Annotated in this window: 54 protein-coding genes (2 of these 54 only partly in view); 29 read left to right on the forward strand and 25 right to left on the reverse strand. The window is 72.3% G+C overall.

Annotated features, from left to right (window positions below):
* Both MFF56_RS15315 and MFF56_RS15320 read right to left on the reverse strand, forming a co-directional pair.
* Positions 1-5, reverse strand: partial view of a DNA-3-methyladenine glycosylase gene (locus tag MFF56_RS15315; protein ID WP_066927155.1) — the beginning only. 565 nt of this gene lie to the left of the window's left edge; 5 of the gene's 570 nt are visible here — the first part of the coding sequence; the start codon lies at positions 3-5; the stop codon falls past the left edge of the window.
* A gap of 16 nt (positions 6-21) precedes the next feature.
* The gene (locus tag MFF56_RS15320; protein ID WP_066927154.1) at positions 22-291 is read right to left on the reverse strand and encodes a hypothetical protein; all 270 of its coding nucleotides are present in this window, start codon (positions 289-291) and stop codon (positions 22-24) included.
* 211 nt (positions 292-502) lie between these two features.
* Here MFF56_RS15320 and MFF56_RS15325 point away from each other — a divergent pair, with 211 nt between their 5' ends.
* The gene (locus MFF56_RS15325; RefSeq protein ID WP_066927152.1) at positions 503-757 is read left to right on the forward strand and encodes a hypothetical protein; all 255 of its coding nucleotides are present in this window, start codon (positions 503-505) and stop codon (positions 755-757) included.
* Positions 758-786: 29 nt separating this feature from the next.
* On the opposite strand, the gene MFF56_RS15330 is transcribed toward MFF56_RS15325, so the two are convergent.
* Positions 787-1,047 carry a hypothetical protein gene (locus tag MFF56_RS15330; protein WP_066927150.1) on the reverse strand — a complete coding sequence of 87 codons (261 nt, stop codon included), beginning with the start codon at positions 1,045-1,047 and terminating at the stop codon, positions 787-789.
* 88 nt (positions 1,048-1,135) lie between these two features.
* Complete coding sequence (locus tag MFF56_RS15335; protein ID WP_066927148.1) at positions 1,136-1,351, reverse strand: hypothetical protein; 216 nt, start codon at positions 1,349-1,351, stop codon at positions 1,136-1,138.
* A 227-nt stretch (positions 1,352-1,578) separates the two neighbouring features.
* Between MFF56_RS15335 and MFF56_RS15340 the strand changes: the two genes are divergently transcribed.
* Both MFF56_RS15340 and MFF56_RS15345 read left to right on the forward strand, forming a co-directional pair.
* Positions 1,579-2,934: an 8-oxoguanine deaminase gene (locus MFF56_RS15340; RefSeq protein WP_066927146.1), complete on the forward strand. Its 1,356-nt coding sequence runs from the start codon at positions 1,579-1,581 to the stop codon at positions 2,932-2,934.
* 200 nt (positions 2,935-3,134) lie between these two features.
* Entirely contained in the window at positions 3,135-6,548 is a 3,414-nt protein-coding gene (locus tag MFF56_RS15345; protein WP_066927144.1) for an acyl-[ACP]--phospholipid O-acyltransferase, read from the forward strand.
* Positions 6,549-6,582: 34 nt separating this feature from the next.
* Here the strand turns inward: MFF56_RS15345 and MFF56_RS15350 are convergent, their stop codons facing one another.
* Positions 6,583-7,086 (reverse strand): TIGR00645 family protein, encoded by a 504-nt coding sequence (locus MFF56_RS15350; RefSeq protein WP_066927142.1) that lies wholly within the window; start codon positions 7,084-7,086, stop codon positions 6,583-6,585.
* A 96-nt stretch (positions 7,087-7,182) separates the two neighbouring features.
* On the reverse strand, positions 7,183-7,839 hold the full coding sequence (msrA, locus tag MFF56_RS15355) for a peptide-methionine (S)-S-oxide reductase MsrA (protein ID WP_066927140.1): 657 nt from the start codon (positions 7,837-7,839) through the stop codon (positions 7,183-7,185).
* A 133-nt stretch (positions 7,840-7,972) separates the two neighbouring features.
* Between msrA and MFF56_RS15360 the strand changes: the two genes are divergently transcribed.
* On the forward strand, positions 7,973-8,461 hold the full coding sequence (locus MFF56_RS15360) for a PAS domain-containing protein (RefSeq protein WP_066927139.1): 489 nt from the start codon (positions 7,973-7,975) through the stop codon (positions 8,459-8,461).
* Here MFF56_RS15360 and MFF56_RS15365 read toward each other — a convergent pair.
* The gene (locus MFF56_RS15365) at positions 8,448-8,768 is read right to left on the reverse strand and encodes a PetM family of cytochrome b6f complex subunit 7 (protein ID WP_066927138.1); all 321 of its coding nucleotides are present in this window, start codon (positions 8,766-8,768) and stop codon (positions 8,448-8,450) included. The genes MFF56_RS15360 and MFF56_RS15365 overlap by 14 nt on opposite strands.
* Before the next feature lie 175 nt (positions 8,769-8,943).
* Between MFF56_RS15365 and MFF56_RS15370 the strand changes: the two genes are divergently transcribed.
* The 3 genes from MFF56_RS15370 to MFF56_RS15380 all read left to right on the forward strand — a co-directional run bounded on the left by MFF56_RS15370 (position 8,944) and on the right by MFF56_RS15380 (position 10,442).
* Complete coding sequence (locus MFF56_RS15370) at positions 8,944-9,630, forward strand: HAD family hydrolase (RefSeq protein WP_066927137.1); 687 nt, start codon at positions 8,944-8,946, stop codon at positions 9,628-9,630.
* Between the two features lie 95 nt (positions 9,631-9,725).
* Positions 9,726-9,878 carry a hypothetical protein gene (locus MFF56_RS15375; RefSeq protein ID WP_156454005.1) on the forward strand — a complete coding sequence of 51 codons (153 nt, stop codon included), beginning with the start codon at positions 9,726-9,728 and terminating at the stop codon, positions 9,876-9,878.
* A gap of 306 nt (positions 9,879-10,184) precedes the next feature.
* Complete coding sequence (locus MFF56_RS15380; protein ID WP_066927136.1) at positions 10,185-10,442, forward strand: hypothetical protein; 258 nt, start codon at positions 10,185-10,187, stop codon at positions 10,440-10,442.
* Between the two features lie 11 nt (positions 10,443-10,453).
* Here the strand turns inward: MFF56_RS15380 and MFF56_RS15385 are convergent, their stop codons facing one another.
* Complete coding sequence (locus MFF56_RS15385; RefSeq protein ID WP_066927135.1) at positions 10,454-11,617, reverse strand: iron-containing alcohol dehydrogenase; 1,164 nt, start codon at positions 11,615-11,617, stop codon at positions 10,454-10,456.
* A 58-nt stretch (positions 11,618-11,675) separates the two neighbouring features.
* Positions 11,676-12,590, reverse strand: coding sequence for a LysR family transcriptional regulator (locus MFF56_RS15390; RefSeq protein ID WP_238230315.1), 915 nt, complete (start codon positions 12,588-12,590; stop codon positions 11,676-11,678).
* A 127-nt stretch (positions 12,591-12,717) separates the two neighbouring features.
* On the opposite strand from MFF56_RS15390, the gene MFF56_RS15395 reads away from it, so the two are divergent.
* The 6 genes from MFF56_RS15395 to MFF56_RS15420 all read left to right on the forward strand — a co-directional run bounded on the left by MFF56_RS15395 (position 12,718) and on the right by MFF56_RS15420 (position 20,338).
* Positions 12,718-14,214: a CoA-acylating methylmalonate-semialdehyde dehydrogenase gene (locus MFF56_RS15395; RefSeq protein WP_066918861.1), complete on the forward strand. Its 1,497-nt coding sequence runs from the start codon at positions 12,718-12,720 to the stop codon at positions 14,212-14,214.
* A 209-nt stretch (positions 14,215-14,423) separates the two neighbouring features.
* Entirely contained in the window at positions 14,424-15,566 is a 1,143-nt protein-coding gene (locus MFF56_RS15400; protein WP_066918222.1) for an acyl-CoA dehydrogenase family protein, read from the forward strand.
* Entirely contained in the window at positions 15,566-16,603 is a 1,038-nt protein-coding gene (locus MFF56_RS15405) for an enoyl-CoA hydratase/isomerase family protein (RefSeq protein WP_066918220.1), read from the forward strand. Before MFF56_RS15400 ends, MFF56_RS15405 begins: the two co-directional genes overlap by 1 nt.
* A 278-nt stretch (positions 16,604-16,881) precedes the next feature.
* Positions 16,882-17,784 carry a 3-hydroxyisobutyrate dehydrogenase gene (gene mmsB / locus MFF56_RS15410; protein WP_238230317.1) on the forward strand — a complete coding sequence of 301 codons (903 nt, stop codon included), beginning with the start codon at positions 16,882-16,884 and terminating at the stop codon, positions 17,782-17,784.
* A complete protein-coding gene (locus tag MFF56_RS15415; RefSeq protein ID WP_066920805.1) occupies positions 17,781-18,554 on the forward strand; it encodes an enoyl-CoA hydratase in 774 nt (257 codons plus the stop codon). Before mmsB ends, MFF56_RS15415 begins: the two co-directional genes overlap by 4 nt.
* A 65-nt stretch (positions 18,555-18,619) precedes the next feature.
* On the forward strand, positions 18,620-20,338 hold the full coding sequence (locus MFF56_RS15420) for an AMP-binding protein (protein ID WP_238230319.1): 1,719 nt from the start codon (positions 18,620-18,622) through the stop codon (positions 20,336-20,338).
* Between the two features lie 48 nt (positions 20,339-20,386).
* Here the strand turns inward: MFF56_RS15420 and MFF56_RS15425 are convergent, their stop codons facing one another.
* The gene (locus MFF56_RS15425) at positions 20,387-23,479 is read right to left on the reverse strand and encodes a glycosyltransferase (RefSeq protein ID WP_238230322.1); all 3,093 of its coding nucleotides are present in this window, start codon (positions 23,477-23,479) and stop codon (positions 20,387-20,389) included.
* 145 nt (positions 23,480-23,624) lie between these two features.
* On the opposite strand from MFF56_RS15425, the gene MFF56_RS15430 reads away from it, so the two are divergent.
* Positions 23,625-24,353: a DUF3750 domain-containing protein gene (locus MFF56_RS15430; RefSeq protein WP_066927305.1), complete on the forward strand. Its 729-nt coding sequence runs from the start codon at positions 23,625-23,627 to the stop codon at positions 24,351-24,353.
* Positions 24,354-24,842: 489 nt separating this feature from the next.
* Positions 24,843-25,049, forward strand: coding sequence for a hypothetical protein (locus MFF56_RS15435; protein WP_156453924.1), 207 nt, complete (start codon positions 24,843-24,845; stop codon positions 25,047-25,049).
* Positions 25,050-25,071: 22 nt separating this feature from the next.
* Here the strand turns inward: MFF56_RS15435 and MFF56_RS15440 are convergent, their stop codons facing one another.
* On the reverse strand, positions 25,072-25,542 hold the full coding sequence (locus MFF56_RS15440) for a hypothetical protein (protein WP_238230324.1): 471 nt from the start codon (positions 25,540-25,542) through the stop codon (positions 25,072-25,074).
* Positions 25,543-25,755: 213 nt separating this feature from the next.
* On the opposite strand from MFF56_RS15440, the gene dinB reads away from it, so the two are divergent.
* From dinB to MFF56_RS15465, 5 genes are all read left to right on the forward strand, one after another.
* Positions 25,756-26,850: a DNA polymerase IV gene (dinB, locus tag MFF56_RS15445; protein WP_066921818.1), complete on the forward strand. Its 1,095-nt coding sequence runs from the start codon at positions 25,756-25,758 to the stop codon at positions 26,848-26,850.
* A gap of 133 nt (positions 26,851-26,983) precedes the next feature.
* Positions 26,984-27,736 carry a Crp/Fnr family transcriptional regulator gene (locus MFF56_RS15450; protein ID WP_066921820.1) on the forward strand — a complete coding sequence of 251 codons (753 nt, stop codon included), beginning with the start codon at positions 26,984-26,986 and terminating at the stop codon, positions 27,734-27,736.
* A 62-nt stretch (positions 27,737-27,798) separates the two neighbouring features.
* On the forward strand, positions 27,799-28,851 hold the full coding sequence (locus MFF56_RS15455; protein WP_066921822.1) for an HWE histidine kinase domain-containing protein: 1,053 nt from the start codon (positions 27,799-27,801) through the stop codon (positions 28,849-28,851).
* A gap of 197 nt (positions 28,852-29,048) precedes the next feature.
* Positions 29,049-30,911, forward strand: a complete 1,863-nt coding sequence (locus MFF56_RS15460; RefSeq protein WP_066921826.1) for a tetratricopeptide repeat protein — start codon at positions 29,049-29,051, stop codon at positions 30,909-30,911.
* A gap of 106 nt (positions 30,912-31,017) precedes the next feature.
* Positions 31,018-31,893 carry a 4-(cytidine 5'-diphospho)-2-C-methyl-D-erythritol kinase gene (locus MFF56_RS15465; protein ID WP_238230326.1) on the forward strand — a complete coding sequence of 292 codons (876 nt, stop codon included), beginning with the start codon at positions 31,018-31,020 and terminating at the stop codon, positions 31,891-31,893.
* A gap of 181 nt (positions 31,894-32,074) precedes the next feature.
* On the opposite strand, the gene MFF56_RS15470 is transcribed toward MFF56_RS15465, so the two are convergent.
* On the reverse strand, positions 32,075-33,097 hold the full coding sequence (locus MFF56_RS15470) for a polyprenyl synthetase family protein (protein WP_066922423.1): 1,023 nt from the start codon (positions 33,095-33,097) through the stop codon (positions 32,075-32,077).
* Between the two features lie 185 nt (positions 33,098-33,282).
* Between MFF56_RS15470 and MFF56_RS15475 the strand changes: the two genes are divergently transcribed.
* From MFF56_RS15475 to MFF56_RS15485, 3 genes are all read left to right on the forward strand, one after another.
* On the forward strand, positions 33,283-34,062 hold the full coding sequence (locus MFF56_RS15475) for a tRNA1(Val) (adenine(37)-N6)-methyltransferase (protein ID WP_066922425.1): 780 nt from the start codon (positions 33,283-33,285) through the stop codon (positions 34,060-34,062).
* A gap of 120 nt (positions 34,063-34,182) precedes the next feature.
* The gene (locus MFF56_RS15480) at positions 34,183-34,413 is read left to right on the forward strand and encodes a DUF6894 family protein (RefSeq protein ID WP_066923351.1); all 231 of its coding nucleotides are present in this window, start codon (positions 34,183-34,185) and stop codon (positions 34,411-34,413) included.
* A gap of 107 nt (positions 34,414-34,520) precedes the next feature.
* Entirely contained in the window at positions 34,521-35,375 is an 855-nt protein-coding gene (locus tag MFF56_RS15485) for a S49 family peptidase (RefSeq protein WP_238230328.1), read from the forward strand.
* A gap of 64 nt (positions 35,376-35,439) precedes the next feature.
* On the opposite strand, the gene MFF56_RS15490 is transcribed toward MFF56_RS15485, so the two are convergent.
* A complete protein-coding gene (locus MFF56_RS15490) occupies positions 35,440-35,682 on the reverse strand; it encodes a hypothetical protein (protein WP_066924727.1) in 243 nt (80 codons plus the stop codon).
* 214 nt (positions 35,683-35,896) lie between these two features.
* Between MFF56_RS15490 and MFF56_RS15495 the strand changes: the two genes are divergently transcribed.
* Together MFF56_RS15495 and glyS are read left to right on the forward strand one after the other, a co-directional pair.
* Positions 35,897-36,829, forward strand: a complete 933-nt coding sequence (locus MFF56_RS15495) for a glycine--tRNA ligase subunit alpha (RefSeq protein WP_066924729.1) — start codon at positions 35,897-35,899, stop codon at positions 36,827-36,829.
* A 94-nt stretch (positions 36,830-36,923) separates the two neighbouring features.
* Entirely contained in the window at positions 36,924-39,065 is a 2,142-nt protein-coding gene (gene glyS / locus MFF56_RS15500) for a glycine--tRNA ligase subunit beta (RefSeq protein WP_373324087.1), read from the forward strand.
* Positions 39,066-39,302: 237 nt separating this feature from the next.
* On the opposite strand, the gene MFF56_RS15505 is transcribed toward glyS, so the two are convergent.
* The 3 genes from MFF56_RS15505 to argH all read right to left on the reverse strand — a co-directional run bounded on the left by MFF56_RS15505 (position 39,303) and on the right by argH (position 41,860).
* The gene (locus tag MFF56_RS15505; protein WP_066923660.1) at positions 39,303-39,959 is read right to left on the reverse strand and encodes an invasion associated locus b family protein; all 657 of its coding nucleotides are present in this window, start codon (positions 39,957-39,959) and stop codon (positions 39,303-39,305) included.
* Between the two features lie 129 nt (positions 39,960-40,088).
* Entirely contained in the window at positions 40,089-40,364 is a 276-nt protein-coding gene (locus tag MFF56_RS15510; protein WP_066923662.1) for a hypothetical protein, read from the reverse strand.
* Positions 40,365-40,459: 95 nt separating this feature from the next.
* Complete coding sequence (gene argH, locus MFF56_RS15515; protein WP_066923663.1) at positions 40,460-41,860, reverse strand: argininosuccinate lyase; 1,401 nt, start codon at positions 41,858-41,860, stop codon at positions 40,460-40,462.
* A 45-nt stretch (positions 41,861-41,905) separates the two neighbouring features.
* Between argH and tlpA the strand changes: the two genes are divergently transcribed.
* Positions 41,906-42,538 (forward strand): thiol:disulfide interchange protein TlpA, encoded by a 633-nt coding sequence (gene tlpA / locus MFF56_RS15520; protein WP_066923665.1) that lies wholly within the window; start codon positions 41,906-41,908, stop codon positions 42,536-42,538.
* A 196-nt stretch (positions 42,539-42,734) separates the two neighbouring features.
* Here the strand turns inward: tlpA and MFF56_RS15525 are convergent, their stop codons facing one another.
* From MFF56_RS15525 to MFF56_RS15535, 3 genes are all read right to left on the reverse strand, one after another.
* Positions 42,735-45,146 (reverse strand): response regulator, encoded by a 2,412-nt coding sequence (locus MFF56_RS15525; RefSeq protein ID WP_238230329.1) that lies wholly within the window; start codon positions 45,144-45,146, stop codon positions 42,735-42,737.
* A gap of 84 nt (positions 45,147-45,230) precedes the next feature.
* On the reverse strand, positions 45,231-46,088 hold the full coding sequence (gene rarD / locus MFF56_RS15530) for an EamA family transporter RarD (protein WP_066926765.1): 858 nt from the start codon (positions 46,086-46,088) through the stop codon (positions 45,231-45,233).
* Positions 46,089-46,195: 107 nt separating this feature from the next.
* Positions 46,196-46,477: a hypothetical protein gene (locus MFF56_RS15535; protein WP_066926763.1), complete on the reverse strand. Its 282-nt coding sequence runs from the start codon at positions 46,475-46,477 to the stop codon at positions 46,196-46,198.
* Positions 46,478-46,579: 102 nt separating this feature from the next.
* Between MFF56_RS15535 and MFF56_RS15540 the strand changes: the two genes are divergently transcribed.
* Together MFF56_RS15540 and metC are read left to right on the forward strand one after the other, a co-directional pair.
* Positions 46,580-46,744 (forward strand): ribosome modulation factor, encoded by a 165-nt coding sequence (locus tag MFF56_RS15540; RefSeq protein WP_197430730.1) that lies wholly within the window; start codon positions 46,580-46,582, stop codon positions 46,742-46,744.
* Between the two features lie 110 nt (positions 46,745-46,854).
* Entirely contained in the window at positions 46,855-48,027 is a 1,173-nt protein-coding gene (metC, locus tag MFF56_RS15545) for a cystathionine beta-lyase (RefSeq protein WP_066926762.1), read from the forward strand.
* Between the two features lie 13 nt (positions 48,028-48,040).
* Here the strand turns inward: metC and MFF56_RS15550 are convergent, their stop codons facing one another.
* The 5 genes from MFF56_RS15550 to MFF56_RS15570 form a co-directional block, all read right to left on the reverse strand.
* The gene (locus MFF56_RS15550; RefSeq protein ID WP_238230330.1) at positions 48,041-49,828 is read right to left on the reverse strand and encodes a methanol/ethanol family PQQ-dependent dehydrogenase; all 1,788 of its coding nucleotides are present in this window, start codon (positions 49,826-49,828) and stop codon (positions 48,041-48,043) included.
* A 67-nt stretch (positions 49,829-49,895) separates the two neighbouring features.
* Positions 49,896-50,501: a pyridoxamine 5'-phosphate oxidase family protein gene (locus tag MFF56_RS15555; RefSeq protein WP_066927454.1), complete on the reverse strand. Its 606-nt coding sequence runs from the start codon at positions 50,499-50,501 to the stop codon at positions 49,896-49,898.
* A complete protein-coding gene (locus tag MFF56_RS15560; protein WP_066927452.1) occupies positions 50,498-50,830 on the reverse strand; it encodes a lipid-A-disaccharide synthase N-terminal domain-containing protein in 333 nt (110 codons plus the stop codon). Before MFF56_RS15560 ends, MFF56_RS15555 begins: the two co-directional genes overlap by 4 nt.
* Positions 50,824-51,558 (reverse strand): glycosyltransferase family 2 protein, encoded by a 735-nt coding sequence (locus MFF56_RS15565; protein ID WP_066927450.1) that lies wholly within the window; start codon positions 51,556-51,558, stop codon positions 50,824-50,826. The genes MFF56_RS15560 and MFF56_RS15565 overlap by 7 nt, the downstream gene beginning before the upstream one ends.
* Positions 51,555-53,264, reverse strand: coding sequence for an ArnT family glycosyltransferase (locus MFF56_RS15570; RefSeq protein WP_066927448.1), 1,710 nt, complete (start codon positions 53,262-53,264; stop codon positions 51,555-51,557). Before MFF56_RS15570 ends, MFF56_RS15565 begins: the two co-directional genes overlap by 4 nt.
* A gap of 596 nt (positions 53,265-53,860) precedes the next feature.
* On the opposite strand from MFF56_RS15570, the gene MFF56_RS15575 reads away from it, so the two are divergent.
* Complete coding sequence (locus MFF56_RS15575) at positions 53,861-54,052, forward strand: hypothetical protein (RefSeq protein WP_156454036.1); 192 nt, start codon at positions 53,861-53,863, stop codon at positions 54,050-54,052.
* Between the two features lie 21 nt (positions 54,053-54,073).
* Here the strand turns inward: MFF56_RS15575 and MFF56_RS15580 are convergent, their stop codons facing one another.
* On the reverse strand, positions 54,074-55,489 hold the 3' portion of the coding sequence (locus MFF56_RS15580) for a TonB-dependent receptor family protein (RefSeq protein ID WP_066927456.1). It continues 927 nt past the right edge of the window; 1,416 of the gene's 2,343 nt are visible here — the last part of the coding sequence; the start codon falls outside the window, past its right edge — the gene reads right to left on this strand; the stop codon is at positions 54,074-54,076.

Raw genomic sequence — 55,489 nt, forward strand, 5'->3', positions numbered from 1 at the left:
GCCATGGGCCGGGCCCGCGCTTCAGGCACCGAGATCGGCCGCCGCGAGCGCGACGACCCCGCCCTCGACGCCGGCCCGCGCGGACGTAGCGATCGCGCTGGCCACGACCGCGTCCCCGTGGGCGCGGAAGATCGCCATGGCATTGCCCTCCCACGGTCCGCGGGCGTCCTGCAGGGCGCCCTGCCCCACCCGGCAGAGAACGAGGATAGGCTCGTGGGTTATCGTGACGGTCCGGCATCCCGGCGCCCTCTCGCCCAGGCGGGGCTCCTCCTCGGACAGGCGCGTCGGCATCTCGCCACCTCCAGTCTCCGGCCGCGGCGGGCCGCCTCGACCAGCGCCGGACGCCCCCGCGGGGTTCCGCCGCGGCGCCCCGGGCGGATCGCCGCCCCGCGGACCCGAAACCCGGCCGGGGCCGCCGAGGAAGGAGAGGCCGAAAAGGCTGGCGGGCCGATCGGGTGCGCCGGACCGGCGAACCGGACCGGCGCCCCGGCCGTTTCCGGACATGCCCGAGAGCCGCATCGCCTGGACCGCCTCCGACGTCGCCGGCATCCCGCTGCGCCGCCTCGTCGGCCGGGTCGGCCAGATCGAGGTCGGGATCTGCGAGTACGACGGCTCGAACCGGCTTTGGACGTGGTGGAGCCCGCTCGCCGAGGACGTATGGGGCCACGCGCCGAGCGCCGAGGCCGCGCAGCAGCATTGCGAGGCCTGGCTGCGGGCGTGGCTGGAGAACTTCCGGCCGTTCCTCGAGCAGATGTGACCCTCCGTCCGGCCGCGCGGTTTCGATCCCTACGACCCCGCGCCGCTGTCGAGGCGCTCCGTCCCGGCGCGTGCGGGGTCGTCCGCCGCCTCCCCCTCGGCGATGTCGGCGCGCAGGACGGGTGCGCCGAGCGCCGTCATCAACGTGCGCAGACCCTCGATCCAGCGCTCCGCCTCGGCGAGCGAGGCGACCCCCTCGCGGCGGAACGTCTTGTCGGGCTCGATCGTGGCGGTGACGTCGAACAGGCCATCGGGCCTGTCGACGATCCGGCAGAAAACGCGGCGTGCCATGGCGGCATCATATCACAACCTTCCCATGCCGGAACGTTGTGCGCTGATCGATCGCGCCCGAAGGCTTCTGCGGGGCGATCGCGCGGGCTCAGATGCGCGTTCCGTCGCTCTTCGGCGGCCGGCCGCAGCGGAACTGCGTGACGCGCCAGCGGCCGTGGGCGCTCTGCCACGCGGCCATCTGCGGCTGCGCGACCGAGAGACATTGCTGCGGCGTCTGTACCTCGTCGCTGAACAGGTGGACCCGCGTGACGCAATGCCCGGGGTTGTCGGCCAGGCAGGTGAGGAAGTAGAGCCCGTAGAGCAAGACGGTTCTCCCTGTGCGAGACAGGGCGAATCCTCCCGTGGCCGTTTCTCGTAAGCAGTATTGCGGCCCGATTTTCTGCTGGCAAGCACCGTGCCATCCCAATATCGCGGGCGCGCAGAGGTTTTCGTTCGCTGTTGCATGAAGGTCGATGTCCGCACCGCTTTCCGCTACGGCTGGGCGCGGCAGCATCGGGCCGGCGAAGCCGCGCCCCAGGGAGGACGCCGCGCATGACCGAGACCCCGCGCCGCCTCTGGATCCGCGACCCGCTCGCCATCCTGGCCGCGGGGGCGGGCGGCGGCATCGTGGTGGAGGGTACGCGCATCGCCGAGTGCGTGCCCGCCGGCCGCGCGCCGGCCGCGCCCGTCGATGCGGTCTTCGAGGCCGGGCGGCACGTCGTCGTCCCGGGCCTCGTCAACACCCACCACCACGCCTTCCAGACGCTCACGCGGGCGCATCCGGCGGCGCTCGACAAGCCGCTCTTCCCCTGGCTGCAGGCGCTCTATCCGGTCTGGCAACGGATCACCCCGGAGGCGTTCCGCCTCGCGACCCGGCTCGCCTACACGGAGCTGCTGCTCTCCGGCTGCACCACGGCGGGCGACCACCACTACCTCTTCCCGCGGGGACTGGAGGATTCGGTCGACGTGCAGGTCGACGAGGCCCGGGCGCTCGGCATACGCGCCTGCGTCAGCCGCGGCTCGATGAGCCTGTCGCAGGACGAGGGCGGACTGCCGCCGGGCACGCTCGTGCAGGACGACGACGCGATCCTCGCCGATAGCGAGCGGGTGCTGGACCTGTTCCACGATGCCCGGCCCGGCGCGATGGTCCAGGTGGCGCTGGCCCCCTGCTCGCCCTTCGCGGTGACGAAGCGGCTCATGCGCGAGAGCGCGCGCCTCGCCGACCTGCGCGATTGCCGCCTGCACACCCATCTGGGCGAGACGCTGGACGAGGACGCCTACTGCCTCGAACTGTTCGGCCAGCGCCCGGTCGACTACCTTGAGGAGGTCGGCTGGCTCTCCGGGCGCACCTGGCTCGCCCACGGCATCCATTTCGACGATGCCGAGGTGGCGCGCCTGGGGGCCGCCGGTGTCGGGATCTGCCACTGCCCGACCTCCAACATGGTGCTGGCCTCGGGCCGCTGCCGCACCTGCGAGCTGGAGGCGGCGGGATCGCCCGTCGGCCTCGGCGTCGACGGCTCGGCCTCGAACGACAGCTCGAACCTGATGGAGGGCGTGCGCCACGCCCTGATGCTGAACCGCCTGACCTACGGGGCCGAGGCGGTCACCCATCTCGACGCGCTGCGCTGGGCGACGGAGGGCTCGGCCCGCTGCCTCGGGCGCGACGACATCGGGCGCATCGCCCCGGGGCTCGAGGCCGACCTCGCCCTGTTCACGCTGGACGAGCTGCGCTTCTCCGGCGCGCACGACCCGCTCGCGGCGCTGGTCCTCTGCGGCGCGCACCGGGCGGACCGGGTGATGGTCGCGGGCTGCTGGCGGGTCATCGACGGCGAGCCGCTCGGCATCGACGTCCGGGCCCTGCGAGAGGCGCACGGGCGCGTGGCGCGCGAGCTGTTCGGCGCGGCCTGAGGGGGCGCCAGGGCACGCCCGGCTCCCCGTGCGAGGCCGCACCGGCCGGCGACTGGGGCCCTTGCGGCCCGACGCCGGCGAGGCATCATGAACATCGTTCACGTCGCGATCCCGACCGCCCCGGCAAGACCGCCGCCAAGGCCCGGATTTGACGCCGCCGCGCGCCCTGGTCCAACCATGGCGCAGACCGGGAGACCACCATGTTCCGTGCGTTGATGACCGCGCGGCGCTTCGCGCCGCTGTTCTGGTGCCAATTCTTCTCGGCCTTCAACGACAATTTCCTGAAGAACGCGCTCGCCTTCCTGATCCTGTTCAAGGTCGGCGAGGCCGCCGGGGGCAACGCGGGCGTCCTCGTCACGCTGGCGAGTGCCGTGTTCATCGGCCCGTTCTTCATCCTGTCGGGCCTCGGCGGCGAACTGGCCGACCGCTACGACAAGGCCATCATGGCGCGGCGATTGAAATTCGCCGAGATCTTCGCCGCGGGCGCCGCGGCTCTGGGCTTCGTGCTGCACTCGGTGCCGATCCTGTTCGTCGCCCTCGGCCTGTTCGGGGTGATCGCGGCGCTGTTCGGACCGATCAAGTACGGCATCCTGCCCGATCACCTGCGCCGCGCGGAGCTGCCCGCCGGGAACGCGCTGGTCGAGGGCGCGACCTTCCTGGCGATCCTGCTCGGCACCATGACGGCGGGGCTCGCCAGCGCCATGGGCGGCACCGGCCTCGCCTTCGCGGGCCTGATCATGATCTTCGCGGTGCTGTGCTGGCTCTCGGCCCGCCTCATCCCCAGGACCGGCGAGGGCGCGCCCGACCTCGCCATCGACCGCAACGTGCTGCGCTCCACGGTGGCGCTCCTGCGCGACATCTGGGGCGACACGCGCCTGTGGCGCGGCTCGGTCATCGTGAGCTGGTTCTGGCTCGTCGGCGTCGTGGTGCTCTCCCTGCTGCCGGTTCTGGTGAAGGAGCGCTTCCACGGCAGCGAGACCGTGGTGACGCTGCTGCTCGCCCTGTTCTCGGTCGGCATCGCGCTGGGCTCGGGACTCGCCTCCTGGCTCGCCAGCGGCCGGATCGTGCTCCTGCCGACGCCGGTCGGCGCGGTGCTGATGGGCGTGTTCGGGCTCGACCTTGCCTGGACGGTCTCGCACCTGCCGCCGCCCTCGGGCGAGGCGCTCGATGCGCTGGGCTTCCTCGGCACCGCGGGCGGCCTGCGCGCGGCGATCGACTTCCTGGGGCTGGCGGTGGCGGGCGGCCTCTACATCGTGCCGCCCTTCGCGGCCGTGCAGGCCTGGACCGACAAGGCGCGCCGGGCCCGGGTGATCGGCGCCGTCAACGTGCTCACCGCCGCCTTCATGGTGGCCGGCACGCTGGCGCTGGCCGCGCTCCAGGGCCTCGGCGTCTCGATTCCGAGCCTGCTGGCGCTCATCGCCGTGCTGAACCTCGCGGTCGGCGTGGTGGTCTTCGCCACCCTGCCGACGAGCCCGTTCCGCGACGCGCTCTCGATCCTGTTCCGGGCCTTCTACCGGCTGGAGGTGCGGGGCCTGGAGAACGTCGAGAAGGCCGGGCCGAACGCGATCGTGGCGCTGAACCACGTCTCGTTCCTCGACGCGCCGCTGGCCCTCTCGCTCCTCGAGACCGAGCCGGTCTTCGCCATCGACCACGGCATCGCGCAGCGCTGGTGGGTGAAGCCCTTCCTGAAGGTCACGAAGGCGATGCCGCTTGATCCGACCCGGCCGCTCGCCACCCGCACGCTGATCAACGCGGTCAAGGGCGGCGAGACCCTGATCATCTTCCCCGAGGGCCGGCTCACCGTCACGGGCAGCCTGATGAAGGTCTATGACGGGGCCGGGCTCATCGCCGACAAGTCCGGCGCGATGGTGGTGCCGGTGCGCATCGAGGGCCTGGAGCGCACGCTGTTCTCGCGGCTCGCCCGCGATCAGGTGCGCCGCCGCTGGTGGCCGAAGGTGACCGTAACGATCGAGGAGCCGGTGCGGCTGGAAGTCGATCCGGCGCTCAAGGGAAAGGCGCGCCGGCAGGCGGCGGGGGCCGCCCTCTACGGCATCATGTCGAATCTCGTCTTCCGCACCACGGACTTCGACCGGAGCGCGATGGCCGCGCTCTGCGAGGCCGGGGAGCGCCACGGCTGGCGCCGCACGGCGGTCGAGGACCCGGTCACCGGCAGGCTCACCTACGGCCGCCTCGTGATGGGCGCCAACATCCTGGCCCGCAAGCTGATGCCGCTCTGCCCGGAGGGCAAGGCGATCGGCGTGATGCTGCCGAATGCCAACGCGGCGGCCGTGACCTTCTTCGCGCTGAACTCCTCGGGCCGCGTGCCCGCGATGATCAACTTCTCGGCGGGCGCGGCCAACATCCTGGCGGCCTGCCGGGCGGCGGAGGTCTCGAAGATCCTCACCTCCCGCGCCTTCATCGAGAAGGGCCGGCTCGGGGCCGTCGTCGAGGCGGTCGGGGCGCAGGTCGAGATCGTCTACCTGGAGGACGTGCGGGCGACCATCGCCACGGGCGACAAGATCCGCGGTCTCCTGGCGCGGCGCGCGCCGCTCGTGGCGCGGCGCGGGGACGACCCGGCCGCGATCCTGTTCACCTCGGGCAGCGAGGGCGCCCCGAAGGGCGTGGTGCTGGCCAACCGCAACATGCTGGCCAACACCGTGCAGGTCGCGGCACGGATCGATTTCGGCCCCCGTGACCGGGTTTTCAACGTGCTGCCGGTCTTCCACGCCTTCGGACTGACCGCGGGGCTGGTGCTGCCGCTGGTGTCAGGGGTCCCGGTCTATCTCTACCCCTCGCCCCTGCACTACCGGATCGTGCCGGAGCTGATCTACGGCTCGAACGCCACGGTCCTGTTCGGCACCGACACCTTCCTGCGCGGCTACGCGAAGGCCGCCAACGCCTACGACCTGCGCTCCCTGCGCTACGTCGTGGCGGGCGCCGAGCCCGTGAAGGATTCGACCCGGCAGACCTGGGGCGAGAAGTTCGGCCTGCGCATCCTAGAGGGCTACGGCGTCACCGAGTGCGGCCCGGTGGTGGCGCTCAACACGCCGATGTTCAACCGCTTCGGCACGGTCGGTCGGCTCCTGCCGGGCATGGAGTGGCGCCTGGAGCCGGTCCCGGGCATCGAGGAGGGCGGCCGCCTCTCCGTGCGGGGTCCCAATGTGATGCTGGGCTACCTGCGCAGCGAGCGGCCCGGGGTGCTGGAGGCGCCGCCGCAGGGCTGGCACGACACCGGCGACATCGTCGCGATCGACCCGCTCGGCTTCGTGACGATCAAGGGCCGGGCCAAGCGCTTCGCGAAGATCGCGGGCGAGATGGTGTCACTCGCCTCGGTCGAGGCGCTGGCCGCCGACCTCTGGCCCGAGGCGCCGAGCGCCGTCGCGGCGCTTCCCGACGCCCGCAAGGGCGAGCGGCTGGTGCTGTTCACGGAAGCCAGGGACGCGACGCGGGCGGCCTACCAGAGCTTCGCCAAGAGCCGCGGCGCGCCCGAGATCGCGGTGCCCGCCGAGGTGGTGGTGCTCGACCGCGTCCCGATGCTGGGCACCGGCAAGGTCGATCAGGTCGCGGTCGCCAAGCTCGCCCGCGAGCGTGCGGAGACCTCCGCGGCGGCCTGAGCGCCGGCCCCGGCGGGAGCGGGGCCGGCGAGACCTACTTGTCGTGGTGGCCGGCAGCGATCCGGTCGGTCAGCGCCATCAGGATCCCCGAGACGACGAAGACCATGTGGATTCCCACGAGCCAGTACAGCTCGCGATCCGAGTAGGCCTTCACGTCCATGAAGGATTTCAGGAGCTGGATCGCCGAGATCGCCACGATCGACGACATCAGCTTGAGCTTGAGGCCCGTGAAGTCGATCGTCCCCATCCACTCCGGCCAGTCCTTGTGGTCCGTGTGGTCGAATTTGGAGACGAAGTTCTCGTAACCGGAGAACATCACGATGATCAGCAGGGATGCGGTGAAGGAGAGATCGACCAGCGTCAGAACGCCGAGGATGGTCTGGGACTCGTTCGACTCCCACGCGTGCAGGATGAAATGGCCGAGCTCCTGCAGCAGCTTGACCAAGAGGACGACGAGCCCGATCGCCAGCGCCGCGTAGAACGGCGCCAGGAGCCAGCGGCAGGCGAACAGGGCTCGCTCGAACGCGCGTTCCAACACCTCGATCCTCTCCCGCCCGTGTGAACGGGCGGGATGTCGCACGGGGCGGCGACAGCGGCAAGACGAAGCTTGGCGGGGCGCGCCCGCGCGGCCTCCTCAGGCGGCCACGCCGGTTCCGACCGGGCAGGTCACACCGGTGCCGCCGAGGCCGCAATAGCCGCCCGGGTTCTTGGCGAGGTACTGCTGGTGATAGCCTTCCGCGAAGTAGAACGTCTCGAGGGGCACGATCTCGGTGGTGACGTCCGGGAATCCCTGCGCCTTCAGGGCGCTCGCGTAGGCGGAGCGCACGGCGCGCGCCGTCTCCTCCTGGGCCGGACCGCTGGTGTAGATGCCGGAGCGGTACTGCGTGCCGACGTCGTTGCCCTGACGCATTCCCTGCGTCGGATCGTGGCTCTCGAAAAAGGTGCGCAGCACCGATTCGAGCGGCAGCACCGCCGGGTCGAAGGCCACCAGCACCACCTCGTTGTGCCCGGTCAGGCCGGAGCAGACCTCCTCGTAGGTCGGGTTCGGCGTGAGGCCGCCCGCGTAGCCGACGGCGGTGACGAAGACGCCTTCGGGCAGCTGCCAGAAGCGGCGCTCGGCACCCCAGAAGCAGCCGAGCCCGAGCACGATCGTCTCGATGCCCTCCGGATAGGGACCCTTCAGCGGGTGGCCGTTGACGAAGTGCCGCTCGGCCGTCGGCAGCGGGGTCGCTCGGCCCGGCAGGGCCTCGGCCGCGGTCGGCATCTCGGGCCGCTTGCGGAACAGAAACATGGGGATCTCCGATGGTCTCTCGGGTTCGTTCCCTGATATGGGGAGGCGGGCCGCGCGCGTGTAGCGCGGCCGGGGGCACGGGTGCCGCGGCGGCGCGCTTGCCGCGGAAGCGGGACGGGGGACGACCACGCGCATGGAAGCCGCCGGCCCGGGACGTTTGCTCGACCGCCTGCAGGGCGAATCGCATCGCGGGGATCCCTTCGCGGCGGCGGTGCGCGCTACGCGGATGCCGATGATCGTCACGGACCCGCACCAGTTCGACAACCCGATCGTGTTCGCCAACAGCGCCTTCCTGGCGCTGACCGGCTACGAGCGCTTCGAGGTGGTGGGGCGCAACTGCCGCTTCCTGCAGGGGCCGGAGACCGACCCTGAGGCGGTGGCGCGGATCCGCGCGGCGGTGCGGGCCGAGGCGGCGATCACGATCGACCTGCTGAACTACCGCCGGGACGGCTCGACCTTCCGCAACGCCCTCTATGTCGGCCCCGTCCACGACGATTCGGGCGCGTTGCGCTACTTCTTCGCCTCGCAGCTCGACGTGAGCGAGCGCTACTGGCTCCTCGACGAGATCGCGGCCCTCAGGGACCGTCTCGCCGCGGCGGAGGCCCGCCTCACGGACGGGTGAGGAACCCGATCGGCTCGCGCGAGGGCTGTCCGAGCCAGAGGAGGGCCGCGCCCAGCACGAGGCCGATCAGCGAGGCCGGCGCCAGGGTCAGCGGCAGCACCGCGAGGTCCCAGAGCCAGGGCGCGACGTCTTGCACGGCGGCCTGAAGGCCCGCGGCCTTGTCCTTGAACAGGGTGAGGAGCACGTCCGACAGCGAGGTTACCCGCAGCCCATTGTTGGCGATGGAGCGCGCACCGTCATAGACCAGGGCCACGAAACCTCCGGCCAGGCACAGGAAGCCGAGAAGGCGGCTGAGGAAGCGGAGCATCGCGCGAGGGGTCCTGACGATCCGGGGCCTGCCCGGACTTGCCCGGACGCGGTGGCGTAGGGCCAGGCCGGGACCAGCGCAAGACGGGCGGGCTTCCGCCCCGCGTTGCGGCGCCGGGGCGCCCGTGCGAGACGGGCGCGGACTTCCCTCACAGGACAATGCGGTGAACCCTACGGTGGACGAGGTCGGCCTGCGGCCAGCCCTGGTGATCTTCGACTGCGATGGCGTGCTCGTCGACAGCGAGCCGATCAGCCTCGCCTGCCTCACGGCCGGGCTCAACCGGATCGGCGTCGACATCGACGTCGAGACCGTGCGGGCGCGCTTCGCCGGCACTGCGATGCCCTCGATCATGCAGCACGTCGCCCGCGACTACGGCATCGCGGCGCCGGAGGGGTTCGTCGAGGCGGTGAAGGCCGAGACGCTGCGCGCCTTCGACGCCGAGTTGCGCGCGATGGCGGGCGCCTCCGAGGCGATCGCGGCCCTCGACCTGCCGCGCTGCGTCGCATCGAGCAGCGATCCCGTGCGGCTCGGGCACTCGCTCGGCCTGACGGGGCTGCTGCCGCTCTTCGAGGGCCGGGTCTTCTCCTCGGTCGAGGTGGCGCGCGGCAAGCCCTTCCCGGACCTGTTCCTGCACGCCGCCGCCCGCATGGGCTTCGCGCCGGAATCCTGCCTCGTCGTCGAGGACAGCGTGCCGGGCGTCACCGCCGCGCGCGCGGCCGGGATGCGGGTCGTCGGCTTCACGGGCGGCGGGCACTGGGGCCACGACCCGCTGGGCGCCGACCTCACCGCGGCGGGCGCCGAGCGGGTGGTGTGCGACTATCCAGCCCTCGTCCGGATCATCGCGGGTGCGCAGGCGCCCTGACGAAGGTGCGGCCAGCCGCGCCGCCTACGCCCTCGTTCGACGGTCCAGCGGTATGCGCCTGAACCACGCGGCGCTCCCTCCGGAAGACCCGTCAGATGGATCCGACGATCCTCCTGAGGTCGCACGATCCGACGCGGCTGGCAGAAACCGGCACCAAGCGCGGCCTGAGCCCGTTTTCGTGCCAGGCCGAGCCCGAATTTCAAAAGATCGTTCCGTTGACGCGAAACCGCATCACCCACATCTTATGAGTGCCGGAGGATGGACTGCTTGCCTCCGGCCGCGGTGATTTGAAGAGCGTAGCTTGCGCCGCGATAACAAACGCTAAAGCACCACGCGGTCGATGGTTCTATCCAAGGCTTCGTGGTCCTTCTGTAGGAGGACATCGCGTGACCTTATCGTATGTTGGCATTCTCCACGCCCGGTCCCGTATCCACGGCCGATCTGACGGTCGCTGTCGGCGCTGAGCTTCCCGCCCGAGCGGGATCGCCTCGTCTCACGCCCCTACCACCGCAGACATGCCGGCCCTCCGCCGGCCCGCAGGAGCCATTCGCCAGATGACCCATCCGTTCGTCGCCGACCCGTTCGCGGAGGCGCGCGCCGACGTGCGCGCGCAGAGCGAGACCATTCCGACCCGCATCATCGAGGTGGGCGAGACAGCCGCCGGGATCGCCGTGCCCGAGGGGCACGGGGTGCGCTTCTTCTCCTCCGCCCGCGCCTTCGACAGCCTCGACGGCACCCTCTTCCGCAACGCCGAGCAGGCCGCGCGGGCCGCGCGGGAGCGCTCGCGCGCCCTGGGTCGCCGCAGCGCCTGAGCGCCGGACCCTCAGCCGGCCCAGACCTCGCCGTAGAGCGCCTCGATCTCCGCCGCGCTCGGCTCGACCGGGTTGTTGGCGGGCGAGCCGGAGGCGAGAGCTTGGCGGGCCATCAGCGGCGTCAGCTCTCGCCAGCGGGCGGCGTTGAGGCCGTAGGCGGCGGGGCTCGGCACCTCCAGCTCGGCGTTGAGCGCCCGCAACTCCGCGATCAGGCGCTCGACGGCGAGGCCGTCGCCCTCCCCTTCGGCCGCCACCCCCATGGCGCGGGCGCAAGCCGCGTAGCGGGCGAGCGCGGCGGGCGCCGAGAAGGCGGTGACCGCGGGCAGCAGCATGGCGTTGGAAAGTCCGTGCGCGACGTGGAAATGCGCGCCGATCGGCCGGCTCATCCCGTGGACCAGCGCGACCGAGCTGTTCGAGAAGGCGATGCCCGCCTGGGTCGCGCCGACCATCATCGCCTCGCGCGCCGCCCGGTCGCCGGGATCGGTCCAGACCCGGCGCAGGTTCGGCGCGATCGCCCGCATCGCCGAGAGCGCCATGCCGTCCGAGAACGGGTTGGCACGCTTGGAGACGTAAGCCTCGATCGCGTGTGTCAGCGCGTCGATGCCGGTGTCGGCCGTGAGCCGGCGGGGCTTCGAGAGCGTCAGCTCGTAATCGACCAGCGCCGCGACCGGCAGGTAGGCGAGCCCGATGCAGAGCATCTTCTCGTCGGTCTCGGAATCCGTCACGATGGTGAAGCGCGTCGCCTCCGACCCTGTGCCGGCGGTGGTCGGGATCGCGATGATGGGCAGGCCCGGCGCGTCCTGGAGGTGCGGCGCCTTGTAGCCCTGCATCGCACCGCCGAAGCGCGCCAGCACCGCAACGGCCTTGGCCGTGTCCATCGGGCTGCCGCCGCCGAAGCCGACGACGCAGTCGTGCTCGCCCGATCGCAGGGCGGCGAGCGCTGCCTCGACCGAGGCGACGGTCGGGTCCGGCACCGTGTCGCTGAAGACGGCGGCCTCCAGCCCCGCGCCCCGCAGACCCGCGACCAGCGCCTCCACCCGCCCGCTGCCCGCGAGGTAGGGGTCGGTGACGATGAAGGGGCGCTTCAAGCCGAGTTGACCCAGGACCTCCGGCAGCAGCGCCGAGGCCCCGGCCCCGATCCGCATCAGGCGCGGCAGAGCGATCGCGTGGGCCATGGTTCCTCCGGCATGTGCGCCGCCCGTCCGGCGGCCTCTTCCTTGATCGGCGGCGACGCTAGACTGCGCCCGCGCCGGAGAACAGCCCCTGCGCCGCCGCGACCTCGCGGGCGATGAAGGCCGCGACCGCGCGGATGTGCGGCGCCTTCCGGTTGTCCTCGTGGACGTGCATGTGGAAAGCGCGGGTGAGCGCGAGCGCGTCGGGCAACACCGGCACCAGACCCGGATAGGTCGGGACGATGAAGGCCGGCAGGATGCACAGGCCCGCGCCCGAGAGCGTCGCGTGCACCTGGGCCAGCAGATTGGTGCTGCGGATGCGCGCCACCGTATCCGGGCCCACCACGTTCAGATAGTTAAGCTCGCGCGCAAACAGCATATCCTCGATGTAGCCCACGAAGGGATGGCGCCCGAGATCGGCCACCGTGCGGATCGGCGCGGCCCCCGCGAGATAGCGCGGCGCGGCGTAGACGCCGAGGCGGTAATCGGTGAGCCGGCGCGTCACCACCCGCGCCTGCTGCGGGCTCGACAGGCTGATCACGATGTCGGCCTCCCGCTTCGACAGGCTGAAGATCCGGGCGGTGGCCAGGATCTCGATCTCCAGGTCCGGGTGCTGGCGCGTCAGCCGGTGGGTCCGGGGCGCCAGGAACACGCTGCCGAACGCGTCCGGTGCGCCGACCCGAACCGTGCCGGAGACCGTGCGCCCGGCCTTCGGCGCGGCACTCGCCGAGAGGAAGGCGCTCTCCATCGCCTCCGCGGTGGCCAGCAGCCCCTCGCCGGCCTCGGTCAGCGCGTAGCCGAGGTTGCTCCGGTGGAACAGCGAGCGGTCGAGCCCCTCCTCCAGGGCCTGGATGCGGCGGGCCACGGTGGTGTGCTCGGTTCCCGTCAGCAGCGCGGCGGCCGTCAGCGTGCCGGTGCGCGCCACCGCCAGGAAGAAGCGGAGATCGTCCCAGTTCGCCCCCGCCCGCCTGCGCACGTCAGCCCCTCCCCGGTTACACTGTGCAAGGATGCACAACGGCTGCGAGCGCGTCCAACTTTATCGCCCAAGGCGGGCTGGTAGGGTGCCGGCCAACAACGACGAGGAAACGACGGGAGGAGCGCGCATGCGCACCATCGGCCATTACATCGACGGCAAGATCGTCCAGGGCGAGAGCGGGCGCTTCGCCGACGTGTTCCATCCCTCGACCGGCGAGGTCCAGGCCAAGGTCGCGCTGGCGAGCCGGGCCGAGATGCGCCGCGCCGTCGAGAGCGCGGCGGCCGCGCAGGCCGGCTGGGCCGCCCAGAACCCGCAGAAGCGCGCCCGCGTGATGATGCGCTTCCTGGAGCTGATCCGCGGCTACAACCAGGAGCTCGCGGAACTCCTCGCCTCCGAGCACGGCAAGACGGTGCCCGACGCCAAGGGCGACATCCAGCGCGGCGTCGAGGTGGTGGAGTTCGCCTGCGGCATCCCGCACCTGCTCAAGGGCGAGTACACCGAGGCCGCCGGCACGGGCATCGACGTCTACTCCCTGCGCCAGCCCCTCGGCGTGGTCGCCGGCATCACGCCCTTCAACTTCCCGGCGATGATCCCGCTCTGGAAGTGCGCGCCGGCCATCGCCTGCGGCAACAGCTTCATCCTGAAGCCGTCCGAGCGTGATCCCAGCGTGCCGCTGCGCATCGCCGAGATCTTCTCCGAGGCCGGGCTGCCGCCGGGCGTGCTCAACGTCGTCAACGGCGACAAGGAAGCGGTCGACGCGATCCTCGACGACGAGGACATCCGGGCGGTGGGCTTCGTCGGCTCGTCCTCGATCGCCGAGTACATCTACGTGCGCGCCGCGCAGACGGGCAAGCGCGCCCAGTGCTTCGGCGGCGCCAAGAACCACATGATCATCATGCCCGACGCCAACCTCGACCAGGCGGTCGATGCGCTGATCGGCGCGGGCTACGGCTCGGCCGGCGAGCGCTGCATGGCGATCTCGGTGGCGGTGCCGGTGGGCGAGCGGACCGCCGACGCGCTGATGGAGCGCCTGATCCCCCGCGTCGAGAGCCTGAAGATCGGCCCCTCGCACGACGAGAGCGCCGATTACGGCCCGCTCGTCACCCGCGACGCGGTCGAGAAGGTGAAGGGCTACATCGAGACCGGCGTGCGCGAGGGCGCACAGCTCGCCGTCGATGGCCGCGGCTTCAAGCTGCAGGGCTACGAGAACGGGTTCTATCTCGGCGGCTCGCTGTTCGACCGCGTCACCCCGGACATGACGATCTACAAGGAAGAGATCTTCGGCCCCGTGCTCTCGGTGGTGCGGGCGCCGACCTACGAGGAGGCGCTGGCGCTGCCCTCGACGCACCAGTACGGCAACGGCGTCGCGATCTTCACCCAGGACGGCGACGCGGCGCGCGACTTCACCGCGCGGGTCAATGTCGGCATGGTCGGCGTCAACGTGCCGATCCCGGTTCCGATCGCCTACCACACCTTCGGCGGCTGGAAGCGCTCGGGCTTCGGCGACCTCAACCAGCACGGCCCCGACTCGGTCCGCTTCTACACCAAGACCAAGACGGTGACGCAGCGCTGGCCCTCCGGCATCAAGAGCGGCGCCGAGTTCTCGATCCCGACGATGCGCTGAACCACGACGCGCCCCCTCTCCCATAGGGAGAGGGTTGGGGTGAGGGGTATGACATTTCAGGACGGCGCACGCGGTCGACGCGCGTCGACGCCGAGGGCCTTCCGGCCCCCTCATACCCCTCACCCTGTCCCTCCCCCTTTGGGAGAGGGGACCCGCGCCCGATCCGCCGGGCGCGGGGCAGCTGCAGCGGCACGACGAAAGGCCACCCGATGACGTTCGGCCTCACCGAAGACCAAGTCGCGATCCGCGAGATGGCCGCCGGCTTCGCGGCCGAGCACATCGCCCCGCACGCCCTCGACTGGGACGAGCGCAAGCATTTTCCCGTCGAGACCCTGCGGGCGGCCGCCACGCTCGGCATGGCGGCGATCACCGTGCGGGAGGATGTCGGGGGCTCGGGCCTCGCCCGCGCCGACGCCGCAATCATCTTCGAGGCGCTCGGCGCGGCCTGCCCGACGGTCGCGGCCTTCCTGTCGATCCACAACCTCACGGCGGTGATCATCGACCGCTTCGGCAGCGCCGCGCAGCGGACCGCCTGGCTCCCCGGCCTCGCCACGATGGAGCGGATCGCGAGCTACTGCCTGACCGAGGCCGGCTCGGGATCGGACGCGGCGGCCTTGCGCACCCGCGCCGAGCGGGACGGCGACCACTACGTCCTCACCGGCGAGAAGCAGTTCATCTCCGGCGCCGGGGCGAGCGACCTCTATCTCGTCATGGCCCGCACCGGGGGCCCAGGCCCGAACGGCATCTCGGCGATCCTGGTCGAGCGGGACGCGCCCGGCCTCTCCTTCGGGGCGAACGAGCGCAAGATGGGCTGGAACGCCCAGCCGACCCGGGCGGTGCGCCTCGACGGCGTGCGGGTGCCGGTGGAGAACCGCGTCGGCGCCGAGGGCCAGGGCTTCAAGATCGCGCTCGCGGGCCTCGACGGCGGCCGGCTCAACATCGCCGCCTGCGCACTCGGCGGGGCGCAGGGCGCCCTCGACCGCACGCTCGCCTACATGGCGGACCGGCGCGCCTTCGGCACCCGGCTCGCCGACATGCAGGCCCTACAGTTCCGCGTCGCCGACATGGCGACCGATCTGGAGGTCTCCCGCGCCTTCCTGCGCCACGCGGCCGCCGCGCTCGACGCGGGCGCGCCGGAGGCGACCTCGCTCTGCGCCATGGCCAAGCGCCACGTCACCGACGCCGCCTTCCGGGTCGCCAACGAGGCGCTCCAACTGCACGGGGGCTACGGCTACCTCGCCGAGTACGGCATCGAGAAGATCGTCCGGGACCTGCGGGTGCACCAGATCCTGGAGGGCACGAACGAGATCATGCGGATGATCGTCGCGCGCCAGCTCACCGGGAGCCGCTGATGGGCGACGTCCTCGTCGAGACCGCCGGCCGCCTCGGACGCATCCGCCTGAACCGCCCGCGGGCGCTGAACGCCCTCACACACGCGATGGTGGGCGAGATCGACGCCGCGCTCGACCGCTTCCTTGCCGACCCCGCGGTCGCGGCGGTGCTGCTCACCGGCGAGGGCGAGCGCGGCCTCTGCGCCGGGGGCGACATCCGCTCGCTCTACGACGGGGATCTGGCCTTCGCGGAAGGCTTCTGGCGGGACGAGTACCGGCTCGATTCGCGGATAGCGGCCTACGAGAAGCCGTTCGTCGCCGTGATGGACGGCCTGACCATGGGCGGCGGCGTCGGCCTGGCGGGCCACGCGCGCCATCGCGTCGTCACCGAGCGCTCCCGCGTGGCGATGCCGGAGACCGGCATCGGCTACCTGCCGGATGTGGGCGCCACCTGGCTGCTGCCGCGCGCGCCGGGCGAGACCGGAACCTATCTGGGCCTCACCGGCGCGCCGATGGACGCGGCCGACGCGATCTTCGCGGGCTTCGCCGACGCGATGGTGCCGGTGGACGCCCTGCCCCGCCTCGTCGCGGCACTCCAGGAATTGCCGGAGGAGGCCGAGGCCGAGGACGTCGCGGTGATGATCCGGGCGCTGGCGCGAGACCCCGGACCGGGCTCGCTCGCGGAGAACCGCGCGGTGATCGACCGGTGCTTCGCCTTCGACATGGTGGACGAGATCGTCTCGGCCCTTGACGCGGACGGCTCGGACTTCGCGGCGCGAACGCTCGCCACGCTGCGCGAAAAGTCGCCCGCGAGCCTCGTCCTCACGCTCTGCCTGCTGCGCCGCGGCCGCACCGCGCCGTCCCTGGAGGATTGCCTGGAGCGCGAGTTCCACGCCTCGCTGGCCGTGCTGGCGGAGGGCGACTTTCGCGAGGGCGTGCGCGCCGCGGTGATCGACAAGGACCGGAACCCGCGCTGGAACCCGGCGACGCTCGCGGCGGTCGATCCGGCCCGGATCGCCGGCTGGCTCAGGCCCCGTGCGGCGCCGGTGTTTTCGTAGGCACGCCGCGCTCCCTCCCCCCTCTGCGGGGGAGGGTGGCCCCTGCGTCAGCAGGAATCGGTCGGGAGGTCGTCTCGCAGAGAGGGGAACCCGGCTTCAGGCAACGGCGTGGCCTTCCTGCAGGGCACCGCCTCCGCCTGAGGCGTTCACTCCCCTCTGCGGGACTTCATCCCGACCGGCTCCCTTACGGAGGCCACCCTCCCCCGCAGAGGGCGAGGGAGGGCGGCGCGGGTTTGAAAAGCGGAGATCACTCCGCCTAGGAAATGTGGGAGGAGCGCGTGGCGCAGACCATCGGGTTCATCGGGCTCGGCAACATGGGCGGGCCCATGGCGGCCAACCTCGTCAAGGCCGGCCACACGGTCCGGGGCTTCGACCTCGTCCCGGCCTCGCTCGAGGCCGCCCGCGCGGCCGGCATCGCGGTGGCGGGCTCCGCGCTCGAGGCCGCGCAGGGCGCCGACGCGGTGGTGACCATGCTGCCGGCGGGACGGCACGTGGTCGAGGTCTGGACGCAGCTGAGCGAGGCCCTCCCGGCCGGCACGCTGCTGATCGATTCGTCCACCGTCGATGTCGAGAGCGCGCGCCGCGCCCACGCGCTCGCCGAGGCGCGCGGCTGCCCCTCGGTCGATGCGCCGGTCTCCGGCGGCACGGGCGGCGCCAAGGCCGGGACGCTCACCTTCATGGCGGGCGGCGCCGACGCGGCCTTCGCGCGGGCCGAGCCGATCCTGCGCCAGATGGGCAAGGCCGTGTTCCATTGCGGCGCGGCGGGCGCGGGCCAGGCCGCCAAGATCTGCAACAACATGATCCTCGGCATCTCGATGATCGGCGTGTGCGAGGCGTTCGCGCTGGGGGAGAAGCTCGGGCTCTCGGAACAGGCCCTGTTCGACGTGGCCTCCGTCTCCTCGGGCCAGTGCTGGTCGCTCACCAGCTACTGCCCGGTGCCCGGGCCCGTGCCCGCATCGCCCGCCAACACCGACTACCGCCCCGGCTTCGCCGCCGCCCTGATGCTGAAGGACCTGCGCCTTGCCCAGGCCGCCGCCGCCACGGCCGGCGCCGCGACGCCGCTCGGCGCCGAGGCGGCACAGCTCTACGCCCTGTTCGACGCGCTCGGGCACGGGGGCGAGGACTTTTCCGGCATCATCCGTATGCTGCGCGGGACCATGGCGGGAGACGCGGGCCGATGAGCTACGAGACCATCCTCACCGAGACGCGCGGGCGCGTCCTGCTGATCACGCTGAACCGCCCGAAGGCGCTCAACGCCATCAACCGGCAGCTCACGGGCGAGGTCATCGACGCGGTGACCCGCGCCGACGTCGATCCGGAGATCGGCTGCATCGTCATCACGGGATCCGAGAAGGCCTTCGCGGCCGGCGCCGACATCAAGGAGATGCAGGCGGCGACCTACGCCGAGATGTACGCGGGCGACCGCTTCGCCGACTGGGAGCGCTTCACGGCGGCGCGCACGCCCGTCATCGCGGCGGTTTCGGGCTACGCGCTCGGCGGCGGCTGCGAGCTCGCCATGATGTGCGACTTCATCCTGGCCGCCGACACGGCGCAGTTCGGCCAGCCCGAGATCAAGCTCGGCGTGATGCCGGGCATCGGCGGCAGCCAGCGCCTCACCCGGTTCGTCGGCAAGTCGAAGGCCATGGAGATGTGCCTGACGGGCCGGATGATGGACGCGGCCGAGGCCGAGCGCGCGGGCCTCGTCTCCCGCGTGCTGCCGGCCGCGGAACTCCTGGGGGAGGCGATGCGGGTCGCCGAGATCGTCGCCTCGATGTCGCTGCCGATCGCCCAGATGACGAAGGAAGCGGTCAACCGCGCCTACGAGACCACGCTCACCGAGGGCGTGCGCTTCGAGCGCCGGGTCTTCCACGCGATGTTCGCCACGCAGGACCAGAAGGAGGGCATGGCCGCCTTCGTGGAGAAGCGGCCGGCCAGATTCACGCACGGATAGAGGGCTGATCCGCTGCCCTGAGCGGTAACGGCTCCACCACAGAACGACCTTGGGAGATTGCGCCGATGCCGAGCTTTCGCGAGGCCCGAGACCTGCTGCTCGCACACCGCACCGACTACGAGGCGGCCTATGGCGGCTTCCGCTGGCCGGACCCGGTACCCTTCAACTGGGCGCTCGACTGGTTCGACGCGGAGCTGGCCGGCGATCCGGAGAGCCGCGACCGCGCGGCCCTCAGGATCGTGGAGCCCGCCGCCGGCACGGACGTCGCGCTGACCTTCGGGGAACTCGGCCGCCGGTCGAACCAAGTCGCCAACCATCTGCGCGGACTGGGCCTCCGGCGCGGCGACCACCTGCTCCTGCTGCTCGGCAATGTGCCGGCGCTCTGGGAGACGATGCTGGCCGCGATGAAGCTCGGCGCGGTGGTCATCCCCGCCACCACGCTCCTCACCGGTGAGGAGCTCGCCGACCGGCTGGAGCGCGGGCGTCCCCGGATGATCGTGGCCGGCCCCGAGCAGATCGGGCGCTTCGCCGGGCTCGACACAGCGGGGATCCTGCGCGTCGTCGTGGGTCCGGAAGCGGATGGTTGGACCGCCTACGAGGCGGCGTCCACAGAGTCCGAAACCTTCGCGCCGGACGGTCCCACGGGCGCGGACGACCCGCTGCTCCTCTACTTCACCTCCGGCACCACCGCGAAGCCGAAGCTGGTGCGCCACAGCCACCGCTCCTACCCGGTCGGCGCCCTCTCGACCATGTACTGGCTCGGGCTGCAGCCCGGCGACGTGCACTGCAACGTCTCCTCGCCCGGATGGGCCAAGCACGCGTGGTCCTCGTTCTTCGCCCCCTGGAACGCGGGCGCGACGATCCTGGTGGTCAACCAGGCGCCGTTCAACGCGCGGGTGCTGCTCGACGCGGCCGCGAAGTACGGCGCCACCACCCTGTGCGCGCCGCCGACCGTCTGGCGCTTCGTGATCCAGGAGGATCTCTCCGCGTGGACGCTCGCGCTGCGCGAGGTCTGCGCGGCGGGCGAGCCGCTCAACCCCGAGATCATCGAGCGGGTCGGCGAGGCCTGGGGCCTCACCGTGCGCGACGGCTACGGCCAGACCGAGACCACGGCGCTCGTCGCCAACACGCCGGGCCAATCGGTCCATCCGGGCTCGATGGGCCGGCCGCTGCCGGGTTACCGGGCGCGGGTGCTCGACCTCGACGGCCAGCCCGCCAGCGAGGGCGAGGTCTGCCTCGCGCTCGAGGACGAGCGCCCGGCCGGGCTGATGCAGGGCTACGACGACGGTGCGGGCCGGCTCTCGGGGGCCGACGGCGCGCTCTACCGCACGGGCGACGTCGCCTTCCTCGACGCGGAGGGGCGGTTCACCTTCGTCGGGCGGGCGGACGACGTGTTCAAGTCCTCCGGCTACCGGATCAGCCCGTTCGAGCTGGAGAGCGTGCTGATCGAGCACCCGGCGGTGGCCGAGGCCGCGGTGGTGCCCGCGCCCGACCCGATCCGACACACGGTGCCGAAGGCCTACGTGACGCTGGTGGGCACGGCCGAGGGCGGGCGCGCGACCGCACTCGACATCTTCCGCTTCACCAACGCCCGGCTCGCGCAGTTCAAGCGCCTGCGCGGCGTCGAGTTCGTGGAGGAGTTGCCGAAGACGATCTCCGGCAAGATCCGCCGGGTGCAGCTGCGCCGCCTGGAGCACGAGGGCCGCACCGACGACCCCTTCCGCGGCGCGGCCTTCACGCAGGCGGATTTCCCGGAGCTTCGCGAGGGCAAGAAGCCGGACTAGGTTGCGGGACCTCCCTCCCCGTCATGCGGGGAGAGGGGGTGCTCGGGCTCAGAACCCGCAGGCCCGGTAATAGGCCTCGAGGTTCAGCACCGGCGGGCGCGGCGACGGCGCCAGCGGCGGCGGATCGCGCAAAGCCAGCAGCGCGTCGAGCAGCACCTTCGCGTCCCGCGTCGGCGGGATCAGGTGGCCGCCGCCCTCCGCGCGGATCCGCTCGGCCGGCGCGCCGAGGTCGAAGGCCACGGCCGGGTAGCCGGCGGCGCGGATTTCCGAGAGCACGTAGGAGTAGGTCTCGGGCCAGACGCTCGGCAGGAACACGACGTCCGGATCCGCTTCCGTGAGCAGCGCCGGCAGATCCTCCGGAGCGTAGAGGCCGGTGACCGCGGCATTGCCGAGGCGCAGGAGGCGCGGCGTGTCGATCGTGTGGCCGACCACCGTAAGGAAGAGCGGCGCCCGCTCGCGCGCCGCCTGCTCGCAGAGCCGCAGCAGGATCTCGTAGCCCTTGTGCTCGGCGATGGCGCCGACGACCGCGACGTGGAGCGGGGCGCCCGCCGCGCGGTGGCGCCGCGGCCGGTCCGGCGCCGGCCCCGGTCCGGCCTCCGGGTGCGGCACGACGGCGATGTTCGTCAGGCCGAAACGCCGGGCGTAGCGCTCGGCCGTGTCCCGCGAGGGCGCGAGGAGTGCGCGGGCGCCGCGCAGAAGCCGTTCGTTGAAGGCGAGGAAGCCCGGCATGTCGGACCGGATCAGCCCGCCCTGGTCGCCGAAATCGTAGTCGAGGTCGCCCTCGACGCAGATCTGGCAGACCTGCGGGGGCGGCTCGCCGCAGTAGAAGCGCCGCCCGTCGGTGAGGTTCACCCGCGGGCAGTACCACTGGAAATCGTGCAGCGTCACCGCGTAGGGCCGGCGCCCGTCGAGGAGCCCCGCCAGCACCCCGCCGGTGAGAAACAGGCGGGAATGGACATGGAGGGCAACCGCCGCGCCCTGCCCTTCCAGCCCGGCGAGGAACGATTCGACGCGCCCCTCCCGCAGCGTCAGGCTCACGCCGGCCCGGTCGAGGCTCAGTTCCAGGCGCCGGTCTTCCCCGTCGGTGTCGATCGGGCGGAGCACCGCGACCTCATGCTCGGGCGCGCGCGGCAGCGCGCAGAGGTCGGCGATGAAGCGCTCCGTGCCCCCGCCGAAGCCGTGGGTGAGGTGGAGCGTCAGGCGCGCGAAGCGGCCGGCGAGCAGCCGCAGCAGCACCGCCTCGCGCAACGGTTCCAGCGGGTCGGCGCGGGTGAAGGCCTCGAGCTCGGGAACGTAGTCCGGGTAGAGCGCCTCCAGCCGGGCGTGGTTGACGGCGAGAAGCGCCAGCCGCGCCGCGGGGGTGAAGGAGACCGAGCCCTCGTGCATCACGAAGGTGTCGGTCGCCGCGAGGTGGACCCAGCCGAGGTCGCTCGCGGTCAGGCACCACTCGACCTCCTCGCAGTAGCCGCGGCCCCAGTCGAGGGAGAAGGGGCCGACCTCGTCGAGCGCCGCGCGATTGAGGTGCATGCAGAACCCGACACCGGTCGGCACCTCGACGGGCTCCGCGGCGTTCCCCGCGAAGGCGGCGTCGAGGGCGGCGGCGTCGAGGCCGAGGGGGCTCGCGTTGCGCGCGGTCGTGCTCGGGAAGCTCAGGATCGTCGCGGTGTTCGACATCGGCGTCACCGAGGCGATGCCGGGCCGCACGTGGCAGTGCCGGGCGAGGCGCTCGACCGCGCCCGGCGGCAGGACCGTGTCGGCGTTCAAGAGCAGCGCGTCCTCGCCGCGGGCCAGCATGGCGAGACCCCGGTTCACGGTGGCGATGAAGCCGAGGTTCTTCGGGTTGCGCGCGATGGTCAGGCCCGGGTAGCGCCGGGACTCGAGCTCGGCGAGATAGCGCCCCACCTCCGGGTCCGGCGAGGCGTCGTCGATGACGATCGCGCGCACCCGCCGGACGCCGAGCTGCGGCAGCAGCGCGGCGAGGCAGAGCCTGAGGTCGGCGAGCCCGTCGTAGACGGGCACGATCGCGCAGACCGGCGGCGGCTGCACGGTGGGGCGCACGACCTCCCCGGGCCCGTAGGCCGCGGTCGCCGCGGCCCCGGGCTGGAAGGCGATCGCCGCGTCCGGCCTCCGGCGCTCGACATCGTGGATCCGCGCCCGGACGGCTTGGCGCCGCGCGAGGCTGAGGGCGGGCCGCTCGGAGCCGCGCCCGTCCGGACCGAGGAGCGCGGCGCGCGCCTCCGCCCGCTCTGCGGCCACCCGGCCGAGGCGGTCGCTGCCGACCCGGCCGACGACCCGGCCGCTGCCCTCGGGTCCCGCCACCAGCAGGCTGCCGGGCTCGACCGGCTCCTCGAAGGCGAAGCTCGCCCAGTCGCGCCCGAAGGCGGCCCGGAGGTCGGCGCGCGCGTGCGTGGTGGTGCTGGCGCGGGTGATCCCGTCCGTGACGATGCGCAGCGTCGTCGGCGCGTCGTCGGCGGAGCGGTCGAAATACCAGCCGGAGAGGCCGTCCGGCCCCGCCGTCTCGATGTGGAATTTCGGCCGCGCCCGCCAGGGCCCGAGATCGAGCAGGGTCTCGCCCGCGCGCACGCCGAGCCGGTGCTCGCTGCCGTCGAGCACGCGCGGCGGCAGCGGCAGGCGGAAGCCGTTCCAGCCACCCTGCCCGCCCGGCATCAGGAAGCGCCGGAAGCGGTCGAGCACGACCGGCTCCCCGGCCTCGCCGTCGATCACGAGTTGCACCCGCGGCACGTCGCAGGGGAAGAGCGGCGAGACCCAGCCCTCCAGGCCGTGATCGCGCACGCCCGCGATCCGGCCGGCGTAGAGGCCGGGCCCCAGGGTGAAGCGCTGCCGCCGCGTCCGGCCGCCGACCTCGACGCTCAGGGTGCAGGAGCCGGCCCCGTCGGCCGCGAGCGGCGCGACGAGGAGCGTCGCCCCCGGCTCGGCGAACACCTGCACGCCCTCGACCGGGCGCTCGGGCGCCTCACCCGTCCGCGCGGCGATCCGCACGGCGTCCGGCGCAACGCCCGGTTCGAGCGCCACCGCGACGCCGCCGTCGAAGGGGGTGAACCATGCGACCGGGCCGGAGGGGCGGCGCAGCCAGCGCGTGCCATCCGTGCCCAGCCGCTTCAGCTGCTTGAGAAGATCCAAGATCCGCGCGGCTCCAACCCCTCGGCGTCCCGGCCGGGCGCCGCTCCTCATAACGGTTCCGATCTGCGCGCGAAACGCCGCCCTCGCGACGCGGGCGAGCCGGCACCATATCCGCGAAGCTCCCCGTCTGGCTCAGGTCCCCCGCGTGCTCAGGATCGCCGTTCTCGCGCTCGTCCTCCTCTATCTCCTGCCCATCGGCATCTCGGCCCTGCTCTACGCCGCCCGCGCGCGCGGCGACTGGCGCGCGGCCGACCGCTCCAGCGCCGGCCTCCTGCCCGAGCCGCGCGCGCACCGTCCGGCACTGGTTCGGGTCTTCTCGGCCCGCACGGTGAGCTGGCGCGGAATCCTGGCGACCCATGCCTGGATCGTGGTGAAGGAGGAGGGCGCGGGCACCTACAGCCGCTTCGACTACACCGCCTGGGGCCGGCCGATCTGGGTGGACCGCTTCGTGCCGGACGGGCGCTGGTTCGGCAGCGTGCCCGAGACCGTGGTCGGCCTCGATGGCGCGGAGGCCGCGGCGGCGATCCCGCGCATCCGCGCGGTGATCGCGGGCTACCGCTACGCCGCGCCCGGCGACTACACGGTCTGGCCGGGCCCGAACTCGAACACCTTCGTGGCCGCCGTGATGGCGGCGGTCCCCGGGATCCGGGCCGGCCTGCCGGCCACCGCCATCGGCAAGGACTTTCCCTACGACGGGCGCTGGTTCGGCACCACGCCCTCCCGCACCGGCCTGCGGCTCAATCTCGGCGGCTATCTCGGCCTCACCCTCGGCTGGGTGGAGGGGGTGGAGCTGAACATCCTCGGCGCCGTGGCGGGGCTCGACCTGCGCCGCCCGGCGGTGAAGCTGCCGGCGCTCGGCCGCGTCGGGTTCTGAACCGGGGCCGCCCCTGCCCCGGACGCCCGCTGGTTGATCGGTTCGGCCGCACGCGGTGAACCGCGCCGTGCCCCCTCTCCCATAGGGAGAGGGTTGGGGTGAGGGGTATGACCTCACAGAATCGAGCACGCCATCGACGCGCGTTCAGGGTGAGCCTCGGCTTGCAGCCTCATACCCCTCACCCGGCTTTCTGCGAAAGCAGACCTCTCCCTACGGGAGAGGGGACCCGCGCTTCATCCTGCGGCGATGCGTTCGACCGAACCCATCAACCGGAAACGGCATCGGGCAGGCGTCCGGGAAAAGGCCTGAGCGTCGGTTGCGAGGATCGGAGACACCGACGGCGGGCGGGGCCGGCCCTCCCTGACGGGCCCCGACGGCGAAGCCTGGTGCGCCGCCACACCGCGGACGCGTCGCGCACGCGGCAAGACATACGGGCGAAACCCGGCCGGCCCAGAGCCCGCCGCGTCAGCGAGCGCGGAAGGCTATCCGATGGTCGTCGCCCACCTGTTCCGAATCCTCAGCGCGGTCCTGTTCGCCGCGGCGCTGGTCGTCGCCCCGCTCGCGAACCCGCTCCTCGCCTCGGCCTGCCTGATCCTGGGCGGCGCCCTCGCGGCCTGGCGGGGCGCTGCCGACCTCGGCCTCCTCGCGGGGGCTATCGGCCTCGCGCGGGGCGTGGCGGTCCGCGACCGGGCCTGAGGGGCCTTTCCGCGCCGATCGCCTACCCGCCCCGGCGCAGCACCGGGCAAGCCTCGCCGGCGAAGGGCCCGAGGATGACGTCGCCCTGGTTCGGGTTGTTCACGGTGAACGGCGCCGTGCCCTGCAGGCCCCAGAAGCCCTTGCCCATCTGCGGCCGGAACCAGGGATCGCCGAAATCGATGAAGCAGCGGTCCTGCACGGCCACGTAGGCGAAGCTCGCCTGCGCCACGGGCCCGCCCGCGGTCGCGTCGCCGCAATATGCCGCGAGGCTGATCGTGCCCGGGCGCTCCAGCCGCAGGGGCACCGATCGGCCGGGCAGGATCGTCACCGACGGCCCGCCGTCGCGGCTCGCAACCAGCACGAGGGCCGAGCGGTTGTAGACCCGCCGCAGGCAGCCGGCCGCCGCCTCGGCGCTCCAAGAGCCCGCGAGGATCGCCGCAGCCGCCAGCGCGGCACTCCGTCTCCACTGCATCATGGTTGCCGAGATCCTCACGCGACCGGCCCTCCGGCGGAGGGCGCCTGCCGGAGGTGATAGCGCGTCGCGGGCCGCCGCCAAGCCTGACCCGCGCCCCTTCTGCGGCCTGTGGTTGCGTTCGGCCCCGCCGCGATAGCGGTGGACGGCACATCGCCCGTGCTTGACCGGCCCGCCGCCCGACCGCATCGAAAGAACGAAAGACGAACCTACCGACACGGACGCGAGTCCAGGATGCTGCCCGAACCGGATACGAATCCGCATCCGCGCAAGATCATCCACATCGACATGGACGCCTTCTACGCCTCCGTCGAGCAGCGCGACGACCCCGCCCTGCGCGGTCGCCCGGTCGCGGTCGGCGGCTCGCGCGAGCGCGGCGTGGTGGCGGCGGCGAGCTACGAGGCCCGCGTCTTCGGGGTGCGCTCGGCCATGCCCTCGGTGACCGCGCGGCGGCGCTGCCCGGACCTCGTCTTTGTCAAGCCGCGCTTCGAGGTCTACCGGGCGATCTCGGAGGAGATCCGGGCGATCTTCGCCGAGCACACCGCGATCATCGAGCCGGTCGCCCTCGACGAGGCCTATCTCGACGTCACCGAGAACCTGCAGGGCCTGCCGAGCGCGACCGCGGTGGCGCGGGCGATCCGGGCGGCGATCTTGGAGCGCACCGGCCTCGTGGCATCGGCGGGCGTCTCCTACAACAAGTTCCTGGCCAAGGTCGCCTCGGACCACCGCAAGCCCGACGCGCTCTTCGTGATCACCCCCGCGATGGGCCCGTCCTTCGTCGAGACCCTGAGCATCGGCCGCTTCCACGGGGTCGGGCCGGTCACCGAGGCACGGATGCGCGCGCTCGGCATCGAGACGGGCCGAGACCTGCGCGAGCGCCCGCTGGAGGAGCTGACCGCGCATTTCGGCAGCGCGGCCGCCTACTACCACGCGGTCGCGCGCGGGATCGACGAGCGGCCGGTGCGGGCGCACCGCGTGCGCAAGTCGATCGGCGCCGAGACCACCTTCGGGGACGACACCGCCGACCGGACCGTGCTGGCCGAGCGGCTCGCGCCGATAATCGACCGGGTCTGGCAGGCGAGCGTGGCCAAGGGCGTGCGGGGGCGGACCGTCACCCTCAAGCTGAAGCTCTCCGATTTCACGCTGATGACGCGGGCCCGCTCGGGGCCGGCGCCCGTCGGCGACAGGAGCGGGCTGGAGCGCGCCGCGCTCGCGCTGCTCGACGAGGCGATGCCGCTCCGGCGCAGCGCGCGGCTCATCGGGCTCAGCCTCTCCGGCCTCGGTGAGGCGGATGCGGCGGGACCGGTGCAGCTCGGTCTCGAGATCTGACGTTATACAACCGAAGTTCGCATCTTCGACCATTACGACGATCACAGGATGTGTGCTACGAATTAACACACGTGAATTTCTCGACGGCTGCACGGATCGAAAGATCCGTGCGCTGGTCTCTTCGAGGGACGGGATGCCGCGACATTTTCTCAGGAAGCTCGAGCTGTTCACGCGCCTGTCCGCGGCCGACCGGCAGGCGCTCGAGGGCGTGGTCGGCGAGAAGCTGCGCCGCGTCGGGCCGCGCGAGGACATCGTCCGCGAGGGCGACAGCGCGAGCCACGTCAGCCTGATCCTCGACGGGTGGGCCTGTCGCTACAAGCAGCTGGAGGACGGCAGGCGCCAGATCGTCGCCTTCTTCCTGCCGGGCGACCTGTGCGACACGTTCATCGACGTGCTGCGCGAGATGGACCAATCCATCGGCACGCTCACCCCGGTGACCTTCGCGGAGATCTCGCGGGACACCCTCGGCGCGGTCGCGGCGCGCCACCCGCGCATCATGCAGGCCCTGTGGTGGGACACGCTGGTCTCGGCCTCGATCCAGCGGGAATGGACGGTCAACCTCGGCCAGCGCTCCGCGACCGAGCGGCTCGGACACCTCCTGTGCGAGGTGTTCATCCGGCTGCAGGGCGTCGGGCTGACGGAGGGCGACCACTGCGTGCTGCCGACGACGCAGGCCGACCTCGCCGACGCGATGGGCCTCTCCACGGTGCACATCAACCGGACCCTTCAGGAGTTGCGCGGCTCGGGCCTGATCGTTCTGAAGGGGCGCAACCTGACGATCCCCGACCTTGCGGCGCTGCAGGCCGCCTCGCTGTTCACCCCGAACTACCTCCATCTCGACCATGTCGGGCGTCACCTCGACGCCGTTGAACCCCTCGCCGTCTAATCGGTTACGGTCTGTGCGGACCGCCTGATCCCGACCGGCTCGCGCTGCCGACGCTGCGATCCATGAGTGACCGGACCAACCAACAGACCGAGGACGAGAGCCGCGCGGGGAGCGGCCCGGAGCGGGACGACGGCTTCCGCCTCCTGGTCGAGACGATCCCGCAACTGGTCTGGCGCGCGCGCGCGGACGGCGACTGGGTCTGGTCCAGCCGGCAATGGCAGGATTTCACCGGCCAGAGCGACGGCGCGTCCCGGCACGGCGGCTGGCTCGCGACCGTGCATCCGGACGACCGGGCCCGCACCGAGGCGGCCTGGGCCGGGGCCGAGGCGGAGGGCCGGCTCCGGATCGAGCACCGGCTCCTGCAGGCGGCGACGGGCGGCTACCGCTGGTTCGAGACCCGCGCCCTCCCGGCCCGCGACGCCGACGGGCGGGTCAGGGAATGGTTCGGAACCGCCACGGACATCCACGACCTGAAGACGCTCCAAGAGCAGCAGGCCCATCTCCTCGCCGAGCTGCAGCACCGGGTCCGCAACACGCTGGCGACGGTCCGCGCGATCGCCCGGCGCTCCGCCGAGACGAGCGACAGCGTCGAGGACTACGCCATGCATCTCGACGGCCGGCTGAACGCCGTCTCGCGGGTGCAGAGCGCGATCATCCGCAACCCGCTGGGCGACCTCAGCCTGTCCCTGCTGGTCGCCGACGAACTCTTCGCCTACCACGCCCACGAGGGCACGGATTTCACGATGACCGGCCCCCCGGTCCAGATTCCGGCCCGCGCGGCGGAGCGGCTCGCCCTTGCCCTGCACGAACTCGCCACCAACGCGGTCAAGTTCGGCGCGCTCGCGCAGGGGGACGGCGCGATCACGATCGCGTGGACCCTCGAGGAGCGCGGGACGGGACGGGCCCTGGTCCTCGACTGGACCGAGAGCGGCCTCACGCTGGGCGGCCCCGAGAGCCGGCGCTACGGCTTCGGCATGGACGTGCTGGAGCGCATGTTGCCGCACGACCTGCGGGCGGAGGTCGTCGTCGCCTTCCGCGGCGACGGTTTGACCTGCCGCATCGTGATGCCGCTCTGCGGTGCCGCGCAGGCTGCCGCGGCACGGCCGCACGCCTGAGGACGACGGCTGGAGGGAGCCCCCCTCATCCCTGCCCTTGCACGCCCCTCCATCGCCCCTTGTCCGGGACGCGCCGGGGCTCCGGCCGCGCCATCGTTTCGCCTTGCGGGCATGGCCCGAAGGGTCCACTGTCCGCCCGACCTCGCGCCGCCTCCGGGTTCCCGGTCGCGGCGCCCCAGGAGCCGCGACCCTTGTTCATGCTCGACCGACGCGTCCGCCGCACCGTCCCGGTGCTCGCCCTCGCCCTCGCCGCCGGGCTCACACCCGCCGTCCAGGCCGCGCAGCCGCGCGAATCCGCGCCCGTCACCGAGTACGAACCCGCCGAATCCCTCGAGGGCAACTTCCTGGCCGCCTACATCGCGGGCGCGGCCCGCGACACCGGCGCGGCCGCCACCTACTACCGCGAGGCGATGAAGGCCGACCCGCGCAACGCGGAACTCCTCGAGCGCGCCTTCATCTCGATGCTGGCCGACGGCGCCCTGCCGGACGCCTTCCGGGCGGCCGAGCGCCTGACGAACCGCGACGGCGCCAACGGGCTCGCCAACCTCGCGCTGGGCGTGCGCCAGATCAAGGCGAGCCAGTGGTCGGCCGCCCGCCAGAACTTCGCCCGCAGCGGCCGGGGCGCGGCCGCCGACCTCACCGCGACGCTGCTCACCGCCTGGGCCTTCGCGGGCGCGGGCGACGGCAAGAAGGCGCTGGAGACGGTCGGCCGCCTGCGGGGCGAGCGCTACTACAACACCTTCCGCGACTACCACGCGGGGCTGATCGCCTCGGTCGTCGGCGACCAGGCCGAGGCCGAACGCCGCCTGAAGGCCGCCTACGAGGCCGACCGGAACACCCTGCGGGTTGTCGACGCCTACGCGCGCCAGCAGGCGGCCGCCGGCCGCACCGACGTGGCGATCCAGGCCTATACCGACTTTGACAGCCTGATGCCGCGCCACCCGATCGTGCGCGACGCCCTCGACAAGCTGAAGGCCGGCAAGCCGCTGGGCCGCCTGATCACCACCGCCCAGGAGGGCGCGGGCGAGGTGCTGTACGGCCTCGGCTCGGCGGGCTCCACCCAAGGGGACGAGCTGCCCGCGGTGATCTATCTCCGCCTCGCGCTCTACCTCGCCCCCGAGCACGGCCTCGCCCGGCTGACGCTCGCCGACCTTCTCGACCGGATGAAGCAGGTCGAGAAGGCCAACGAGGCCTACGCGCAGATCCCGGCCTCCTCGCCGCTCAAGCTCAACGCCGACATCCAGGTCGGCCTGAACCTCGAGCAGATGGGCCGGGGTGACGAGGCGCTGGCCCATCTCGACGCCGTGATGAAGGCGCACCCCGACGACATCGACGTGGTGACGGCGCTCGGCAACGTGCAGCGCTCGCGCAAGAAGTACGCCGAGGCCGCCGAGACCTACTCGAAGGCGATCGCCCTGATCGGCGACCGGCCGGTGCAGAACTACTGGACGACCTACTACTTCCGCGGCACCGCCTACGAGCGGGCCAAGCAATGGCCCAAGGCCGAGGCCGACCTGAAGAAGGCGCTGGAGCTGGTGCCGGCGAGCCAGCCCGCCGCCCGCGCCCAGGTGCTGAACTATCTCGGCTATTCCTGGGTCGATCAGAAGATCAACATCGACGAGGCCTTCAAGCTCCTCAAGCAGGCCGCCGAGGCCAGCCCGCGCGACGGCATGATCGTCGACAGCCTGGGCTGGGCCTATTACCGCCTCGGCCGCTGGGACGACGCGGTGCGCGAGCTGGAGAAGGCCGTCGAGCTGAAGCCCGGCGACCCGACGATCAACGACCACCTGGGCGATGCCTACTGGCGCGCGGGACGGCGCCTCGAGGGCAAGTTCCAGTGGCAGCACGCCAAGGACCTGAACCCCGAGCCGGACGACCTCGCCCAGATCAACGACAAGCTGAAGAACGGCCTGCCGGACATCGAGAAGCCGACCGCGACCGCCGAGAACCCGCCGGCCCCGGTGGCCGCCCCGCACAACCCGGAGAACCCGGAACTGCCCAAGGGCGCGCCCCAGCCGAGCGAGCCCCCGGGCGCCGCCGACAAGAAGACGGGCGGCTAGACGCGGCCCGCTCCGGCGCCCCGCGGCGGGCAGGCCCGGCCGGCACCTTGCCCGGATCGGGTCGGCCCCGTAAGGCCTGCCCGTCCCGTCCCGTTCCGGAGCGCCCGTGCCCGTTCTCACCACCCGCGCCCCGGCCAAGATCAACCTGACCCTGCACGTCCTCGGCCGCCGGCCCGGGGACGGCTACCACGTGCTGGAGAGCCTCGTGGCCTTCGCGGGCGCGGCGGATCTCCTCGGCCTCGCGCCCGGCCCGGAACTCGGCCTCGCGGTGAGCGGGCCGACCGCCGGGCCCGCCGGGCCCGACGAGGACAACCTCGTCCTGCGCGCCGCCCGCCACCTGCGCGACCGGGTGCCGGCGCTGCGGGTCGGAGCCTTCCGGCTCGTCAAGCGGCTGCCGGTGGCGGCCGGGATCGGCGGGGGCTCGTCGGACGCCGCCGCGGGCCTGCGCCTCCTCGCCCGCCTGAACGACCTCCCCCTCGACCACCCGGCCGTCGTCGCCTCCGCCCGCGCGACGGGCGCGGACGTGCCGGTCTGCCTGGAGCCGCGCGCCCGGATGATGCGGGGTGCGGGCGAGCAGGTCGGGCCGGCGCTCGGCCTCGCCCCGCTGCCCGCCGTGCTCATCAATCCCGGCGTGCCGGTGCCCACCGCGCCCGTGTTCCGGGCGCTCGGCCTGAAGGTCGGCGACGATCTGCCCGGCGGCGCCCATCCGGAGATCGCGCGGGACCTCGCCGGCCCGGAACTGCTGGCGCGGATCGCGCCGGCCCGCAACGACCTGGAGGCGCCGGCGCTCACGGTGGCCCCGGTCGTCGGGGACGCGCTGGCGGCGCTGCGCGCGCAGGACGGCTGCCGGCTCGCCCGGATGTCGGGCTCGGGTGCTACGGTCTTCGCGATCTTCGCCGACCGTCGCACGGCCACGCGCGCCGCCCGCAGGCTGCGGGCGGCCAATTCGGGCTGGTGGGTGAGCGCGTCCTACCTGCGGTAAGGGGGGCAAGCCTTCGGCGACGGGGCATCTTCCGCGCCGACGCGGTCGGATGAACCACCGCCCTTTCCCGGACGCCCGGGACGAGGGCCGACGGCGAGCCGGGACAGGGCGGGCAAGGGTCGCGCAGCGGCCCGGTCGTCACCCCCGGCGCGGCATGCGGACGCTTCGCGCCGCGCCCCACTCAATGCGCGCGGGCGATGCAGAAATCGATCGCTTCGAGCAGGGCGTCCTTGGTCCGGCCCGGGGCGAAGGGTGCCAGGGCCTCGCGGGCCAGCGCCCCGTACTGCCGGGCGCGCTCGACGGTCTCGGCCAGGACGCCGCGCCGGTGCAGGATGGCGCGGGCCTCTTCGAGGTCGCCCTCGCGGATCTCGCCGTCCTGCAGGGTCCGGCGCCAGAAGGCGCGCTCCGCCTCGCTGCCGTGCCGGAAGGCCAGCACGATCGGCAGGGTGATCTTGCCCTCGCGGAAGTCGTCGCCGACGTTCTTGCCCAGCGCGTCGGAGGTGCCGCCGTAATCGAGCGCGTCGTCGATGAGCTGGAAGGCGATGCCGAGATTCATGCCGTAGGCGCGGCAGGCGTCCTGCTCGTCCTGCGGGCGCTCGGCCAGCACCGGCCCGACCTCGCAGGCGGCGGCGAAGAGTTCCGCGGTCTTGCCGCGGATGACGGCGAGGTAGTCCTCCTCCGTCGTCTCGGTGTTCTTGGCCGCGGTGAGCTGCATCACCTCGCCCTCGGCGATCACGGTGGCGGCGGCCGAGAGGATGTCGAGGGCCTTGAGCGAGCCGACCTCGACCATCATGCGGAAGGCCTGGCCGAGCAGGAAGTCGCCCACCAGCACGCTGGCCTCGTTGCCCCACTTGATGCGGGCGGCGATCCGTCCGCGCCGCATGTCGCTCTCGTCCACCACGTCGTCGTGGAGCAGGGTCGCGGTGTGCATGAACTCGACGCTGGCGGCGAGCTTCACGGCGCCCTCCCCGCCCGCGTAGCCGCAGAGGTCCGCGCAGGCGAGCGTGAGGATCGGCCGCAGGCGCTTGCCGCCGGACGAGATCAAGTGGTTGGCCACCTCCGGGATCATCGCCACCTCGGATCCCGTGCGCGACAGGATCGTCGTGTTGACGCGCGCCATGCCGTCGGCGACGAGCGCGACGAGATCGTTCAGGCTCGCCTCCGCCTCGGAGGGGCCTTTCTCCACGGGAACCACGACACCCAAGGTCCGATGCCTCCAGACCGTCCGGCCGCGACAGGCGGCTCCGCCCCCCTTCGCACGCGGCTCTCCGCACCGCAACATGCGCCGGCGCGCGCGATGGGACGGAAGGTGATATGGTCCCGTACATGCGCGATGCCCCCGCGACCGATGCGCCGGGCCGCGCGGGCGGCCCCCCCGTGAGCGCGGAGGTGAGCGCGGAGCCCGACAGCCTGTTCGGCGGGCGCCTGCGCCTGTTCCAGCCCGCGCGCGGCGCGCACCGGGCCGGGACCGACGCGGTGCTGCTCGCACGCCTGCTCGAGCCCCCCCCGGGCGCCCGGATCTGCGACCTCGGCGCGGGAAGCGGCGCGGTCGGCCTCGCCTACGGGCTCGGGGGCGCCCGGGCGACGCTGGTCGAGCGCGAGCCCGAGATGGCGGCGCTGGCGCGCCGGAACGCCGCCCTCAACGGTGTCGAGGCCGCCGTGATCGAGACGGACCTGCTGGCCTCCGCCGCGGCGCGGCGCGCGGCCGGCCTCGAACCGGAGAGCCAGGACGTCGTCGTCACCAACCCGCCCTTCTTCGAGGGTGGAAGCCAGCCGTCGCGCAGGCTCACGCCCAACGCCCTGCGGGGGGCGGCCCACGATTTCGGGCCGGGCGACCTCGACACCTGGATCCGCACCGCCGCCTGGCTCCTGCGCCCCGGCGGCCAGCTCGGCCTGATCCACCGGGCCGACGCCCTGCCGTCCTGCCTCGCGGCGCTCGGGCGGCGCTTCGGCGGGATCAGCGTCCGCCCGGTCCACGCCCGGCCGGCCCGGCCGGCGATCCGGATCCTGGTCCGGGCCCTCAAGGGCAGCCGCGCGCCCTTCGGCCTGCTGCCGCCCCTGGTCCTGCAGGGGGCGGATGGCGTGCCGACGCCCGAATCCGTCGCCCTGCACGGTGTCGGGTCCTGGCCGCACGACGATCCGGGCGCCCGGCCAACCCGCGAACGATGATCCCTGCCGCGGGACCGGATTTTTCCGGGCCCATCGATTGTTTCAGGCGCACGAGAATGACAATCCTCCCATGCCTTCGATATGATGATCGCCGTTTTGCAACCAGAGATCAGATCGCGAATGCCACGCTACTTCTTCGATACGTACGACGGCACCGTGATCTTCGACGATGAAGGGCGTCTGCTACCGGATCTCACGAGCGCGCGGCTCGCGGCGCGGCATCTCCTGGAGGAACTGGTTCGGCACGCCTCGCCCGATCGCGCGGAGAGCCGGTTCCGGGCCGACATCCGCGACGAGGCCGGCCGGGTCATCTGCACGGCGACCCTGGTCCTGGCCTACGGGGGCGCCTGACGCGACGGGCGGCTTTTCGCCCCGCCCCCGCGCCGAAACCTTGCCGTCGCGACGGCACCGACCACCTGCCTTGCGGCCCGCATCCATTCCAACCCCGGCCCCGATCCATGCCCCTCGCGTTCCCGGCGTTCCTGCACCCCCTCCTGCCCGCCCGGTTCCGGACGCGGCCCAAGCGGGTCGCGGTGGTGCGCCTCAGCGGCGTGATCGGGGCGGTCTCGCCGATCCGGCGCGGCCTCTCGATCGCGGCGGTTGCGGGAAGCCTGGAGCAGGCGTTCGGGCTCAAGGGCGTGGCGGCGGTCGCGATCGTGGTGAACTCGCCGGGCGGCTCGCCCGCGCAATCCCACCTCATCCACCGCCGCATCCGGGCGCTCGCGGAGGAGAAGCGGGTTCCGGTCCTGGCCTTCGTGGAGGATGCGGCGGCGTCGGGCGGCTACATGATCGCCTGCGCGGCCGACGAGATCGTGGCAGACCCGACCTCGGTCGTCGGCTCCATCGGCGTGGTCTCGGCCGGCTTCGGCTTCGATCGCCTGATCGAGCGCATCGGCGTCGAGCGCCGCGTGCACACGCAGGGCGAGGCGAAGGCGATGCTCGACCCGTTCCGGCCCGAGGACCCGGCCGACGTGGCGCGGCTGAAGGCGCTCCAGGCCGACGTGCAGACGGTGTTCACCGACCTCGTCCGCTCACGGCGCCCGAACCTGAAGCCCGGCGAGGACCTGTTCACCGGCGCGGTCTGGACGGGGCGCAGCGCCCTCGAACTCGGGCTGGTGGACGGGCTGGGTGACGTCCGCTCCACCCTGCGGGCCCGCTTCGGCGACGATGTGGAGATCCGCATGATCGCGGAGGCGCGCGGCTCCTTCGTCGCGCGCCTGCTGCGTCGGGCGGCGCCCGGCGGCACCGGCCTCGCGGACGAGGCGATCGGCGCCATCGCGGAGCGCGCCGCCTGGGCGAGGCTCGGACTCTAGGTCCCGGAATCCCGAAGGGTGGGCCACCGTTCGGCGGGGTCTCGGGGCAGAGCCCCGCGCCGGGTCAGCGCGTGAGGCAGGCCGCGCTCGGCGTGCCGTAGCCGCTGTAGACCACCCGGACCTTGCGGTTGCACGTCTCGGGGGCCGGCGCCACGGCCGCGACCTCGACCGGCATCGTGGCCACGGGGAGCGCCACGGCGGTGGCCTCCTCGGAGGTGGCGAGCGCCTTCGTGCCGGACATCACCAGCGGGGTCGCGACCAGGGAGGCGGCGAAGAGAGCGGCGACGAGGGTGAGATCCTTGCGCATGACTGAGTTTCCAAGGTGTCCGGCGGCTTTCCGGGGCGCCCGTCCCATCATGTCCAGTAAACGTGGCCGTGGGCTTGGCAGTTCCCGCCTCCGGCCCGGTTTGCGCCACATTCCGGCCACGCTTCGGTGTGGGCCCGCACCCGGCGCCCTTCGCTTGACACCCCGCCCCGCGAGCCTAAACGCTGCCCGCCCCTCCCCGCCGCGATGCAGCAAGATGTCAGACGCCGATCTCGCGCCCACCCGCTCGTTCCAGGGCCTGATCCTGACGCTCCAGCGCTTCTGGGCGGCCAAGGGCTGCGTCATCCTGCAGCCCTACGACATGGAGGTCGGCGCGGGCACCTTCCATCCGGCCACCACGCTGCGCGCCCTGGGGCCCAAGCCCTGGAAGGCCGCCTATGTGCAGCCCTCGCGCCGCCCGAAGGACGGGCGCTACGGCGAGAACCCGAACCGGCTGCAGCACTACTATCAGTTCCAGGTCATCCTGAAGCCGAACCCGCCGAACCTGCAGGAACTCTACCTCGAATCGCTCGCGGCGATCGGCGTGGACCTCAAGCTCCACGACATCCGCTTCGTCGAGGACGACTGGGAGAGCCCGACGCTCGGCGCCTGGGGCCTCGGCTGGGAGTGCTGGTGCGACGGGATGGAGGTGAGCCAGTTCACCTACTTCCAGCAGGTGGCGGGCTTCGAGTGCGCGCCGGTCGCGGGCGAGCTGACCTACGGCCTCGAGCGGCTGGCCATGTACGTCCAGGGCGTCGAGAACGTCTACGACCTCAACTTCAACGGGGGCGAGGGCGCGGACAAGGTCACGTACGGCGACGTCTTCCTGCAGGCCGAGCAGGAATACTCGCGCCACAATTTCGAGGCCTCCGATTCGGCGATGCTGTTCCGGCAGTTCACCGACGCCGAGAAGGCCTGCCGCGCCTACCTCGCGGCCGGCGAGCCGGAGCAGGAGGGTGCGCGCCACCGCATCGTGCAGCCGGCCTACGACCAGTGCATCAAGGCGAGCCACGTCTTCAACCTGCTCGACGCCCGGGGCGTGATCTCGGTGACAGAGCGACAGAGCTACATCCTGCGGGTGCGCGAGCTCGCCAAGGCCTGCGGCGCGGCCTGGCTCAGGACCGAGGCCGGCGGCCACGCCGCCGCCTGACGCCCGCCACCCGATCCGACATTCCCGCGCCGCCGGACCCGATCCCATGCCCGACCTGCTCCTCGAACTCCGCTCGGAAGAGATCCCCGCCCGCATGCAGCGGCGGGCGGCTGAGGATCTGAAGAAGCTCGTCACCGACGCGCTGGTGGAGCGCGGCTTCCTCTACGAGGGCGCCAAGGCCTTCGCGACGCCGCGCCGGCTTGCGCTGCACGTCGCCGGGCTGCCGGCCCGCGGCGAGGCCGTGCGCGAGGAGCGCCGCGGCCCGCGCGTCGGCGCGCCCGAGGCCGCGGTGCAGGGCTTTCTGAAGGGCGCCGGTCTGACCTCGCTCGACCAGGCCAGAACGGTCACGGACCCGAAAAAGGGTGAATTCTACCTCGCGGTGATCGAGCGGGAGGGCCGCGAGACGCTCGACGTGCTGGCCGAGATCCTGCCGCAGATCGTCCGGAGCTTCCCCTGGCCGAAATCGATGCGCTGGGGCGCGGCCTCCGCGCAGCCCGGATCCTTGCGCTGGGTGCGCCCGCTGCAATCGATCGTCGCCACCTTCGGGCCCGAGACCGAATCGACCGAGGTCGTGCCGTTCTCGGTTGACGGGATCGCGGCCGGCACCACCACCTACGGCCACCGCTTCCTGGCACCCGAGGCGATCGAGGTGCGCCGCTTCGACGACTACGTGCAGGCGCTGGAGCGCGCCAAGGTCGTGCTCGACGCCGACCGGCGCAAGGACATCATCCTGCACGACGCCCGCGACCTCGCCTTCGCGCAGGGTCTCGACCTCGTGGAGGACGAGGGCCTGCTGGAGGAGGTCGCCGGCCTCGTCGAGTGGCCCGTGACCCTGATGGGCCGCTTCGAGGAGAGCTTCCTCGATATCCCCGCCGAGGCGATCCGCGCCACGATCCGGGCGAACCAGAAGTGCTTCGTGCTGCGCAAGTCCGGCAGCGAAGCTCTGGCGCCGGCCTTCATCCTGGTCTCGAACCTGGAGGCCAGCGACGGCGGTCAGGCCATCACAGCCGGCAACGGCCGCGTGGTGCGGGCGCGGCTGTCGGACGCGAAGTTCTTCTGGGAGACCGACAAGGCGGTGCGGTTGGAGGACCAACTGCCGAAGCTCGACAGCATCGTCTTCCACGAGAAGCTCGGGACGCAGGGTGAGCGGATCGCGCGCATCGCCGCGCTCGCGCGGGAGATCGCGCCGCTGGTCGGAGCCGATCCGGATCTGTCTGAGCGCGCCGCACGGCTCGCGAAGGCCGATCTCGTCACCGAGATGGTCGGTGAGTTTCCTGAGCTTCAAGGACTGATGGGGCGCAAATACGCGGCGTTGCAGGGTGAAGACCCGAGCGTCGCGGCGGCGATTGAAGAGCACTACAAGCCGCTGGGGCCGTCCGATCAGGTGCCGAACGATCCGGTGTCAGTCGCGGTGGCGCTCGCCGACAAGCTCGACACGCTGGTCGGATTTTGGGCGATCGACGAGAAGCCGACGGGGAGCAAAGATCCGTTCGCGCTGCGGCGGGCAGCGCTTGGCGTTATCCGCCACGCTTTGGTAGGCCATCGGCTACGTCTGGTAGATCTATTCGAAGGCCATCTGGCTCGTGTTTTTGATTCAATACAAAAAGCTTACCTCGCAAGCCAGCCTCCCGGCTTCACGACCTATGCTCGGCTCTCAGTAGGCGGCGGCGAATGGCTAGGTAGGAAGATTGGGCCTGAGTCTATCGGTCTCCTCGCCTTCTTCGCCGACCGCCTCAAAGTCTACCTCCGCGACCAGGGCGCCCGGCACGACCTGATCGACGCCGTCTTCGCCCTGCCCGGCCAGGACGACCTGCTGATGGTGGTCCGCCGCGTCGAGGCGCTCGGCACGTTCCTCGACACCGAGGACGGAAAGAACCTGCTCGCCGGCTACAAGCGCGCGGCCAACATCCTGCGCATCGAGGAGAAGAAGGACGGCCGCGCCTACGATTCCGAGCCGGATGCCGGGCTGATCGCGTCGTCCGGCCAGCCGGAGGAGCGGGCGCTGCACGAGGCGCTCGGCGTCGCGCGCGCCGAAGCCTCCTCGGCGGTCGGCGCCGAGGATTTCGAGGGTGCGATGCGGGCGCTCTCGCGGCTGCGCGCGCCGGTCGATGCCTTCTTCGACGAGGTCACGGTGAACGCCGAGGATCCGGCTCTGCGGGCCAACCGCCTCGCGCTCTTGAACGCGCTGCGCGCCGCCACGCGGGAGGTGGCGGACTTCTCGCGCATCGAGGGCTGAGGGGCAGGCCCTCCGGTGCGGTTCAGACTCGACGCGCCCCCTCTCCCATAGGGAGAGGGTTGGGGTGAGGGGTATGACGCACCAGAACTGCGCACGCCTTCGACGCGCGTTCAGATCGAGACATACTCGGCAGCCTCATACCCCTCACCCTGTCCCTCTCCCTATGGGAGAGGGGACCCGCGCGTCCGCGAACAGGCGTGGTAATTCCGTAGCGCGTCGGGAGACGCGCTCCCGCCCCTACTTGCACTCCTCACGCGCCCGCTTCATCGCGTCGGCGAAGCCGGCCAGCGCGTACTCGTCGGCGGTCGGGTTGCCGCGCATCGAGGTCGTGCGGACCGTGAGCTTCGGGGTGCGGCCGCTCATCTCGGTGACCACCCGGGTTTCCTCGGCCGGGTTCTGCAGCCAGGCGTTGCCGTCCTTGGTCACCAGCCCGTAGCGCGCGGTGCCGATGTTGAGGGAGGGGTCGCTCGGCGCGGCGGCCGCGCCGGCCTTCCCTTGCGCGGCGGCGGGCTTGGCGGGGAAGCCCAGCATCACCGCCACCTCGTTCTGGACGTTCTCGGCCTTGCGCACCGTCACGAACAGGTAGGCGGTGTCGCGCTTGAGGGTGTTGGGCGAACGGGCCTGCGGCTGGGCGATGGCGTAGCAGACGCGCGCCTTGCCCTGACCGTTGGTGAAGACGTTCCAGTCGCCGATCACCGCCACCGGCACCGCCTGCTGCATGCCGGGCGGGGTCGCGGGCTTCTTCTCGCGCCCGCGCCGGCCGCGGCGCGGCGCGGCCTCGTCGGCCTCCTGTGCGTGCGCCGTCCGCATCCCCGCCAGATCGCTCAAGCCGGCCGGCAGCGGCGCGAGGAGAGCGAGGGCTCCGACCGGGAGCAGGCAGAGGGCACGGCGCATCGGCACATCCTGAACAGCATCGTCCGGCACCGCGGCTCCCGCCGGGCGCAGGGTTTAGTGACGCTTGCGCTCAAGGACGGCAAGAGGGGCGGCAGGAGCGAGCGGACGGCAGGCCCCGCCCTCCCCTTCTCAGGCGGCGCGGATCTCGGCCGCGTTGGCGGCCGCCATGGCGGCGACCGGAAGCGCGGGCTCGGAGACCGCGATGGTCACCGCCGGCTCGACCACGATCTCGGCCGCGGCGCGCGGCTGCGGGTCGTTGTAGGGGGTGTTGTAGCCCTTGCGCACGGCGGCCCAAAAGGCCTCGCGCGCGAGGCCCGAGCCCGTGAGAGCGGCATCGATCATCGCGGTCGCGGACGCCGCCATCTCGGGCGCCTCTTCCGGCTTGATCCAACTCTCGACGGGCATGCTGCGATCTCCGATCCACACGGCCGAGCTTATGGCGCAACGGACTTAGCTGAACGGTGAACGCCGGGGCGTTGCGAATGGTTGCGGCGCACAATTCACGCGGGTTTTGCCGCCGCCTCCCCGAGCCGCGCGATCCAGGCCTCGGCCTGTCGGCGAACGTTGTCGGGCGCGGTGCCGCCGTAGCTGGTGCGGCTCGCCACCGAATTCGCGACGCCGAGCACCGCGTAGACCGCGTCGGTGATGCGGGGCTCGGCCGCCTGCATCTCGGGCAGCGTGAGTTCCTCCAGCCCGACGCCCCGGGCCGAGGCCGCGCCGACGAGGCGGCCGGTGACGTGGTGGGCCTGCCGGAAGGGCAGCCCGAGTTCGCGCACCAGCCAGTCGGCGAGGTCGGTGGCGGTGCTGTAGCCGGAACCCGCGGCTTTGCTCAGCACGTCCGCGACGGGCTCAAGGTCGCGCACCATGCCGGTCATCGCGGCGAGGCACAGCGAGAGGGCCTGGAGCGCGTCGAAAGTGCCCTCCTTGTCCTCCTGCATGTCCTTCGAGTAGGCGAGCGGCAGCCCCTTCATCACGATGAGCAGGCCGGTGAGCGCGCCGACGATGCGGCCGGCCTTGGCGCGCACCAGCTCGGCGGCGTCGGGGTTGCGCTTCTGCGGCATGATCGACGAGCCGGTGGTGAAGCCGTCCGAGAGCCGCACGAAGCCGAACTGCGCCGAGGTCCAGACGACCAGCTCCTCGGCGAAGCGCGAGAGATGCACGGCGCAGATCGAGGCGGCGGAGAGCGATTCCAGCGCGAAGTCGCGGTCGGCCACCGAATCGAGGGAGTTCGCGGTCGGGCGGTCGAAGCCGAGCGCGGCGGCGGTCGCGTGCCGATCGATCGGGAAGGAGGTGCCGGCGAGCGCCGCGGCACCGAGCGGGCACTCGTTGAGGCGCGCGCGCGCGTCGCGGAACCGGCCGCGGTCGCGCGCCAGCATCTCCACGTAGGCCAGGCAATGGTGCCCGAAGGTGACGGGCTGGGCCGATTGCAGGTGAGTGAAGCCCGGCATCACGGTCCCGGCATGGGCCAGCGCCTTGTCGGCCAGCGCCCGCTGCAGCTCGGCGGCCTGGGCGTCCAGCGAATCGAGGGTGTCGCGCACCCAGAGCTTCATGTCGGTGGCGACTTGGTCGTTGCGCGAGCGCGCGGTGTGGAGGCGTCCCGCGGCCGGGCCGACGATCTCGGTCAGCCGGCTCTCCACCGACATGTGGATGTCCTCGAGCTCGCGGCGGAACACGAAGCTGCCGGCCTCGATCTCGGCCTGCACGGACTTGAGCCCGGCCTGGATCGCGGCCACATCGTCGGCCGGTAGGATGCCGGCCTCGCCCAGCATCGTCACATGCGCCAGCGAGCCGCGGATGTCCTGGGGCGCGAGGCGCTTGTCGAACCCGATCGAGGCGTTGATCTCCTCCATGATCTCGGCCGGGCCGCTCGCGAAGCGGCCGCCCCACATCCGGTTGCTCATGCTCTCAACGTCCCTTCCGCGCTCACATCAGGACAGGCAAGGCTGATGCCCAGACCCATCGCGCGCCTCGCCATCGGCGCCGGCCTCGTCACGGCCCTCGTCGCTGGGCTTGCCCTATACGGGACGGGCTCCATCACCGGCAACGGGGCGGGGCCCTGCGCCGCCTCGATGCCGGCCCTCGCCCGCGTCGCGCAGACCAGCCGCGGCGACGTCGCGGCTATGCAGGCGCCCGACGGCCCGAAGCCCGCCCCGGACCTCGCCTTCCGGGGGCCGGACGGGACCGAGATGCGGCTCGGGGATCTCCGCGGCAAGCTGCTCCTCGTGAATCTCTGGGCGACGTGGTGCGCCCCCTGCAAGGCCGAGATGCCGGCCCTCGACCGGCTGCAGGCCGCGCTCGGCGGGCCGGACTTCGCGGTGGTGGCGATCAACCTCGACACCCGAAACACGGAGAAGCCGCCCGTGTGGATGCGGGAGAACGGCATCGCGCAGCTCGCCTACTACGCCGATCCCGGTGGGCGGGTGCTGCCGGCCGTGCAGCGCGACACCGGCTCCACCGGCCTCCCGACGACGCTGCTCATCGACGGCGCCGGCTGCACGATCGGCGTGATGAAGGGCCCGGCCGAGTGGTCGGGCGCGGACGCGCGCACGCTGATCCAGGCCGCTTTGGGGCGAAGCTGACCGACGCACCTCCCTCTCCCCTCTGCGGGAGAGGGTGGGCCGGCCGTCAGGTCGGGTCGGGTGAGGGGAGCGACGGTGCCAGATAGCGCTCGGCATCGGCGTTGAGCCTGCGCCGGAAGCTGGGTTCCCCTCACCCGCCCCCTGCTGACGCAGGGCCCCCCTCCCCCGCAGAGGGGGGAGGGAACCGCGTAGAGCCTCAATCCCGCTCCGAGAGCTGGTCGATCAGCCCTTGCATGCCCTGCGGCACCGGAGCGTTCTCCCGGGCATAGAGGGCGCGCAACTGCCGGCCGACCTCCGCGAGGCTGAGCGATCCCTTCACGATCACCCGGTCGGCCTGCGCCTCGAGGCGCGCCTTCTCGGTCTCGGTGATCTCCTTGGCGGTGAGGACGACGACCGGGATGTCGCCGTCCGGCCGGGACCGGAGCGCGCGCAGGAAGGCGAAGCCGTCCATCTCGGGCATCATCAGGTCGAGCAGGATCAGATTCGGGCGCTCCGCGTCGATCCGGGCCAAAGCGGCCCGGCCGTTCTCGGCCTCGTCCACCGCCCAGCCGTCGCGGTGGAGCGTGCGGTGCAGGCGCTCGCGCGCGTCCGCGTCGTCGTCCACCACCAGGACGCGAGCCTCGCGGCCCTCCGGCCGGTAGCGCTCCATCAGGCCTTTCATCCGGTCCCAGTCGATCGGCTTGACGAAGTAGTCGGTGGCACCCAGCGCCTGCCCCAGCCCCTGCTCGGCCACCACCGAGGTCATGATGACGGGGATGCCGGCGAGCTCCGGATCACTGCGCACGGCGTGCAGCACCGCCCAGCCGTCCATGCGCGGCATCTCGACGTCGAGCAGGATCGCGCGCGGCTTCAGGGCGCGGGCGAGCGTCAGCCCGGCCCGGCCGTCGTTGGCAGTGCGGACGTGGAAGCCCTCGCGTTCCAAAAAGCGTCCCAGAAGCTCCCGCGCGGCCGGGTCGTCGTCGACGAGGAGCACGACGTCGTGCTCCTCGTGCGCGCCCGGATGCTCGACCGGCGGTTGCTCCTCGGCCGGCGCGGCGTCTTCGGGGGCGAGCGTGGCCGGCAGGCGGAGGGTGAAGGTCGAACCCACGCCCGGCGCGCTCTCGACCGCGACGTCGCCCCCCATGGTGCGGCAGAAGGCGCGGGTGATCGAGAGCCCCAGCCCCGTGCCGCCGAACTGGCGCGTGGTCGATTCGTCGGCCTGGGAGAAGCGCTCGAACAGGCGCCCGACCTGCTCGGCGGTCATGCCGATGCCGGTGTCGCGGACCGCGAAGGAGAGCCAGTCCGCCTCCCCCTCCCGGTGGCGGCGCACGACGAGCGTGATCGCCCCGTCCTCCGTGAACTTGGCGGCGTTGCCGACGAGGTTCACGAGACACTGGCGGATCTTGGTCTGGTCCTGGTGCATCGTGCCGAGATCCGGCCCGAGATCGAGGTCGAAGCGGTTGCGCTTCTTCTCGACGAGCGCCCCGATGGCGTCCGAGACGTCCGAGACCAGGGCCTCGACCGGGAAGGTCTCGGCCGAGGCGGTCATTCGGCCGGCCTCGATCTTCGAGATGTCGAGGACGTCGTTGATCAGGCTCAGGAGGTGGCGGGCGTTCGCCTCGATCTTGCGCAGGTCCGGCAGCAGCTCGGACTGGCCGACATCCTCCAGCTCCTCCGCCAGCATTTCGGAATAGCCGATCACCGCCGAGAGCGGCGTGCGCAGCTCGTGGCTCATGTTGGCGATGAACTGGCTCTTGGCCCGGTTGGCGGCCTCGGCCGATTGCCGGGCGCGCTCGATCTCGGCCTCGGCCTCCTTGCGGTCGGTGATGTCGACGTTGGTGCCGACCCACTCGCGGATCGTGCCCTCCTCGTCGAAGACCGGTACGCCGCGCACCTCCATGTGGCGCCACTGCCCGTCGTGGCGGCGAAGCCGGTACTCGACCTCGTAGGGCTGGCGCTCATCGACCGAGCGCGCCCAGGTGTCGGCCGCGTGGGCGCGGTCGTCGGGATGGACCGCATCGACCCAGCCCCAGCCCTGGTAGGCCGCCTCGCTCTGGCCCGTATAGGCGCTCCAGCGCGGCTGCGGCGGCATCAACTCGCCGCTGGCGCTGGTATTCCAGACGACCGCCGCGGAGGCGTCGACGAGCGCCCGGAAACGTTCCTCGGAGTGGCGCAGGCGCTGCTCGGTCGCGCGGCGGCGCGAGATGTCGGTGTTGGTGCCGTACCAGCGCCGGACCCGGCCGTCCGGGTCGCGCAGCGGCATCGCCTGCGACAGGAACCAGCGGTACTCCCCATCCGCGCCCCGCAGCGGGAAGGTGTCCTCCCAGGGCTCTCCGGCCGTGATCGCGGCCCGGTAGCGGTCGAGCACGCGGCCGATGTGGTCCGGATGGTGGACGTCGCGCCAGCCCCAGCCCTGCATCTCGCCCGGCGTCGTGCCGGTGTAGTCGTACCAGCGGCGGTTGTACCAGACGATGGTGCCGTCGGCCTCGGCCATCCAGGCGAGCTGCGGCAAGGTCTCGGCGAGATTGCGGTAATCGGCCTCTCCGATGTCGCGCTTATCGATGCCGGGCGCATCCGCGCTCGCGCCGATCGACTCGTCGGCTCGCCCGCCACCCTGGCGCTCGCTCATTCAAAAACCCACACGCTGAAGCAACACCCTCCATATAGGGCGCCGTCCGGCGGGAACGCGCCGAAATCGCGGCTCGCCGGCCGTTCAGGACATGCGCGCGGCGCGGCCGGTGCGGACGGCGTCGAGGCCGTAGAGGACGAGCGCCAGCCAGATCAGCGCCAGCATGACGATCCGCTGCGGCTCGACCCGCTCGCCGAAGACCAGCACGCTGAGGATCAGCAGGCAGGTCGGGGCGATGTACTGCATCAGGCCCAGCGTCGCGAGGCGCAGGCGCTCGGCGGCGGCCGCGAACCAGATCAGCGGCAGCGCCGTGGTGATCCCGGTGAGCAGCAGCAGGACGAGGGCGCGGGGCTCGGGCGGCAGGAACGGCTCGGGCGCCTGCCAGAGCCAGGCCGCGCAGAAGGGCGCGAGGATCAGCGTCTCGGCGAGCAGCCCGAGCGTCGGATCGACGCCCACCACCTTCCGGATCAGCCCGTAGAGCGCGAAGGTCAGCGCGAGCGAGAGCGAGATCAGCGGCAGGTCGCCGGCCCAGACCACCGCGACGCCGACGCCGGAGGCGGCGATGGCGACCGCCACAAGCTGGAGCGGCCGCAGCCGCTCGCCGAGCACCAGCCTGCCGAGACCGACGCTGACCAGGGGATTGATGTAGTAGCCGAGGCTGGCATCCAGCAGGTGGCCCGCCTTCACGGCCTGCAGGTAGAGCAGCCAGTTCACCGCGATCAGCAGGGCCGAGGCGACGAGGAGCGCGTGGCGCGGGCGCAGCGGGAACGGATTGCGCAGGCGGGCGCGCCAGACCAGCACCAGCGCGCCGACGAAGAGCCCCGACCAGATGATGCGCTCGGCCAGGATGTAGGCCGGGGTGAATTGCCCGAGCAGCCGGAAATGCACCGGCACGACGAGGCCCCAGCTCAGATAGGCCGCGAGCGCGTAGACGAAGCCCAAGGCATCTGCCCCCCGCCCGCAACGAGCGGCGGGCCGGCGCCTCATAGACCCCGGGGCGTCGCGCCGTCAGGTGTGCGGGCGCACGCCGACGTGATCGCGTGGCACCGTCAGCGCCGGCCGGCGGGCAGGATCGGGTCGCCGCGCATCAGGGCGTTCAGGCGCTCGGTGTCGAAGCCGCTCGGCACCTTGGGAGCCGCGACCTTCTGGGGGGCGGCCGGGGCGGCGGGCTTGGGCACGGCGATCGAGCCGGTGGCCGAGGGCTCCGGGACGGCGGCGCGCACCGCGGGGGGCGGCGCCAAGTGGCCGAGGCGGTCGGCGCTGACGAAGCCGACGACCAGGGTGCTGAGGCCGACGACGCAGCCGCCGGTGATGAGACGCAGGGTACGCACGCGACAAATCCGATCACACCGGACGAGGCACCAGACCTAACCCGAGGCCGTTAACGAAGCGGAACGCCGAAGACTGACGACACGACCGACAGGGAGATTTCGATGGATCCGAAGGCCACCGCGAGCGACAGCCCCTTCATCCAGGGCCGCAACGCCCGCCTCTACGGCAAGCCGGTGAGCGAGTGCCCCTACGCCGAGGGCACGCAGGAGCGCGCCGCCTGGATGCAGGCCTACGAGGAGGCCGCCGACACCGACGCGAACGGCTGAGAGCGCCGGGCCGGCCCCGCGCGGGGCCGGCCCGGCCGCTCTCGGCTTGACCTCGGACCGGCGCCCGGGCTTCGTGCGGCCCGAGATCGACAGAAACCCGAGCGCGTCCGTTGAGGAAGAACCCGACTTTCGGCCCCGCCACCCGCCTGGTCCATGCGGGGCGCGACCCGTCGCAGCAGCACGGCTTCGTCAACACGCCGATCTATCGCGGCTCGACGGTGCTCTACCCGACCTACGACGCGATCAAGCACCGGCGCGGGCGCTACAATTACGGCACCTCCGGCACGCCGACGATGGACGCGCTCACCGAGGCCTGGACGGAGCTCGCGGGCGCGGCCGGCACGGTGGCGACGCCCTCGGGGCTGGCCGCGCTCACCGTCGCGCTGATGGCCGCCGTCTCGGCGGGCGACCACCTCCTCGTCACCGATTCCGCCTACCGCCCGACCCGTCAGTTCTGCGACGGCGTGCTCGCCCGCTTCGGCGTCGAGACGACCTACTACGATCCGACGGTGGGCGCCGGCATCGCGGCGCTGATGCGCGACAACACCCGCGCGGTGCTCGTCGAGGCGCCTGGCTCGCAGAGCTTCGAGATGCAGGACGTGCCGGCGATCGCGGAGGTGGTCCACGCCCGCGGCGGCACCGTGATCATGGACAACACCTGGGCGACGCCGCTCCTGTTCCCGCCGCACGAGCGCGGCGTCGATATCGCGGTCGAGGCCGGGACCAAGTATCTCAGCGGCGGCTCGGACCTGCTGATCGGCCTGACCTCGGCCAACGCGAAGCATTTCCCGGCGGTGCGGCGCACCTTCGACCACTTCGCCCTGTGCGCCGGCCCGGAGGACATCTTCCTGGCGCTGCGCGGCCTGCGCACGATGTCCCTGCGCCTGCGCGAGCACGGCCGGGCCGGGCTCGAGATGGCGCAGTGGCTGCAGGCCCGGCCCGAAGTGCTGCGGGTGCTCCACCCGGGCCTCCCCGACGATCCCGGCCACGCGATCTGGCGGCGCGACTTCGCGGGCGCCTCCGGCCTGTTCGGCGTGATCCTGAAGCCGTGCCCCGAGGCGGCGCTCGCCGCGATGCTCGACGGGCTCGAACTCTTCGGGATGGGCTTCTCCTGGGGCGGCTTCGAGAGCCTCGTGATCCCGTTCGACTGCGCGCCCTACCGCACGGCCACCAGCTGGGCGCCGGGCGGCTGGGGTCTGCGCTTCCATATCGGCCTGGAGGACACGGCGGACCTGAAGGCCGACCTGGAGGCCGGCTTCGCGCGGCTCCGGGCGGCGAGCTGAGTCTCGCCGCTCCCTACTCGGGCAGCGCGAACACCGTGAGCTGCCCGCCGGGGGCGGTCCACCGGGACAGCGCCGCGTAGCCGCCGACCGCGCCCGAGCCGTCGGCGGGGTCGGTCAGCCCCGCCGCGAGGCCGATCCCGGCCCAGCCGCCGACGCCCGACAGCACCGCCACGTATTGCCGGCCGCGGTGCATGTAGGTGGTGACGTTGCCGACGATCCCCGACGGCGTCTTGAAGCGGTAGAGGGCGCGCCCGTCGCGGGCATCGACCGCCTTCAGGTAGCCCTCCAGCGTGCCGTAGAAGACCACGCCGCCGGCGGTGGCGAGCGCCCCCGACCAGACCGAGAAGGGCTCCGGGATCGACCAGCGGATCCGACCCGCCGCGCCGTCCCAGGCGATGAAGGTGCCGGTGTGCTCGGCGCCCGCGGGCGGGTGCAGCGCCAGCGTCGCGCCGACATAGGGCTGGCCGGCCGTGTAGCGCACGCGGAACGGCTCGTAGTCCATGCACATGTGGTTCGTCGGCACGTAGAACAGCCGGGTCGCGGGCGAGTAGGCGGCCGGCTGCTGGTTCTTGGCGCCGAGCGCGCCGGGGCAGATGCCCGTCGTGGTCTCGTCCTCGCCGGCGGCCTCCGGCGCGTAGCGCGGCTCGACCACGGGACGTCCGTAGGCGGGGCTCGCCGGATCCTGCTCGATGCGGCTCGCCCAGTTGACGCTCGGATCGAACTTCTCCGCCACCAGCAACTCCCCCGTCGCCCGGTCGAGGCTGTAGCCGAATCCGTTGCGGTCGAAATGGGTGAGGAGCCGGCGCGGCCGGCCCGCGACGGTCTGGTCGGTGAGGATCATCTCGTTGACGCCGTCGTAGTCCCACTGGTCGTGGGGCGTCATCTGGTAGACCCAGGCCGCCACGCCGGTGTCGGCGTCGCGGGCGAAGATCGACATCGCCCACTTGTTGTCGCCGGGGCGCTGGGCAGGGTTCCAGGTCGAGGGGTTGCCGGTGCCGTAATAGACGAGGTTCAGCGCCGGATCGTAGGAGAACCAGCCCCAGGTGCAGCCGCCGCCGATGCGCCACTGGTCGCCCTCCCAGGAGCGCAGCGAGGAATCGCGCCCGACCGGCCGGCCGAGCTCCGTCGTCCGCTCGGGATCGACCAGGATGTCGGGGTCGGGGCCCATGGAGTAGGCCCGCCACAGCCGCCGCCCCGTGGCCTGGTCGTAGGCGGTGAGGTGGCAGCGCGCGCCGTACTCGCCGCCCGCGATGCCGACGATCAGCTTGTCCTTCACCGGCAGCACGGTCGCGGTGTTGGTCTCGCCGCGGCCCGGGTCGCCGTTCTTCGCCGACCAGAGCGCGCGCCCCGTCTCAGGGTCGAGCGCGACCACGGTGGTGTCCGCCTGATGCAGGAAGAGCCGGCCGTTGGCGTAGGCGAGCCCGCGGTTGACCGTGTCGCAGCACATCACCGGGATCACGGTCGCGTCCTGCCGGGGCGCGTAGCGCCAGAGGATCCGGCCTTCCCGGTCGAGGTCGAGCGCGGTGACGGTGTTGGGAAAGGGCGTGTGCACGTACATCACGTGCCCGACCACGAGCGGCGCGCCCTCGTGCCCGCGCAGCACGCCGGTGGAGAAGGTCCAGGCGACGCGCAGGTCCTTCACGTTCGCCGCGTCGATCCGGTCGAGCGGCGCGTAGCGGGTGTTGGCGTAGTCGATCGTCTGGAGCACCGGGCCGGGCGGCGCGTCGGCGGCCCGCGTGGGCGCGACGAGGAGCAGAGCCTGCACCAGCAGGCCGACCGCGAGACGGATCGGGGCTCTCATGCTGTCACGCCTGTCCTTGCGCTCCGATGGCCTCCCCCGGTGCGGGGAAGGACGGGGCCCGTGCGCCTCACGGCACCAGCCAGCGGCCCGTCCACGGTTCGGCGCCCGCCCGGTCCCAGCGGGCGCGGCGGTGGCCGCGGCGGTCGAGGTAGAGGAAGTCGAGGGCAGCCACCCGCACCACCACGGCGGCGAAGTGCGGGCGGCCGAGGGCCGGGGCCTCGTCCGCGTCGGGAAGCGCGTAGGCGCCGCCCGCGGAGATCGCCGTGCCGGGCCCGGGCGCCGTGCCGTAGCAGACCCGGCTCATCGGCTGGGCACCGGCCCAGGCCGCGTCGGCGAGCGCGTCGTCCGTGTGGAGCGTGCCCAGTCCCTCGGCACGGATCTGCACCGTCGTGGCGCCGTCGTAGGCCATGAGCGCGCAGGCGCCGTTCCGGGCGATCTCCGCCGCCTTGTCGGAGCGGCGGTCGCAGTGGAAGCGCAGCGTGCCCGCGCCGGGATCGACCGCGCGCAGGACCACGGTCCGCACGCGCGGTGCGCCCGCCGCCCCGAGGGTGGCGAGCGCGGGCAGGTGGAAGCCGCTGCGCCCCCGCTCCACGCCCTCGGCGAGGAGCCGCCACGCTTGCGCGAAGCAGCCGTCGAGGTCGTCGTGGAAGGCGGGCAGCGGCGCGCGGCTCACGCGGCCCCCCGCCTGCGGCGGCGCTCGCGGAAGATCAGCGCGAGGTTGCGCAGGTAGATCACCGTCGAGAGGCCCTGCCCGATGATGATCACCGGCTCCCGTCTGACGAAGCCGTACACCAGCGTCATCAGCCCGCCGAGGATCGACAGGAACCAGAACGAGAGCGGCATCACGCTGCGCCCGGCCCGCTCGCTCGCGATCCATTGCAGGATGAAGCGCGAGCCGAAGACGAGCTGGGCGCCGATGCCGAAGACCAGCCAGAAGTCGAAGCGGGTGACGAAGACGTCGTAGAAATAGGCCGGCAGGTCCTCGGCGAGCTGGATCAGCACGGTTCCACCTCCGACACGTCGGGCGTCGGGCGCTTGCGCCGGATCAGCCACCAGACGCCGGCCAGATCCAGGATCCCGACCCAGAGCCGGTCGAACAGCCCGTAATTGGAGTGCCCCGAGAAGCGCGGACGGTCCACCACGTCGCGGTGGACCACCGCGTAGCCCTCGCGCGCGACGAGGGCCGGCATGAAGCGGTGCAGGGCGTCGAAATAGGGCAGCCGCAGGTAGACCGCGCGGCGGAACACCTTGAGGCCGCAGCCGGTATCGCGGGTCGAATCCTTCAGGATGCGTCCGCGCACCCCGTTGGCGATGCGCGACTGCAGCATCTTGAAGGCCCCGTCCTTGCGGCCCTGGCGCTGGCCCTGCGCGAGGCCGGCTCCGGGGCCGGCCTCCTCCAGCGCGGCGACGAGGGCCGGGATGAAGGCCGGATCGTTCTGGCCGTCGCCGTCGAGCGTCGCCACGATCCCGGCGCGCGCCGCCGCGACGCCGCTGCGGACCGCCGCCGACTGGCCGCCGCTCCGGGCATGGCGCAGCACGCGCAGCCACGGCCGGCCCCGGCGGACGCTCTCGAGCACCGAGCCCGTGGCGTCGGTCGAGCCGTCATCGACGTAGATCACCTCGAAGGCCCCGAGCGGGGCGCAGGCGCGCTCGAGCTCGGCCACGAGGCTCTCGATGTTGCCGGCCTCGTTCTTCACCGGCACGACGACGCTCAGACGATACGCGCTCACGGGACCACCGCGTAGGCCGCGAGGCCGACGCGGCGGCCCCCGTTGATGTTGAAGCCCGACACCGCGCCGACCTGCCGGGCGCCGGTCCTTCCGGCCTCGGCGGCCGCGAACTCGGCCGCCTGCCGCGCCTCGACGAAGACGAGGCGGCAGCCGCCCGCATGCAGGAAGTCGGAGGCCTCCCGCCCGGTCGGCGGCGTGGCGAGGTCGGTGCCGACGAGGAAGACGAGGCTCGGCTCGCGATAGCCGAGGCTCGCCACGCGCGGGCTCGCGCAGGGCAGCGCGTCCCGGATGGCGGCCAGCCGCGGCGAGACCTTCAGGGCCGGGATCTCGCGCTGGCCGAGGCCGAACAGCGCGGGCGAGACCAGAAGGCTCGCCAGCACGCCGAGGACGAGTGCCCGCTCGGAGCGGTGCGCCCGGAAGGCGAACCAGGCGGCGAGCGCGAGGCCGACCGCACCCGCGAGCAGGGGCAGCGCCGCCCAGGGGACCTGCCGGTCGAGCTGCCAGCCCGCGAGCGGCAATCCGACCGCGAGGCCCACCGGGATCGCCACCGCCAGGAAGCCGACGGCCGACGCGCCGGGCCTGCGCGGATCGAGGGCGCCGCGCCGGAGCGCCAGGACCGTGAGGATCGCCACCATCGGCATCAGGGGAAGCACGTAGTGCGGCAGCTTGGTGGGCACGCACTCGAAGATGGCCCATGCGGGCAGGATCGCCGCGACGAGGAGCGCCACGGCGTCCTCGCCCCGCGTGCGCCACGCGAACGGGATCGCCAGGGCCGCGAAGGCTGCGCCGGGCCAGAAGGTGCCGAAGAAGGCGAGCGCGTAGGTGCCGGGCGGTCCCCAGTGCTTCTCCTTGGCGCCGCCGACCTTGGCCAACATGTCCTGGCCGACCGCCTCCGTGAAGAAGGCACCGCCGCTCTTCCAGGCGATGGCCAGGAACCAGGGCGCGACCGCGAGCGCCACCAGGGCGAGGCCGAGCCCGGGACGCAGGCGCCTGAGCCAGTAGGCGTCGCGCTCGAGCCCCGAGAGGATCAGCGCCGGCAGGCCGACGAAGAGCGGCACCATCGGCCCCTTCACCAGGATGCCGAGCGCCAGCCCGCCCCAGAAGGCGAGGAGCGCGGAGCGCGGCAGCGGTACGACGCTGCCGCGCGAGAGCCAGGCGCGGGCGAGCGCACCGAAGCTCGCGACCGTACAGGCGGTCAGAAGCGCGTCGGTCTTGGCGAGGCGGGCCTCGGCCGAGAGCATCAGGCAGGCCCCGAACAGGGCGGCGGCGAGGAGCGCGTCCGGCCGGGCGAGGAAGGCGAGCGCCGCCCAGTAGGCGAGGAGCACGGCCGCGCAGGCGCCGACGAGCGAGGGGATGCGGTAGAGGGCGATCTCGGTGCGGGCGCCCGGCACGCCGAGCGCCTCGCCCGCCGCCACGCTCGCGGCCTGCAACCAGTAGATGCCGACCGGCTTCTTGTGGCGCGCCTCCGCCTGGAAGCGGATATCGACGAGGTCGCCCGTCTCCAGCATCTGCTTGGAGGCCTGGGCGAAGCGCGGCTCGTCCCGGTCCATCGGCTGCAGGCCGATCTGCCCGGGCAGGAACAGGACCAGCGCGAGGACGAGCAGGGCGAGGCACGCCCGCGCATGGGTCGCCGCGGCGAGCCCCGGCAGCCGGTCGATCAGGTCGGGTTCCGCGGCCCCCGCGCGGCCTGCGGACAGGCTGGTCATGCGTGGTCCGTCATCGTGCGCTGTCTCATCCGGGGCGGCCGTCTGCGGCCCCGGACCGTCGCCGTGTCGCGGCCGGCCGTGTCGATGATCGGCCCCGGAATGTCAAATGCGGCCCCGCTCGTCCCCGGCGAGCCCCGGCCATTCTGCCGCACGGCACCGTTCACATCCTCGGCTCATTGACTCGATGACATGCGGCCTCAGGCGTGTCGGAGCGTCATCGAAAGGGGCGCGAACGTGTCACTGGCTCTCGTCATCATGCTCGCCGGCGCCGTCGGCGCCATCGTCCTCACCCTCGCGGCGCTGCCGGCCGCCGACCGCTTCCTGCGCTGGTGAGCGCGCGATCGAATTTGAACCGGCCGGGTGCCTTCCGAGTTGATCGTGCGCAATGCAATCGGGAGGCTCGCGCGATGGAAGTGGTCGTCATGGTGGCCGGCGTGCTGGGGGCCGCGGGCACGATGCTCTGCATGATGCCGGGCCTCGATTCCTTCTTCGAGTGGTAAGCTCCCGCACGGGACGCCGCGCGAATCGCCCCGGCGGACGCATCCTCCGGGTCCCGTCGGCGTTGACCTGCAGCGTCGTTCGCGATGGAGGTGGCCGTGCTGATCTTCGCCCTTCTGTTTGCCGGCCTCGGCATTCTCGGCGCGCTCGTCGGCCTCGGCGAGCTGGGCCACCCGGTCGGCGCCCACGGCGTGCAGGCCTACGGCTGGGGCCTGACCGTCAACGCCATCGCGCTGGCGGTGTACTTCCTGTTCATGTGGACCCAGCGCTACCACGGCCGCCGGACCTGAGACCCCGTCCGGCGCCGCGGCTCAGAAGCTGAGCCGCAGCCCGCCCACCACGTTGCGCGGCGCGCCCGCGAAGATCGAGCCGGTGGTCGTCGCGAGCGCGGCCGGACCGTTCTGGAGGCCCGTCGCCGCGCTGATCGTGTTCGCGAGCGGCTGGGCGGAGGCGACGTAGCGCGCGTCGAAGAGGTTGCGGACCTCGAGGTAGAGGTTGATCCGCCGGGCGTAGCCGCCGCTGAGATCGGCGGCGTAGTGCAGGTTCGCGTTGACGATGGCGTAGCCCGGCGCCCGCAGCAGGTTGGCGTTGTCGAGGTAGAAATCGTCCTGCACGACGGTCTCGACGAAGGCGCCGAGACCCGCGAGCGGCCCGGCGGGCACGTCGTAGCCGACCCGGGCCAGGAGCTGGTTGGCCGGCACGCCCGGGATGCGGTTCCCGGCCCGGTCGAACCGCCGGGTCAGGCCGCCGGCGCTGAGTTGCTCGACGTAGTCGGTGTAGTACTGGTCGTTGAAGCCGTAGGCGAGGGTCGCCGTCCAGCCCGGCGTGAAGGCCCAGTCCATCCCGAGTTCCACGCCGCGATGCTCGGAGGCGGGCGCGTTGAAGGTGTAGCTGAGGAGCCCCGCGCCCGGCGATTGCGAGACCAGCTCGTTGCGGAAGAACTCGTAGAAGCCGGTCAGGCTGAGCCGCAGGGTCTCGGTCGGGGTCCAGTCGAGGCCGAGGTCGAGGCCGAGATTCTCCTGGGTGCGCAACTGCGTGTTGTTGCCGGGCAGGCCAGCCGGGGTGACGAAGAGGTTGCTGGCGGCGGGCGTGGTGTAGCCCGTGGCCACCCGACCCCGGAACGCCCATTCCGCATCCGGCCGGTAGGCGAGCGCGAGTTCGGGCGCGACGTTGAGGAAGCTTCGGTCCGCGTCCGCGACCGTGCGGGTCGCGCCGGTCGCCGCGTAGCTGTAGGCGAGGTTGCGGCCGGCGATCCAGGTGTTCTCCGCCGAGATGCCGAGCACGCCGGTCCACCGCTCCGTGAGCGCGAGCTCGACCCGGGCCCGTCCGCCGAGGTTCGACTGCACGGCCTCCTGGTCGCCGATGAGCGCGCCGAGGCGCGGGCCGCCGTAGGGCGCTCGGTTGTAGGTCGCGATGTGATTGTCGATCGTGCTGACGTTGAGCGCCGCGTAGCCGATGGCGGGCAGGCCGAACAGCTCGCCCCGCCGGGTGATGTCGCTGAGCAGGTTCCAGGACGGGTACGAGCCGCGCGAGGCGGTCACGTAGAAGGGTTGGTCGAAGTTGCGCTCATCGAAGCCAAGCTGGGTGCGCCAGGTCGTGTCGGCGTCGAGATCGTGCTCCCAGCGCGCCGCCACGATCGTGCGCCGGTCGTTGCGCCCGAAGGCGCCCTCCGCCGCCGTCACCGGCACGGTCGGCCCGAAGGCGCCGTTCGCGAAGAGGTTGAAGGT

Origin of the sequence: Methylobacterium hispanicum, assembly GCF_022179285.1 — a bacterium.
GTDB lineage: Bacteria > Pseudomonadota > Alphaproteobacteria > Rhizobiales > Beijerinckiaceae > Methylobacterium > Methylobacterium hispanicum.

Bases quoted from the DNA above. Each gene is read 5' to 3' on its own strand.
- MFF56_RS15345 (WP_066927144.1), top strand. From the start codon at position 3,135: ATGTTCCGTGCGTTGATGACCGCGCGGCGCTTCGCGCCGCTGTTCTGG.
- MFF56_RS15365 (WP_066927138.1), bottom strand. From the start codon at position 8,768: ATGCTCCGCTTCCTCAGCCGCCTTCTCGGCTTCCTGTGCCTGGCCGGA.
- MFF56_RS15510 (WP_066923662.1), bottom strand. From the start codon at position 40,364: ATGCCCGTCGAGAGTTGGATCAAGCCGGAAGAGGCGCCCGAGATGGCG.
- MFF56_RS15375 (WP_156454005.1), top strand. From the start codon at position 9,726: ATGGATCCGACGATCCTCCTGAGGTCGCACGATCCGACGCGGCTGGCA.
- argH (WP_066923663.1), bottom strand. From the start codon at position 41,860: ATGAGCAACCGGATGTGGGGCGGCCGCTTCGCGAGCGGCCCGGCCGAG.
- MFF56_RS15460 (WP_066921826.1), top strand. From the start codon at position 29,049: ATGCTCGACCGACGCGTCCGCCGCACCGTCCCGGTGCTCGCCCTCGCC.
- tlpA (WP_066923665.1), top strand. From the start codon at position 41,906: ATGCCCAGACCCATCGCGCGCCTCGCCATCGGCGCCGGCCTCGTCACG.
- MFF56_RS15360 (WP_066927139.1), top strand. From the start codon at position 7,973: ATGGAAGCCGCCGGCCCGGGACGTTTGCTCGACCGCCTGCAGGGCGAA.
- MFF56_RS15325 (WP_066927152.1), top strand. From the start codon at position 503: ATGCCCGAGAGCCGCATCGCCTGGACCGCCTCCGACGTCGCCGGCATC.
- MFF56_RS15540 (WP_197430730.1), top strand. From the start codon at position 46,580: ATGGATCCGAAGGCCACCGCGAGCGACAGCCCCTTCATCCAGGGCCGC.
- MFF56_RS15495 (WP_066924729.1), top strand. From the start codon at position 35,897: ATGTCAGACGCCGATCTCGCGCCCACCCGCTCGTTCCAGGGCCTGATC.
- MFF56_RS15330 (WP_066927150.1), bottom strand. From the start codon at position 1,047: ATGGCACGCCGCGTTTTCTGCCGGATCGTCGACAGGCCCGATGGCCTG.
- MFF56_RS15480 (WP_066923351.1), top strand. From the start codon at position 34,183: ATGCCACGCTACTTCTTCGATACGTACGACGGCACCGTGATCTTCGAC.
- MFF56_RS15570 (WP_066927448.1), bottom strand. From the start codon at position 53,264: ATGACCAGCCTGTCCGCAGGCCGCGCGGGGGCCGCGGAACCCGACCTG.
- MFF56_RS15400 (WP_066918222.1), top strand. From the start codon at position 14,424: ATGACGTTCGGCCTCACCGAAGACCAAGTCGCGATCCGCGAGATGGCC.
- MFF56_RS15550 (WP_238230330.1), bottom strand. From the start codon at position 49,828: ATGAGAGCCCCGATCCGTCTCGCGGTCGGCCTGCTGGTGCAGGCTCTG.
- MFF56_RS15415 (WP_066920805.1), top strand. From the start codon at position 17,781: ATGAGCTACGAGACCATCCTCACCGAGACGCGCGGGCGCGTCCTGCTG.
- MFF56_RS15320 (WP_066927154.1), bottom strand. From the start codon at position 291: ATGCCGACGCGCCTGTCCGAGGAGGAGCCCCGCCTGGGCGAGAGGGCG.
- MFF56_RS15420 (WP_238230319.1), top strand. From the start codon at position 18,620: ATGCCGAGCTTTCGCGAGGCCCGAGACCTGCTGCTCGCACACCGCACC.
- MFF56_RS15485 (WP_238230328.1), top strand. From the start codon at position 34,521: ATGCCCCTCGCGTTCCCGGCGTTCCTGCACCCCCTCCTGCCCGCCCGG.
- MFF56_RS15435 (WP_156453924.1), top strand. From the start codon at position 24,843: ATGGTCGTCGCCCACCTGTTCCGAATCCTCAGCGCGGTCCTGTTCGCC.
- MFF56_RS15525 (WP_238230329.1), bottom strand. From the start codon at position 45,146: ATGAGCGAGCGCCAGGGTGGCGGGCGAGCCGACGAGTCGATCGGCGCG.
- MFF56_RS15385 (WP_066927135.1), bottom strand. From the start codon at position 11,617: ATGGCCCACGCGATCGCTCTGCCGCGCCTGATGCGGATCGGGGCCGGG.
- MFF56_RS15505 (WP_066923660.1), bottom strand. From the start codon at position 39,959: ATGCGCCGTGCCCTCTGCCTGCTCCCGGTCGGAGCCCTCGCTCTCCTC.
- MFF56_RS15455 (WP_066921822.1), top strand. From the start codon at position 27,799: ATGAGTGACCGGACCAACCAACAGACCGAGGACGAGAGCCGCGCGGGG.
- msrA (WP_066927140.1), bottom strand. From the start codon at position 7,839: ATGTTTCTGTTCCGCAAGCGGCCCGAGATGCCGACCGCGGCCGAGGCC.
- MFF56_RS15490 (WP_066924727.1), bottom strand. From the start codon at position 35,682: ATGCGCAAGGATCTCACCCTCGTCGCCGCTCTCTTCGCCGCCTCCCTG.
- glyS (WP_373324087.1), top strand. From the start codon at position 36,924: ATGCAGCGGCGGGCGGCTGAGGATCTGAAGAAGCTCGTCACCGACGCG.
- MFF56_RS15380 (WP_066927136.1), top strand. From the start codon at position 10,185: ATGACCCATCCGTTCGTCGCCGACCCGTTCGCGGAGGCGCGCGCCGAC.
- MFF56_RS15405 (WP_066918220.1), top strand. From the start codon at position 15,566: ATGGGCGACGTCCTCGTCGAGACCGCCGGCCGCCTCGGACGCATCCGC.
- dinB (WP_066921818.1), top strand. From the start codon at position 25,756: ATGCTGCCCGAACCGGATACGAATCCGCATCCGCGCAAGATCATCCAC.
- MFF56_RS15340 (WP_066927146.1), top strand. From the start codon at position 1,579: ATGACCGAGACCCCGCGCCGCCTCTGGATCCGCGACCCGCTCGCCATC.
- MFF56_RS15450 (WP_066921820.1), top strand. From the start codon at position 26,984: ATGCCGCGACATTTTCTCAGGAAGCTCGAGCTGTTCACGCGCCTGTCC.
- MFF56_RS15395 (WP_066918861.1), top strand. From the start codon at position 12,718: ATGCGCACCATCGGCCATTACATCGACGGCAAGATCGTCCAGGGCGAG.